General features: G+C 36.3%; 43 protein-coding genes, 3 tRNA genes and 1 other RNA gene (1 of these 47 cut by a window edge). 24 read left to right on the top strand and 23 right to left on the bottom strand.

The genetic code is table 11. From position 1 onward, the window contains the following. The coding region (locus FJ651_RS15335; RefSeq protein ID WP_140991658.1) for an HYR-like domain-containing protein at positions 1-3972 on the bottom strand (3972 nt) is incomplete at its 3' end. A 289-nt stretch (positions 3973-4261) separates the two neighbouring features. Here FJ651_RS15335 and FJ651_RS15330 point away from each other — a divergent pair. The 4 genes from FJ651_RS15330 to FJ651_RS15315 all read left to right on the top strand — a co-directional run bounded on the left by FJ651_RS15330 (position 4262) and on the right by FJ651_RS15315 (position 8326). Continuing rightward, entirely contained in the window at positions 4262-4744 is a 483-nt protein-coding gene (locus FJ651_RS15330; RefSeq protein ID WP_140991656.1) for a SixA phosphatase family protein, read from the top strand. A 2-nt stretch (positions 4745-4746) separates the two neighbouring features. Continuing rightward, positions 4747-6798 (top strand): polyphosphate kinase 1, encoded by a 2052-nt coding sequence (gene ppk1, locus FJ651_RS15325; protein WP_140991654.1) that lies wholly within the window; start codon positions 4747-4749, stop codon positions 6796-6798. Between the two features lies 1 nt (position 6799). After that, positions 6800-7705 (top strand): Ppx/GppA phosphatase family protein, encoded by a 906-nt coding sequence (locus tag FJ651_RS15320; RefSeq protein ID WP_140991652.1) that lies wholly within the window; start codon positions 6800-6802, stop codon positions 7703-7705. Positions 7706-7798: 93 nt separating this feature from the next. Then, positions 7799-8326, top strand: coding sequence for a porin family protein (locus FJ651_RS15315; RefSeq protein WP_140991650.1), 528 nt, complete (start codon positions 7799-7801; stop codon positions 8324-8326). Positions 8327-8331: 5 nt separating this feature from the next. On the opposite strand, the gene miaE is transcribed toward FJ651_RS15315, so the two are convergent. The 3 genes from miaE to FJ651_RS15300 all read right to left on the bottom strand — a co-directional run bounded on the left by miaE (position 8332) and on the right by FJ651_RS15300 (position 11364). Then, positions 8332-8913 (bottom strand): tRNA-(ms[2]io[6]A)-hydroxylase, encoded by a 582-nt coding sequence (gene miaE, locus FJ651_RS15310; RefSeq protein ID WP_140991648.1) that lies wholly within the window; start codon positions 8911-8913, stop codon positions 8332-8334. Positions 8914-9001: 88 nt separating this feature from the next. Beyond that, positions 9002-9538, bottom strand: a complete 537-nt coding sequence (locus FJ651_RS15305; protein ID WP_140991646.1) for a hypothetical protein — start codon at positions 9536-9538, stop codon at positions 9002-9004. Between the two features lie 2 nt (positions 9539-9540). Further along, positions 9541-11364 carry a DNA polymerase III subunit gamma/tau gene (locus FJ651_RS15300; protein WP_140991670.1) on the bottom strand — a complete coding sequence of 608 codons (1824 nt, stop codon included), beginning with the start codon at positions 11362-11364 and terminating at the stop codon, positions 9541-9543. Between the two features lie 455 nt (positions 11365-11819). Here FJ651_RS15300 and FJ651_RS15295 point away from each other — a divergent pair, with 455 nt between their 5' ends. The 4 genes from FJ651_RS15295 to rnpB all read left to right on the top strand — a co-directional run bounded on the left by FJ651_RS15295 (position 11820) and on the right by rnpB (position 16370). Beyond that, positions 11820-13985, top strand: a complete 2166-nt coding sequence (locus FJ651_RS15295) for a carbohydrate binding family 9 domain-containing protein (RefSeq protein ID WP_216746165.1) — start codon at positions 11820-11822, stop codon at positions 13983-13985. 70 nt (positions 13986-14055) lie between these two features. After that, positions 14056-14769 (top strand): SDR family oxidoreductase, encoded by a 714-nt coding sequence (locus FJ651_RS15290; RefSeq protein WP_140991644.1) that lies wholly within the window; start codon positions 14056-14058, stop codon positions 14767-14769. 3 nt (positions 14770-14772) lie between these two features. After that, positions 14773-15966: a serine hydrolase gene (locus FJ651_RS15285; protein WP_140991642.1), complete on the top strand. Its 1194-nt coding sequence runs from the start codon at positions 14773-14775 to the stop codon at positions 15964-15966. Positions 15967-16081: 115 nt separating this feature from the next. After that, positions 16082-16370: RNase P RNA component class A (gene rnpB / locus FJ651_RS15280), an RNA gene on the top strand. Between the two features lie 33 nt (positions 16371-16403). Here rnpB and rsmD read toward each other — a convergent pair. Genes rsmD through FJ651_RS15265 form a run of 3 tightly spaced genes read right to left on the bottom strand, consistent with a single transcriptional unit; the run spans position 16404 to position 18485 of the window. Continuing rightward, positions 16404-16952 carry a 16S rRNA (guanine(966)-N(2))-methyltransferase RsmD gene (gene rsmD, locus FJ651_RS15275; protein ID WP_140991640.1) on the bottom strand — a complete coding sequence of 183 codons (549 nt, stop codon included), beginning with the start codon at positions 16950-16952 and terminating at the stop codon, positions 16404-16406. Beyond that, on the bottom strand, positions 16952-17809 hold the full coding sequence (locus FJ651_RS15270; protein ID WP_140991638.1) for a DUF3822 family protein: 858 nt from the start codon (positions 17807-17809) through the stop codon (positions 16952-16954). The genes rsmD and FJ651_RS15270 overlap by 1 nt, the downstream gene beginning before the upstream one ends. Next, complete coding sequence (locus tag FJ651_RS15265; protein WP_140991636.1) at positions 17757-18485, bottom strand: hypothetical protein; 729 nt, start codon at positions 18483-18485, stop codon at positions 17757-17759. Before FJ651_RS15265 ends, FJ651_RS15270 begins: the two co-directional genes overlap by 53 nt. Before the next feature lie 159 nt (positions 18486-18644). Here FJ651_RS15265 and FJ651_RS15260 point away from each other — a divergent pair, with 159 nt between their 5' ends. From FJ651_RS15260 to FJ651_RS15235, 6 genes are all read left to right on the top strand, one after another. Beyond that, entirely contained in the window at positions 18645-20072 is a 1428-nt protein-coding gene (locus FJ651_RS15260; protein ID WP_140991634.1) for an ATP-dependent DNA helicase, read from the top strand. Positions 20073-20075: 3 nt separating this feature from the next. Further along, the gene (locus tag FJ651_RS15255; protein ID WP_140991632.1) at positions 20076-20642 is read left to right on the top strand and encodes a DUF4126 domain-containing protein; all 567 of its coding nucleotides are present in this window, start codon (positions 20076-20078) and stop codon (positions 20640-20642) included. Positions 20643-20703: 61 nt separating this feature from the next. Then, positions 20704-21441 carry a 3-deoxy-manno-octulosonate cytidylyltransferase gene (gene kdsB, locus FJ651_RS15250; RefSeq protein WP_140991630.1) on the top strand — a complete coding sequence of 246 codons (738 nt, stop codon included), beginning with the start codon at positions 20704-20706 and terminating at the stop codon, positions 21439-21441. Continuing rightward, complete coding sequence (locus tag FJ651_RS15245) at positions 21442-22146, top strand: HAD family hydrolase (RefSeq protein WP_140991628.1); 705 nt, start codon at positions 21442-21444, stop codon at positions 22144-22146. Between the two features lie 40 nt (positions 22147-22186). Beyond that, positions 22187-23269, top strand: coding sequence for an iron-containing alcohol dehydrogenase family protein (locus FJ651_RS15240; protein ID WP_246085383.1), 1083 nt, complete (start codon positions 22187-22189; stop codon positions 23267-23269). 1 nt (position 23270) lies between these two features. Next, a complete protein-coding gene (locus FJ651_RS15235; protein WP_140991626.1) occupies positions 23271-23819 on the top strand; it encodes a 1-acyl-sn-glycerol-3-phosphate acyltransferase in 549 nt (182 codons plus the stop codon). A gap of 140 nt (positions 23820-23959) precedes the next feature. On the opposite strand, the gene FJ651_RS15230 is transcribed toward FJ651_RS15235, so the two are convergent. The 6 genes from FJ651_RS15230 to gcvT form a co-directional block, all read right to left on the bottom strand. Then, entirely contained in the window at positions 23960-26542 is a 2583-nt protein-coding gene (locus FJ651_RS15230; RefSeq protein WP_140991624.1) for a zinc-dependent metalloprotease, read from the bottom strand. A 106-nt stretch (positions 26543-26648) separates the two neighbouring features. Continuing rightward, entirely contained in the window at positions 26649-27119 is a 471-nt protein-coding gene (locus FJ651_RS15225) for a nuclear transport factor 2 family protein (RefSeq protein ID WP_140991622.1), read from the bottom strand. 95 nt (positions 27120-27214) lie between these two features. After that, positions 27215-27931 carry a YebC/PmpR family DNA-binding transcriptional regulator gene (locus FJ651_RS15220; protein WP_140991620.1) on the bottom strand — a complete coding sequence of 239 codons (717 nt, stop codon included), beginning with the start codon at positions 27929-27931 and terminating at the stop codon, positions 27215-27217. Between the two features lie 47 nt (positions 27932-27978). Further along, positions 27979-28269, bottom strand: a complete 291-nt coding sequence (locus FJ651_RS15215) for a 4a-hydroxytetrahydrobiopterin dehydratase (RefSeq protein ID WP_140991618.1) — start codon at positions 28267-28269, stop codon at positions 27979-27981. Positions 28270-28309: 40 nt separating this feature from the next. Continuing rightward, a complete protein-coding gene (locus tag FJ651_RS15210) occupies positions 28310-29140 on the bottom strand; it encodes a sugar nucleotide-binding protein (protein ID WP_140991616.1) in 831 nt (276 codons plus the stop codon). 22 nt (positions 29141-29162) lie between these two features. Further along, the gene (gene gcvT / locus FJ651_RS15205) at positions 29163-30242 is read right to left on the bottom strand and encodes a glycine cleavage system aminomethyltransferase GcvT (protein WP_140991614.1); all 1080 of its coding nucleotides are present in this window, start codon (positions 30240-30242) and stop codon (positions 29163-29165) included. A gap of 186 nt (positions 30243-30428) precedes the next feature. Between gcvT and FJ651_RS15200 the strand changes: the two genes are divergently transcribed. Next, positions 30429-31904, top strand: coding sequence for an aminopeptidase P N-terminal domain-containing protein (locus FJ651_RS15200; RefSeq protein WP_140991612.1), 1476 nt, complete (start codon positions 30429-30431; stop codon positions 31902-31904). 101 nt (positions 31905-32005) lie between these two features. On the opposite strand, the gene FJ651_RS15195 is transcribed toward FJ651_RS15200, so the two are convergent. Continuing rightward, positions 32006-33274 (bottom strand): NAD(P)/FAD-dependent oxidoreductase, encoded by a 1269-nt coding sequence (locus tag FJ651_RS15195; protein ID WP_140991610.1) that lies wholly within the window; start codon positions 33272-33274, stop codon positions 32006-32008. 511 nt (positions 33275-33785) lie between these two features. On the opposite strand from FJ651_RS15195, the gene FJ651_RS15190 reads away from it, so the two are divergent. Then, a complete protein-coding gene (locus FJ651_RS15190) occupies positions 33786-34709 on the top strand; it encodes a hypothetical protein (protein WP_140991608.1) in 924 nt (307 codons plus the stop codon). 85 nt (positions 34710-34794) lie between these two features. Here FJ651_RS15190 and thrC read toward each other — a convergent pair whose 3' ends face one another. The 3 genes from thrC to thrA form a co-directional block, all read right to left on the bottom strand. Continuing rightward, positions 34795-36090 (bottom strand): threonine synthase, encoded by a 1296-nt coding sequence (gene thrC, locus FJ651_RS15185; protein WP_140991606.1) that lies wholly within the window; start codon positions 36088-36090, stop codon positions 34795-34797. 96 nt (positions 36091-36186) lie between these two features. Next, on the bottom strand, positions 36187-37107 hold the full coding sequence (locus tag FJ651_RS15180; protein ID WP_140991605.1) for a homoserine kinase: 921 nt from the start codon (positions 37105-37107) through the stop codon (positions 36187-36189). A gap of 3 nt (positions 37108-37110) precedes the next feature. Then, positions 37111-39552, bottom strand: a complete 2442-nt coding sequence (gene thrA, locus FJ651_RS15175) for a bifunctional aspartate kinase/homoserine dehydrogenase I (protein ID WP_140991603.1) — start codon at positions 39550-39552, stop codon at positions 37111-37113. A gap of 250 nt (positions 39553-39802) precedes the next feature. Here thrA and FJ651_RS15170 point away from each other — a divergent pair, with 250 nt between their 5' ends. Then, positions 39803-41359 (top strand): NAD(P)H-hydrate dehydratase, encoded by a 1557-nt coding sequence (locus FJ651_RS15170; RefSeq protein ID WP_140991601.1) that lies wholly within the window; start codon positions 39803-39805, stop codon positions 41357-41359. Positions 41360-41400: 41 nt separating this feature from the next. After that, a complete protein-coding gene (hutH, locus tag FJ651_RS15165) occupies positions 41401-42912 on the top strand; it encodes a histidine ammonia-lyase (RefSeq protein ID WP_140991600.1) in 1512 nt (503 codons plus the stop codon). An 80-nt stretch (positions 42913-42992) separates the two neighbouring features. Here hutH and FJ651_RS15160 read toward each other — a convergent pair whose 3' ends face one another. Continuing rightward, positions 42993-43355, bottom strand: a complete 363-nt coding sequence (locus FJ651_RS15160; RefSeq protein WP_140991598.1) for a hypothetical protein — start codon at positions 43353-43355, stop codon at positions 42993-42995. Positions 43356-43439: 84 nt separating this feature from the next. Beyond that, positions 43440-45989, bottom strand: coding sequence for an ATP-dependent Clp protease ATP-binding subunit (locus tag FJ651_RS15155; RefSeq protein WP_140991596.1), 2550 nt, complete (start codon positions 45987-45989; stop codon positions 43440-43442). Positions 45990-46252: 263 nt separating this feature from the next. On the opposite strand from FJ651_RS15155, the gene gyrA reads away from it, so the two are divergent. After that, on the top strand, positions 46253-48775 hold the full coding sequence (gene gyrA, locus FJ651_RS15150; protein WP_140991594.1) for a DNA gyrase subunit A: 2523 nt from the start codon (positions 46253-46255) through the stop codon (positions 48773-48775). Positions 48776-48798: 23 nt separating this feature from the next. Further along, positions 48799-50076, top strand: a complete 1278-nt coding sequence (locus tag FJ651_RS15145; RefSeq protein ID WP_140991592.1) for a tetratricopeptide repeat protein — start codon at positions 48799-48801, stop codon at positions 50074-50076. A 48-nt stretch (positions 50077-50124) separates the two neighbouring features. Here the strand turns inward: FJ651_RS15145 and FJ651_RS15140 are convergent, their stop codons facing one another. Beyond that, positions 50125-50874 (bottom strand): C40 family peptidase, encoded by a 750-nt coding sequence (locus FJ651_RS15140; protein WP_140991590.1) that lies wholly within the window; start codon positions 50872-50874, stop codon positions 50125-50127. 10 nt (positions 50875-50884) lie between these two features. After that, positions 50885-52060 (bottom strand): acetyl-CoA C-acyltransferase, encoded by a 1176-nt coding sequence (locus FJ651_RS15135; protein ID WP_140991588.1) that lies wholly within the window; start codon positions 52058-52060, stop codon positions 50885-50887. A 253-nt stretch (positions 52061-52313) separates the two neighbouring features. On the opposite strand from FJ651_RS15135, the gene FJ651_RS15130 reads away from it, so the two are divergent. The 4 genes from FJ651_RS15130 (at position 52314) to FJ651_RS15115 (ending at position 54558) form a co-directional block, all read left to right on the top strand. Then, positions 52314-52397 (top strand) — tRNA-Ser (locus FJ651_RS15130). A gap of 144 nt (positions 52398-52541) precedes the next feature. Beyond that, a tRNA-Pro gene (locus tag FJ651_RS15125) sits at positions 52542-52616 on the top strand. Positions 52617-52842: 226 nt separating this feature from the next. Beyond that, positions 52843-52916: transfer RNA gene (locus tag FJ651_RS15120), tRNA-Arg, on the top strand. A 643-nt stretch (positions 52917-53559) separates the two neighbouring features. Beyond that, on the top strand, positions 53560-54558 hold the full coding sequence (locus FJ651_RS15115; RefSeq protein WP_246085382.1) for a glycoside hydrolase family 26 protein: 999 nt from the start codon (positions 53560-53562) through the stop codon (positions 54556-54558). 259 nt (positions 54559-54817) lie between these two features. Here FJ651_RS15115 and FJ651_RS15110 read toward each other — a convergent pair whose 3' ends face one another. Together FJ651_RS15110 and FJ651_RS15105 are read right to left on the bottom strand one after the other, a co-directional pair. Then, the gene (locus FJ651_RS15110) at positions 54818-55195 is read right to left on the bottom strand and encodes a DUF4258 domain-containing protein (RefSeq protein WP_140991584.1); all 378 of its coding nucleotides are present in this window, start codon (positions 55193-55195) and stop codon (positions 54818-54820) included. A 12-nt stretch (positions 55196-55207) separates the two neighbouring features. Beyond that, a protein-coding gene (locus FJ651_RS15105) for an alanine dehydrogenase (protein ID WP_140991582.1) crosses the window boundary here: on the bottom strand, positions 55208-56190 show its 3' portion. 217 nt of this gene lie beyond the right edge of the window; 983 of the gene's 1200 nt are visible here — the last part of the coding sequence; its start codon lies beyond the right edge, outside the window; it ends in the stop codon at positions 55208-55210.

The following is a 56190-nucleotide window of genomic DNA, read 5'->3' as shown; positions in this document are numbered from 1 at the left end:
AAAAGTTACAGTAGCATCACCACAGTTATCGGTAGCTGTTAAAGTATCAGCAGTAGGCACCGCATCACATTCAACAGTTGCATCGGCAGGTAAAGCTTCAACAAATGCAGGAGCCGTAGTATCTTGAACAGTGATGGTTTGTGAATGAGAAGTCTCATTACCACATTCATCAGTTGCAGTCCATGTTCTCACTACAGTAAACTCACCGGCACAAGCACCTTCAGTGATATATTCATTCAAGGTTACAGTAGCATCACCACAGTTATCAGTAGCTGTTAAAGTATCAGCAGTAGGCACCGCATCACATTCAACAGTTGCATCGGCAGGTAAAGCTTCAACAAATGTAGGAGCCGTATTATCTTGAACAGTGATTGTTTGTGAATGAGAAGTCTCATTACCACATTCATCAGTTGCAGTCCATGTTCTCACTACAGTAAACTCACCTGCACACTCACCTTCATTAGTTACTTCTTCGAAGGTAACAGTAGCATCGCCACAGTTATCAGTAGCTGTTAAAGTTTCAGCAGTTGGTACTGCATCACATTCAACAGTTGCATCGGCAGGTAAAGCTTCAACAAATGCAGGAGCAGTAGTATCTTGAACAGTGATGGTTTGTGAATGAGAAGTCTCATTACCACATTCATCAGTTGCAGTCCATGTTCTTACAATAACAGACTCACCGGCGCAAGCACCTTCTGTGATGGTTTCATCAAAGGTTACCGTAGCATCGCCACAGTTATCGGTAGCTGTTAAAGTATCAGCAGTTGGTACTGCATCACATTCAACAGTTGCATCGGCAGGAAGTGCTTCAACAAAAGTAGGTGCTGTATTATCTTCAATCGTAAAAGTAGCGGTAGTTGTTGTTCTGTTTCCGCACTCATCTGAAGCAGTAAATGTAACAGTAGCAGAACCGGTAAAGCCGCATTCGTCACTTAGTTCTATAAAATTGTTTGTCCAAATAATGTCACTACAGTTATCTGAGGCTGAAGCACCACCATTAGCGTTTAACCAAGATTGTAGTTGTAGTTCATTATCATCGTCACATTGTACAGTTAAGTCAGCGGCTGGATTATTAATTGTTGGTGGCAAAAGATCTATTATGGTAAACAAGGCAGTTGTACTTCTAGAATTTCCACATTCGTCAGTTGCGGTAAAAGTAACAAGCGCTCTTCCTGTTTCTCCACAATCGTTAGTTAAACTTGTAAAATTATTTGACCAAGTTATTGAACCACAATTATCTATTGCATTTGCACCAGCATTTGTGTTTAACCAAGCTTGAAGTTCATCGGTATTACCTGAGCCATCACACGAAACTGTTTGGTCAGCAGCAACTGTAGTAATAGTTGGAGCTGTTGTATCTTGAACTGTTACGATCTGTGTATAAGTTGTTGTATTATCACAGTCATCAGTAGCTGTCCATGTTCTTGTTAAAGTATAATTTGAAGGACAATCGCCATCAGTTCTTACTTCTGAGAATGCAACATTTACATTGTCACTGCAATTATCGGTTGCTGTTAGAATTGAGGCAGTCGGAACGGCATCACATTCAACTAAAATGTCCGCAGGAAGATTTCCTTCAAATTCAGGCGCGGTAGTATCGGCAACCGTAATAGTTTGGCTTACAGAAGAAGTATTATCGCAGTCGTCAGTAAAGGTCCAAGTGCGAGTAATAATTATCTGACAAGGATCTGAGTTGTCTGCAGAGTCAACACCGGTAACGGTAATATCACCGGCACAGTTATCAGCAGCAGTTAAATCACCGGGAGCAGGTACATCATCAATACACTCAACTGAAAAATCGGCAGGTGCAGCAGGTGCAACAGGCGCGGTAGTATCGGCAACCGTAATAATTTGGCTTACAGAAGAAGTATTGTCGCAGTCGTCGGTAAATGTCCAAGTGCGAGTAATAATTATCTGACAAGGATCTGAGTTGTCTGCAGAGTCAACACCGGTAACGGTAATATCACCGGCACAGTTATCAGCAGCAGTTAAATCACCGGGAGCAGGTACATCATCAATACATTCTACTGAAAAATCGGCAGGTGCAGCAGTTGCAACAGGCGCGGTAGTATCGGCAACCGTAATAGTTTGGCTTACAGAAGAAGTATTATCGCAGTCGTCAGTAAAGGTCCAAGTGCGAGTAATAATTATCTGGCAAGGATCTGAGTTGTCTGCAGAGTCAACACCGGTAACGGTAATATCACCGGCACAGTTATCAGTAGCAGTTAAATCACCGGGAGCAGGTACATCATCAATACATTCTACTGAAAAATCGGCAGGTGCAGCAGGTGCAACAGGCGCAGTAGTATCGGCAACCGTAATAGTTTGGCTTACAGAAGAAGTATTGTCGCAGTCGTCAGTAAAGGTCCAAGTGCGAGTAATAATTATCTGACAAGGATCTGAGTTGTCTGCAGAGTCAACACCGGTAACGGTAATATCACCGGCACAGTTATCGGCAGCAGTTAAATCACCGGGAGCAGGTACATCATCAATACATTCTACTGAAAAATCGGCAGGTGCAGCAGGTGCAACAGGTGCAGTAGTATCTTGAATTGTGAAAATTTGCTCGGCTGTTGCAGTCGCATCGCACTCGTCGGTTATTGTAAAAGTTCTTGTAATTGTAATTGGACAAGTTCCTGTCTGTACATCAATATAAGTAAATGTAACGTTATTATCACTTGTGAATTCTCCGCCCTCGGCTAAAAATTGAGCCTCGGTAATAGTAGTTTCAATAGTATTAAAGGGTAAAACAGTAGCATTTTGAGTAATAATGTCTGCCGCTTCGCATCCTTCTATAATTACATCATCCGGTGCGGTAATTGTTGGAGCATCACCGCTTATTGTAACTAGTGAAATGATATCAGATGTTTTAGTGCATCCGTTCGCATCGGTTACTGTTATGGTATAATCACCACCAGAAAGATTTTCAAATAATCCACTTGTATTAGTGATGTTACCCGGATTTAATGTATATGAGAACGGTGCAACACCAGAAAATGATTCACCATCAATTCCTGCAACGGCAAGAATGCTGCCCGGATTGGTACAGTCTGGGTCGTTCGACGTTAAATTTAATTCAACATCAACTACAGTAATATTAAATTGGCAGCTTTCTGTATATACTTCACCGTTTGGCGCTGTATAAACGGCAACATATTCTAAATCGTAGGATCCAACCGCATAAAAACCCTGGTTTGGTCCAGATACTGTAAAATCAACACCTGCAGAACAATCATCAGTTTCATTTAAAAATCCTTTAACAGCAATTACAGTGTCACCTGTGTTTGCATTACTCGGTCTTTGACCGGTATACGTAAAAACAAACTTAAGCCTATATATACCGGAAATACCAGTTACTGATCCAACTCCGGGATCAAAATCTGCAGCCCAATTATAAATAGTTTGATTTGCTGTTACGGGAATTGATCCTAAACTTATTTCGGCTCCATTATCCGGTGGAACTAAAAACAATTCAACCCCATAGTTTCCATTAACATAATTTATTTCAATAGATACATTGGTGTCATCTTCTAAAGTAAGAAAAGGTGTTATTATTTTTGATTTTTGATCACCATCAGCGTCATTACTCGTGAATAATTTAACGCTACCTCCGTCTGTTCCAACACGTGAAATGTAATTAAAATTCCAGCAATCTCGAGTTAATAATTGCTCGTTGAGTTCAAACAACATTTCAAAGGAATTGCCGTTTAAATTGCCGGCACAGTTTTGAGAAACATCGGGTAAAGTCCAATTTACGTATGCACCTAATTCCCCGTTAACCGTTGTATTGGCACATAAAATTTGATCGTCGGGACAACTGTTAAAAACAATACAGTTCGGATCATTGGAACTTTGACCTTGAGCAACTTGAAAACTTAACAAACTCAACAGTATTAACCTAAGAGTGATGAAAGCTTTCTTTGTTAGAAGACCATTGTCCCATTTCATTAAAAATGGATAATTTTTTTTCATAATGTTGAAATTAACTAATAGCTACAAATAAAAAATCACAAGAATATTATTCCTGTAGTTTTTTTGATTTCAATAAAAAATGCTGAGGGGAATGTAACGCAATTGTTACACAAGCAATGGAGTAATTAATAAGTTTTTGATTTGGGGTCATTTACTTTAATTTTACATTTACAAAGAAATACACGGTTTAAGTGTAAAACAAAAATAAATGTTAACGAGGCGAAAATAATCGATAAAATGTAATTATGCAACATTTTATCGAAAAAATTTGCATTTAATCGAAAAAAATATGAAACATGTAATATTAATAAGGCACGGAAAGTCGTCATGGAACCACAATGTTGGCGACGTTTTAAGGCCTTTAAGCGAGCGTGGTGTATCTGATATAAAAAAAATCGCTAAACAGTTTAAGTTATTAGAGATAAATCCTGATGCTGTTTTTACTAGTCATGCAAAACGCGCCAGCCATACTTGTGAGTTATTTTGTGAAGGCATTGATTATAATTTAAATGATTTTGATGTTGTACAATTATTGTATGACTTCGAGGGGTCGCAAGTAATTGATTTTATCAAAAAGTTAAGCCACCATATTAAGGTTGTTTTAATTTTTGGTCACAACAATGCTTTCACAAACATTTCTAATATCTTTGGGTCAAAATACATCGATAATGTACCAACGTCTGGTTTGGTGCATTTGGTTTTTGATATTGACAAATGGGAAAACCTTAAACCGGGTATAACCAAACAAACACTTTTTCCGAAGGAATTATAAATATGACCAAACAAAATTTATACGTAAATAGAGAACTGAGTTGGCTTCAATTTAACGCCAGAGTACTTCAAGAAGCAGCAGATGAAAGCGTACCTCTAATAGAACGTTTACGTTTTTTAGGTATTTTCTCAAACAACCTGGACGAATTTTTTAAAGTGAGATATGCCACGGTAAAAAGAATTGAGCAAGCCGGAAAAGCGGGTAAAAGTGAATTAGGTGGTATTAAAGCCTCAGAACTATTAAAATTAATAACTGAAGTTGTCATCAAACAACAAACTGAAAGTTTAGAAATTTTAAGCGATATTGAAAAGGAACTGGAAAAAGATAATATCTATATCATTGATGAATCTGAAATTTCACCTTCTCAACATTTATTTATAAAGAATTATTTTATTGAGGTTATTAGTCCGGCATTAGTAACCATTGTTTTAAGTGATAATCTTGAATTTCCATCATTAAAGGACAGCGCCGCATACCTTGCCGTGAAAATGTTAATGCATAACAATACCAAACAATATGCGCTTATTGAGATTTCAAAATCAATGAACAGATTTGTTGTGTTACCCAAACAAGGCGATAAACATTTTATCATTTTATTAGATGACGTACTTAGACATTGTTTAAACGATATATTCAGCATTTTCAATTTTAAGGATATTTCAGCCCATATGATTAAAATCACCAGGGATGGCGAACTGGATTTCGACAGTGATTTAAGCAAAAGTTTTATCGAGAAAATCTCCGAAAGCGTTAAGCATCGCAGAATTGGCGACCCTGTTAGATTTGTGTACGATAAAACTATAGATGATGAAACCTTAAACTTCCTGTTAAACAAGATGGGAATTGATTCTAAAGATAGTTTAATTCCCGGTGGTCGTTATCATAACCGACGAGATTATATGAAGTTCCCAAGTTTGGGAAGAACAGATTTACTTTACGAAAAAATTTCACCTTTACCGATTAAAGGTCTCAGTTTAGAAAGCAGTTTAATCCATGCTATTGCAGAAAAGGATTACCTTCTTTATACACCTTTTCATACTTTTTCGTATGTTCTGAAATTTTTAAGAGAAGCTGCTCTGGACCCCAAAGTAAAATCTATTAAAATAACCATTTATAGATTGGCAGAGGCTTCTCAGGTTGCCAGTGCTTTGATAAACGCTGCAAAAAATGGCAAAAGTGTAACGGTTTCTATTGAACTGCAAGCCAGATTCGATGAACAAGCAAATATTAATTATGCTGAACAAATGGAACGGGAAGGTATCAAACTTATCTTTGGGGTTGAAGGCCTTAAAGTTCACAGTAAAATGTGTCTTATTGAAAGGGTAGAAGGTCACAAAATTAAGCGATACGGGGTAATTAGTACCGGTAATTTCAATGAAGATACAGCGAAAATCTATACCGATTTTACTTTATTTACCGCTAACCAAAAAGTATTAAAAGATATTAGTAAGGTGTTTTCATTTTTTGAAGTTAATTTTCATATTTACCGATACAAACACATAATTACATCACCGCATTACACCAAGTCAAAACTTTTTGCATTAATCGATAAAGAAATAGATAACGTAAAAAAAGGGTTACCTGCTTACATAAAATTAAAAATGAATAGCTTATCAAGTTATGCCATGGTAGACAAATTGTATGAAGCAAGTAGGGCTGGTGTAAAAATTGATTTGGTAGTGAGAGGCATCTGTTGTTTGGTGCCTGGTGTGCCGGGAATGAGTGAAAATATTGAGGCAGTAAGCATTGTAGATAAATTTTTAGAACATACCAGATTATTTATTTTTTGTAACAATAACGACCCAAAGGTTTTTATTTCATCTGCCGATTTTATGACCAGAAATATCGAAAATAGAGTAGAGGTAACCTGTCCAATTTACGATGAAGATATCAAAGTAGAATTGATAGATATTTTTGATATTTGCTGGAAAGCCAATACTAAGGCCAGAATATTAAATCAGGCGCAAGATAACCAGTATAAGAAAAATAATCTGCCACCTTTTAGAGCGCAATTTCAAACCTACGAGTACTACATCAAAAAACTTAAAAATTAACATGCTTCAGATAAAAAAATATGCTGCCATTGATATTGGTTCAAACGCTATTAGATTGCTTGTTAGTGATATTATTGAGCAGAATGAAAAACCGGTTAAATTTAAAAAAACATCTTTAATTCGTGTACCTATCAGACTAGGAGCCGATGTATTTATTAAAGGCGAAATATCAAATGCCAGCATTACACGTATGATTGATGCAATGACAGCGTTTAGATTGTTAATGCAAGCACATGGGGTAAAACGTTATAAAGCTTGTGCAACCTCGGCTATGCGAGAAGCTAGTAATGGAGAAGAAGTTGCAAATATAATTAAAGAAAAAACCGATATCAATATCGACATTATTGACGGTGAAATTGAAGCAGCCATCATTGCAACAACCGATTTAAACGATTATATAGATGAAAACAAAACCTATTTATATGTAGACGTTGGTGGTGGTAGTACCGAATTTTCTGTAATTGATCAAGGTGAAAAAATTGCATCCAAATCTTTTAAAATAGGTACAGTAAGGCTTTTAAACGACATTGTTAAAAAAGAAACCTGGTTTGAACTGGAACAGTGGATTAAACATCATACCGAAGCATTCGACAAAATTGATTTGATAGGTTCGGGTGGTAACATTAATAAGATTTTTAAAGAATCAGGAAAGTCAATAGGCAAACCGTTAACCTATTTTTATCTCACCAATTATTACAATATGTTACAAACTTATTCCTACGAAGAGAGAATAACCGAACTGAATTTAAATCAAGATAGAGCCGACGTAATTATTCCTGCTACCAGAATCTATTTATCTGCAATGAAATGGAGTGGCGCACGCGATATTTATGTGCCTAAAATTGGACTTTCAGATGGTATTGTAAAAAGTATTTATTTAGAAGTTGTGCCTTCCACAGCTATGTGATTTTGGCATTTCATCATTTTTTTAGGTTACACGTCTAATATTTATTTAATTAGAATACCTAAATTCTATCTTCATCATCTCAAATCGAAAAATATGAAAACACTATTTACTTTTTTCCTATTCATCTTTATCATTTCTGTGGCAGATGCTCAGGTAACCAAATACGGTGTAAAAGCCGGTATGTCTATTTCAAATATGACCAATGATCCCGCGCCCGTAAATGCTAACAGACACCGCAATGGTTTTGTGTTTGGCGGTTTTGTGGATTACGGTTTTTCCGAAACCTTATCTGGTATGGTAGAATTACAATATTCAGGAGAAGGCGCTAACGAAGAAGGCTTTAGAAACGATTATCTCAATTTACCCGTTATACTTAAATACAATGTATTTAAAAATATAAGTGTAGGTGTTGGTCCGCAAGTAGGTCTAAAAATTCATAAACACAATGACGGTTTTCAAAATCTCACTTTCGCCGGAGTTGGTTATTTTGAATTTGCCATTACCGACGAATTTGCTATCGATTTCAGATACAATTACGGACTTTCTAATTTAATTGATAACAATTTACCTTTCGAGGCCACTGCCGGTGTGATGCAATTTGGTGTTAATTACAAGTTGTAATTTAATTAACCATGAATGGTTTCTTTTTTGCCTAAATCTTTCATGATTTGTGCTTCAAAGTCCAGTAAATCCTGCCACTTTTGGTCTACTTCCTTTCGGTCGCCATACTCACGTGCAAAACTTAAGAACATGGTGTAATGGTTGGCTTCACTTATCATCAACTTGCGATAGAATTCTGCCAGCTCTTTATCTTCAAGTTGCTCTGAAAGTAATCTAAAACGTTCGCAACTTCTGGCTTCAATCAAGGCTGCATACAATAAACGGTGCACCAATTGAGTGGTACGACTGCCGCCTTTTGGGAAAAAAGTTGTAAGTTGTATGACATATTCGTCTTTTCGGTCTCTCCCTAACACCCATCCGTTGTTGATGATTCGGTCGTGAACCATTTTAAAATGACCCATTTCCTCCTTAACTAACGCGGTCATTTCTTTGACCAGTTCGGTGTATTCAGGAAAACTTACAATTAAAGAAATGGCTGTGCTGGCGGCTTTTTGCTCACAGTAAGCGTGATCTGTAAGTATTTCTTCAATGTTTTTTTCTACAATGTTAACCCATCTTGGGTCTGTTGGTAATTTTAATCCCAGCATGCTATTCTTTTTTTATTTTTGTTATGCCTAGTTTAGTTTTATACTGAAATATTCAACTGTAAACTCTCAAGTAGTAAAATAACAGAGATTAAACAACCTTTATTGTATAACTTCCATTTTCATTTACTATAAGGTAACACAATCTATCAATTTTTAATACCGGATTTTTAAAAACCACATCAAGTACAATAGAATTAGCTAAAGATTGCTCTTCATTCACCCAAACACTTTCTAACACGGCATAATTCCAAAACAAATCTGTGTTGTAAAACAATGTCTTGTCAATGCTTTTATTGAATAGCTCCCTGTCCTCTTGTTGTACCAACACAGTTGTTTGGGCGTTTTGATAAGCTAAAACTGTGCTGGGATTTGATGATTCAGCCGGTACATTAACCACGTTGTGCTTGTTTAATTTAGAATAAATTTTGATGTTTGTTTTATTATAGATTAAAGTATCTACTTCAATTTCAGCGATCTTGTTGGGTATGTACTTAATAACCGTTTCGTTTTGGGTCTTTGCACTAAAGGTTTTAACCGCTTCGGGTTTGCTGCTTTTTAATTTGTAACGGCCATCGCAACTGCAAAAGCATATTCCAATCAATAAAAACACTAGTATTCTAATCATAATTAAATGTCTAAACCAAAAGTGGATTTTAACAAGGCAATATCAGGATTTTTTTGCTTGAGTTTTTCAAACTTTTCATGGGTTGAAAATACATATTGCTTTTCTAACTGCTCGTTAACACTTATTTCTAATTCAATTTTGTAGTTATTTAAACTTTTTCTAATATGCTGCATTAGCGGTGTGGCAGCATTGCGCAAGTCAATTCGCATCGATTCGTTAGAAACTTCAAACGCAATGATATTTTTGTCTTTTATAAAAGGTTTACTCACACTCATGATGGCGCCAACAATAGGTTCACCGTTGTTGTCTAAGTGGGTGGCGTAGTCTTTCCATAATTTTAAAAAGGCTTCTTCAGTAAATGAATCTTCGGGTAATTGTTCAGGATCAAGTACCACATCCATTTGTTTGATAAGATGTTCTTTTTTTCTTTTGATACTGCTCAATGATAATCCAGAACTGCTCTTTTGTGGAAGATTGATAGATAAAGTTACGGGTGTTTCAACTGGTTTAACATCTTCATTATTAGATGCTATTACTACTTCAGTTTCGACTTCACTAACGTTATTTATAGTGACGTCAAATTCAGAAGACGAACTTGCTCCTTGAAATTCTTTATCCGTACCAATGTTGTTGTTTGAATGATTAGAATCAGCATTACTTTCTTCAATTTGAGAGTTCACCGAAGGCACATTGACCTTAACAGGTTTGATACCCTTTTCTTTAAAATATTCTGCAGGAATTATGAAAGGTGCATTATTTTTTTTTTCTCCATCAAAATTGATAGAGGCTAACTGCATCAGGGTTAGTTCAACCAGTAATCGCTGATTTTTACTTCCTTTATATTTTAAATCGCAGTCGTTGGCAATTTCAATGGCTTTTATTAAAAAGTCTTTACTGAGTAATTTAGACTGAGTAAAATATTTTTGTTTAGAATCTTCACCAACTTCTAAAAGCTCATGTGTTGCGGGATTTTGGCAGACCAGTAAATCTCTGAAATGCGATGCGAGTCCACTTATAAAATGATGACCATCGAACCCCTGACTCAGTACTTCATTAAAAAACACCAATAATTGCGGAATGTTATTTTCGGCTATATAATCTGTCGCCGTAAAAAAAGTATCGTAATCTAATACATTTAGATTTTCGGTTACGGCTTGTCTGCTCAATTTTTTTCCTGAAAAACTCACTACACGGTCAAATATCGACAAAGCGTCACGCATGGCACCATCAGCCTTTTGGGCGATGATGTGAAGTGCATCGTCTTCGGCTTCAATCCCTTGTTCTTCAGCTATATATTTGAGGTAATTTTTCGCATCGGTAACTGTGATGCGTTTAAAATCGAAAATTTGACAACGCGATAAAATGGTTGGAATAATTTTGTGTTTTTCGGTCGTTGCCAAGATGAAAATGCAATGTTTTGGAGGTTCTTCCAGGGTTTTTAGAAAAGCGTTAAAGGCTGCTTGAGACAGCATATGAACTTCGTCAATTATATAAACCTTGTAATTACCAACCTGTGGCGGAATACGTACTTGGTCAGTTAAATTTCTAATATCATCAACCGAGTTATTAGAAGCCGCATCTAATTCAAATATATTAAAAGCAAAATCTTCATCTGTTTGCTCTGTGCCGTCGCTGTTAATCATTTTAGCCAAAATACGCGCGCAGGTTGTTTTGCCAACGCCGCGCGGACCTGTAAAAAGCAATGCTTGCGCCAAATGATTATTCTCAATGGCGTTTTGTAGCGTATTGGTAATAGCCTGTTGTCCCACGACGTCTTTAAACGTTTGTGGTCTGTATTTACGTGCCGAAACTACAAAATGCTCCAAATGAATTTTATTTATAAACATTGACTTTTTAGGAAAGTCAGCTGTTAGCAAAGTTAAACATTGTAATTAAAATTTAAAGCAGCTTTATGTTTTTTATATGGCTAATTATTAACAGTGTTTCTAAGTAAAAATTAAACCGGTCTTGCATTAAAAATTTATAAAATGCCTTTAGAATTTTAAATCTTCTTGATTAAATGAAATAAAACCCAAGCACCCTGTTAAGGTAACTTAAATACCTTTATAACCATTGATATTTTGTAATTTCGTACATTCAAACAAAACTTTTAAAGTGTTACAATCGGCCTTTAGGTTAAAGAAGTGTTTATTTGGTTTTGTTATAGCTTAAATGTTGACTTCTAAGCCCAATATTTAAATAAAATTTCATGTTAATGAATTGCCTGTTGAAAAATTATTACTGTAAATATTGGAATGGTTTAAAACATCTATTATTTCTTTTGTTTTGTATAATTTTTAATATAACGGTTATAGCTCAAAATTCGTTAGAACGAAAATCTATTGAAGCATACCGTTTACAAGATGTTGATACCATAGAATTGGACGGATATTTATCAGAATCGTTTTGGGAAATGATTCCTGCAGCCGCTAATTTTTTACAACAAGAGCCGGTAGAAGGTGCCAATGCTTCAGAACAAACGGTTGTAAAGGTGAGTTATGATAAACAGAATCTATACATCGGTGTTGTTTTATACGATTCAGATCCTTCTCAAATTAAAGCTTTTCAGCGAAGACGAGACCAGCCGCTCAATACCGACGACCGTTTTGTTTTTATTTTAGACACCTACAACGATCAGCGAAGCGCTTATTATTTTGAAATTAATCCTGCCGGATTAATGCGAGATGGTTTAATACGCACCGGTCAAGGATCCAGCTTAAATATTGCTTGGGACGGTATTTGGCGTGCGTGGGTAAAACAAGGAGACTTTGGTTGGTCGGCCGAAATAAGAATCCCTTTAATGACTCTTAATTTTAATCCCAATAACGAAACCTGGGGTATCAATTTCCAGCGCACTATTAGAAGAAAAAACGAAGAAACCTTATGGTCAGGACACTTGAGAAATCAAGGCGTATTACGTCCTCAAAATGCCGGTTCGCTAACAGGGTTAAGAGGTTTATCGCAAGGTGTAGGATTAGAGTTTATTCCGTATGCCTTAATGACACATGTCAAGAGGAAAAACGATGATGTTGACGATTTGTCTTTTACCACCGGTGGTGAAATTAACTACAGTATTACTTCAAATTTAAGAGCAGCTGTAAGCATCAATACCGATTTCGCAGAAACCGAAGTTGATGACAGGCAAGTTAATTTAACGAGATTCCCGCTTGTATTTCCTGAAAGACGAGCTTTTTTTCTTGAGGGTTCATCTAATTATTTATTTGCCACTTCAAGCTTTGTAAATCCATACTTTAGCAGAAGAATAGGTTTGCAAGATGGCAATGCCATTCCTATTAAATGGGGTGCCAGATTAAACGGACGCGTCAATCGAACCGACCTTTATTTCTTACAAGTAAGAACCGGCGAAGAAGGCGATCAGCCCGGCGAAAATTTCACAGTTGGTCGTGTGCTTCAAAGTATCTCGAGCGAAAGTACTGTTGGTGCCATTTATACTCGCAGAGATACTGATGGTGCAGATTCTCCCGTAAGACAAACCTTTGGTGCTGATATTGAGTTGAATACCTCACGGTTTATGGGAAATAAAAATTTGCAGTTTCAGGCCTTTCTGGTAATGCATACACCCACAGATTTTGAAGATAATTCGAGTGCGTTTGACAGATCTACTCGTGGTTTTCGGATCAACTTTCCAAATCAACCCTGGTCTGGACATATGTCTTACAGAGAATTTGGTATAAACTACGATCCTGCAGTTGGTTTCGCTCCTCGTGTGGGATTTAAGAGATTGCAACCAACCATTACCTATGCACCGCTGATAGAAAAAAGTCAATTATTTCGTGAAATTAGTTTTTCTTATTTTTTTGAGTATTTAATGAATATGGACTTTAGTCCGGCCACGGTCAATCATAGAATTCAACTTTTGGGCTTGCGTTTTGAAAGCGGCGATATTTTTACTGCTCAGTATTTAAACAATTACGAATATCTAGATTTTGACTTTGATATTTTACGGGATGGAAGATTTGTAATCCCGATTGGAGAGTATTATAATCAAGGCTATAGATTATCTTTTAACAGTGCGCCATTTCGCCGTATTGGCGGTAATTTTAATTTTAGTCATTACGGGTTTTGGACAGGTGTTCGCGATGATTACGAATTATCTCTTTTTCTAAGACCTTTTACCGGTTTAAATATTAATGGTAGTTGGATAAATAGTCAAGTCAAATTAGATGAGGGCTCGTTTAACACACAAATTTTTAGAATGATTACTGCTTATGATTTTTCGCCTTGGGTATCCTTAAATTTTAATGTACAATATGATAATGTTACCGAGTTGCTGGCAACCAATAATAGATTTACTTGGGTAATTAAACCAGGAAATACCATATATGTGGTTTATAACCATAATTGGAATAGGTCTTTTGATAATGACAGATTAATCACCGCCGAAACAAGAACCAATGTGAAGCTGTCTTATACCATCCGGTTTTAGAAAGTTAAAACACCTAAATTTTTAGTTGAAAACAAAAGGTATTATCTTTACCTTACTTAAAAAATTAATCATGTCACTTAAAAATAAAGTAGCCTACATTACGGGAAGTACTAAAGGAATTGGTTTTGGAATCGCAAAACAATTATTAAAATCCGGAATGCGTGTGATAATTACCGGTAGAACTCAGGAAGGTGTTGATGCTGCCGTAAAGGAACTTAGTAATTATAAAGATCAAGTTTTAGGAGTAGTTTCGGATGTTCGAAATTACGATGACGAAGTACATGCCATCGAACAAGCCTTAGAAAAATTTGGTCAGTTAGATGTTGTGATAGCCAATGCAGGATTAGGAATATTTAAATCTGTAGAAGACATGAGTATATCCGATTGGAATGCCATGATAGACACCAATCTAACGGGCGCTTTTTACACTTTAAAAGCCGGTGTAAGAGCGCTCAAGCAAAGCAAAGGTTATTATATAAGTATTGCCAGTTTAGCAGGCACCAACTTTTTTGCCAATGGCAGCGGTTACAATGCCTCTAAGTTTGGTTTGGTAGGATTTACACAAGCTGCCATGCTGGATTTAAGAAATTACGATGTAAAAGTCACTACCATCATGCCAGGTTCAGTATCTTCTCATTTTAATAATCATACTCCAAGTGCTGAAGATGCCTGGAAAATTCAACCGGAAGATATCGGTCAACTGGTAGTAGATTTATTAAAAATGCCGGCTAATGCTTTACCGAGTAAAATTGAGATTAGACCTACCAACCCAGGGAAAAAATAGAAATTGAGGGCTATTTCTGTCATATTATCAGTTTTAATTAGCACTTTATTTATTTCGTGTAAAGAAAAAAACTCCATTAAAAAGATTTTAAATACAGACGATTGGCTATTTGAAATAGCACATAACAATAAATATCAAGTTCAAATTAGGTATACTTCGGTTAATACATCAGATGGTAGTTTCACAACCCATAACTTTAAGGTATCTGAAGATCAATATTTTTATCCTGCCAGTGTAGTTAAGTTACCGGTGGCTATTTTGGCTTTAGAACGTCTGAATGAATTAAAGCAAATATATCCGTCCTTAAATTCAGAAACCGATTTAATTACGCATGCATCCCGTGAATTACAAACCGAAAGCAAAGTTGATTCAACTACCCATAGCCAGCGCCCAAATATTAAACGTTATATTGAAAAAAGTTTGGTAGTGAGCGAAAATGATCCTTACAACAGGCTTTATGAATTTCTAGGGGTTGATTATATCAATGATAAACTGCGCGAAAAAGGTATTTTTTCAAACGGTTCTGTAATTAATCATCGTTTGGCTGTAAGTGGTTTTAATTTAGATGAAAATCGATATACCAATTCGCTATCTTTTTTAGAGAACGATTCGATAATTTTTCAACAGTCTTCAAAAAAAAGTTCTGTTTTTAAACATAATATTAGTAATTCAAAAAAGGGTAAGGGTTATATTGATAGTAACGGACAATTAATATCTGACTCGTTTGATTTTTCTGAAAAAAATTATATTCATATTGCTGATATGGAAGCTATTTTAATGCGGTTATTTTATCCTGAAAAGTTTAAAAAATCTGAGCGATTTATATTGAGTGAAGATGATTATACTTTTTTAAAAAGCACACTTTCTGCTTATCCCAAGGATTATGAATTCTATTTAGACCAGAATTTATATCCCGATAATTATGTGAAATTTTTCATGATAGGTGATGACGATAAGGCGTTACCAAGTCATATTAAAGTCTTCAACAAAGTTGGATATGGCTATGGATATGCCACTGATTGTGCTTACATTAAAGATACAAAACATGGGGTTGTATTTTTTCTTACTGCTATGATTCATGTTAACGAAAATGGGATATTTAACGACGATACTTATGAATACGAAAGTATTGGTATTCCGTTTTTGGCTAAGTTAGGACGCCTAATTTACGAATATGAATTGTCTAAAAAACAGTGATAGTTTTAATAATTTGTTTAATATTAATTTAGATTATTTCAATTAACTTTGCAACGAGTAAATCGCCTTATCGCTGAATGCCCAACTCGATTGGGCATCTTGTAATTAAAACTGTAAAGTTTTGTTACGAGATCCCCGCTTTCGCGAGGATTTGGAGGAAAGTCCGAACACCATAGTGCGGCATAGTGGCTAACGGCCACCAACCGTGAGGTTAGGAATAGTGCAACAGAAAGAATGTACAGGTAATGCTGTAGTGAAATCAGGTAAACTCTATGCGGTGCAATGCCATGTAGGTCAACTTTTAAGGGTGGCACGCCCAATGTTGATGGGTAGGCAGCTTAGATAAATGATAAGGGTTACGCCCAGGCGTGATACAGAATTCGGCTTATAGATTCACTCAACTTAAACAGGTCCGCCTAAGTGCGGACTTTGTTTATTTATAATTGCTTATTATTCTCGAAGAAACTAAAGGTACTGCCACCGTAATTTTTTAAAAAACTAAAATTGGGTAGTATCGATAAATTGGTATGCTTTGAGTGTTCAATTACTAACATCCCGTTGTCATCAAGTAAATTATTGTCAAATACAAGCTTAATAATTTCAGCAAATTGAATATCAGAAAAATCATATGGCGGATCGGCAAAAATCAAGGTATAAGATTGCTTATGCTGTTTTAAAAACTTAAACACATCTGCTTTTATAACATCTATAGGCATTTCAAAATCTGCTGCGGTTGCATTGATAAATTTCACACACCCGTAATCGGCATCTACTGCGGTAACACTTTCACAGCCGCGCGATGCAAATTCATAACTAATATTTCCTGTGCCGGCAAACAAATCTAGTACGGTTATTTCGTCAAAGTAGTAATGGTTATTTAAAATGTTAAACAGCGACTCTTTGGCTATATCGGTCGTTGGCCTAACAGGCAATTGCTTTGGTGCTGTAATTCTTCGTCCTTTAAATTCTCCTGAAATAATTCGCATTAAAAGCTGTTTAAAATGGTAAAATGCCGATGAGCTTGGGTGGATTCAATATTGGAATCAAACCTAAATTTGTAATTCGGATTTAAAAAATGTAAATGTCTTATGTAGGTAAATGCCATTTTGTAACATTCACTTTCATCAGAAATTTCACCTGTAAAGTAAACCGGAATGTCCTCCGGATTCAATCCTAACTGTTCAAAAGTAAATAACACGTAATAAATAAAATCTTCCGGACTTGAAAATTCAAAATAGTTATAGAATTCCAAGCCCTGATTTTTTAAAACCAACATTTCAAAATGTGCAAAATTCATGTTGATATATACCTTCGGATTGGCATCATTTTCTTGGTTTAACAAGGTTTCAATTAATACAGCAGCAGTGTGTTTAAAGGTAAATTCGCCAAAAGTTTCAAAAATGTAGTTGTTGATATTCATGAGTGGAACATAAATAATTACGCTTTTATTACTCCTAATTTCATCGAATTCAATAACATCCAACTTTAATATTTTGCTATTAAATTTTAGATAATCGGCGGCATTCGCCGGATTAAATAATTCTAATGGTACCAATGTGGCTAAATCGTTTTGGTAGAGTAAGGTAACTTGATCAAAACTATCAGAAAAGGCTGTATTTGAAGCTAAATGTTTTTGAATGTTTTGTAGAAGAACTGACGGATTTTCCTTTTTCTCAAAATGAAAAAGACTTAAATGTTCAATACTATTTTCACTTCGGTTAAAAACACAAAAAGAAAGTCCATTCAAATTTACCTGAATGGACAATTCTTTTTTATAGTTGGTAGTCAAATTACTGTTCTTTTGAGTAGTTTTTAGGCCAGTTACCATTGGTATTAACTTCATCCATAGAACCTACTTTTAGTGTTGGACCATTAACCCCATCAACTGAAACTACTTGTTCTTCTTTTTTAATGAGATATGGATCTTGATCATGTAAGATTTTTTTCTTTTCAATTGACGCCTCAAAAACTGGAATACCTTCAAGCAAGCCTGACTGTAAATTAAATTTGGTTCCTTCAGGTGCGAAAGGCACATTCATCATGGTTTTATAACGGTCACTCGTTTTAAATAAAGAATCCTTAACCGAGACAGATCCAAGCGTATCAACTACAACATAGGTTCTGGTGGTTTCAACACCTCCATATCGCTTAGTAAGTTCTGCATCTACAACCGTGGTATCTCTTCGTTGGGTAATGGTATATTGAGCAGTGTCAATAAATTTTACAAGATTGTCAAAATTATCGGTGAACTTTCCGGTTACTACTTTATGCGCTACCTGTGCGTTTCTCACGTCAATTAACTTTTCAATAACCTTAACGTAACGTCTTTCTTTAAGTTTGTTAAACTCTATTTCTCCATAAACAGACATAAAAGTTTTGTACCCCAGGAAGGCAATTAATACCCATAGGGCAATAATTAAAAATGGTTTTGCTTTTTTAGGTAAAAATTTGTCAATAACCCATACTATGCCAATGGTTAATAACACTACGGCAACTACGGCAATAATAATATTTAACATGTTTATTTTTTTAGATTATCATTAGGATAGTGACAAATCTACAATTTTTTTTCGTTCGTGAAAACCATTGAAATAAAAAACCTAGAAAAAATAAAGTAGCTCAAATTATATTCATCTTAATTAACTATTTAATAGTATCTTGCTTTTCATTCAATTTTTATGATTACAGAACCTACACAATATTATTTAGAACTAAAAAAAACATTTCCTTTTGAAACCACTGGAAAACAAGACGCCGCTTTACGGATGTTTTCAAACTTTATTTTCACTAAAACCAACAATAAAATATTAGTTCTCAAAGGATACGCAGGTACAGGAAAAACAAGTATTATAGCCACATTTGTTTCAAATTTATGGAAAGCAAAAAAAAGCGCCGTGTTATTAGCGCCAACCGGTAGGGCCGCCAAAGTAATTTCTAATTACGCAGGTATGGAAGCATTTACCATTCACAAACGTATTTATTTTCCTAAAAAAGAAAAAAGTGGAGGCGTAAAATTTGTGATGCAGCCCAATAAGCATCGCAATACCATTTTTATCGTAGATGAGGCTTCTATGATTCCCGATACGCCGGCCGAGTCCAAGTTTTTTGAAAATGGATCACTATTAGATGACCTTATACAGTATGTATACTCAGGTTTTCAATGTAAATTGGTTTTTATAGGCGATACAGCTCAGTTGCCACCGGTTAATTCTGATTTGAGTCCGGCATTAGACCAAGATAAATTGAGTCTTAATTATAATAAAGAAGTTGAAACGGTTGAATTAGACGAAGTAGTTAGGCAACAACTGAATTCCGGAATTTTAGAAAATGCCACAATTTTAAGAGAAGCGCTGGCATTTGAAGATTTTGATTTTAAATTCAACCTAAGCGGATTTAAAGACATGGTGCGATTAATTGATGGTTACGAAATTATGGATGCCATCAACGATGCCTATAGCAATAATGGTTATGAAGAAACCGCTATGATTGTTCGCAGTAATAAACGTGCCAACTTGTACAATAAACAAATTAGAAGCCGAATTTTACTTAATGAAGATGAATTGAGCTCGGGCGATTACTTGATGGTAGTTAAAAACAATTACTTTTGGGTGAGTCCTTCATCAGAAGCCGGTTTCATAGCCAACGGCGATATTATTGAAGTACTTGAAATTTTCAATTTTAAAGAATTGTACGGATTTAAATTTGCCGAAGTGAAAGTACGAATGGTTGATTACCCAAGGATGAAGCCGTTTGAAACCGTATTACTTTTAGATACAATAGACGCCGAAACTCCATCGCTTTCTTACGAAGACGGCAACAAACTTTACAATGAGGTTGCTTTAGATTACGCTAATGAAAGCTCTAATTATAAGAGGTTTATGGGTGTTAAAAACAACAAATACTTTAATGCTTTGCAAGTTAAATTTTCGTATGCAATTACCTGTCATAAATCTCAAGGTGGTCAATGGCATACGGTTTTTGTAGAACAGCCTTATTTGGCCAATGGTGTCGATAAAGATTACATTCGCTGGTTGTATACCGCTTGCACCAGAGCAAAAGAACAGTTATATTTAATTGGTTTTAAAGATGATTTTTTTCAAGTTTAGCTTATGGTAACTTTCGAAACATTTATAAGTATTTGCCTTGGTATTGGTCTGGCAGCATCGGTTGGTTTTAGAGTATTTGTGCCATTATTTGCCTTAAGTCTGGCATCTTATGTTGGCGTTTGGGACCTTAATGATTCCTGGCAATGGGTTGGAAGCACAACGGCACTTGTGTTGTTTGGTGTTGCGACCATAGTAGAAATAGTTTCGTATTATATACCTTTAATTGATAATGCATTAGATTCTATTGCCATTCCATTGGCAACTATCGCAGGAACACTTATTATGGTATCGACTGTTACAGATTTAAATCCGGTTTTTACTTGGACTTTAGCCATTATAGCAGGCGGTGGAACTGCATCACTTATTAAAAGTTCATCGGGAGCTACCAGATTAACATCAACAGTATCAACCGCAGGTTTTGGAAATAATTTGGTCTCAAGTGTCGAAAACATAATAGCTACCTCGCTTTCGGTTATTGCCATACTTTTTCCTGTAGTGGCTTTTGTTCTTGTCATTTTTATTCTTTATGCCATTTTTAAACTCTATAAAAAGATTACAAAGAAGCGCTAAATGTTCTACTATTATTTTATTTTTGAAAACAATATTTAGCCATAAACCTTAAAGTCAGCAAATGAAAGTCATTTCAATGATTCCGGCGCGTTACGGTGCTTCCAGATTTCCCGCTAAACTTATGCAGGATTTAGATGGTAAAACAGTGATTTTAAGAACTTATCAGGCTACAATCAACACGGGCTTATTTGACGACGTATTTGTAGTAACCGATAGTGATATTATTTACAAGGAGATAGTTTCAAATGGTGGCAAAGCCATTATGAGTAAAAAAGAACACCAATCGGGCAGCGACCGCATAGCCGAGGCAGTTGAACATTTAGACGTTGATATTGTAGTTAATGTTCAAGGAGACGAACCCTTTACCGAAAAGGAAAGCCTTCAAAAGGTTCTAGAAGTTTTTAATACAGATGTCAAAAAGGAAATTGATTTAGCTTCGCTTATGGTTGAAATACACGATTGGGAAGAAATAAGCAATCCTAATACAGTTAAGGTTATTGTAGATCAAAATAATTTTGCACTTTATTTTTCACGAAGTCCTATTCCATATCCACGTGATAAAGAAGCCGGTGTGCGTTATTTTAAACACAAAGGCATATACGCTTTTAGAAAGCAAGCCTTATTAGATTTTTATAATTTACCAATGCAATTTTTAGAAGCCACCGAAAAAATTGAATGTATCAGATACCTGGAATATGGCAAGCGCATAAAAATGGTTGAAACTACTGTTGAAGGTGTTGAAATAGATACACCACAAGATTTAGAACGCGCTAAACAACTAATTAAAAATTTAAAATAATTGGCAGCCAATTTAAAACATATTAAAGTAATAGGTTTTGATGCCGATGATACCTTATGGGTTAACGAAACTTATTTTAGAGAGGCAGAATCGAGGTTTGCGCATATGTTGTCGCAATTTGAAACGCCTAATAAAATTGATCAGGAATTATTTCAACTTGAAATAAAAAATCTGCCACTCTACGGTTATGGTATCAAAGGATTTGTTTTGAGTATGGTTGAAATGGCCTTGCAGTTATCAAACTATACCGTTAGCAATAAGGTAATAGAAGACATTATTAATATTGGAAAAGAAATGCTCGACAAACCTGTTGAATTGCTCGACGGTGTTAAAGAAGTTCTAGAAGCATTAGAGCATAAATATAAGTTGATTTTAGTGACCAAAGGCGACTTGCTTGATCAGGAACGAAAGCTTGAAAAATCTAATTTATCGCATTATTTTCATCATATCGAAGTGCTAAGCGATAAACAAACCGAAAACTACTCGGCCTTATTAAACCATTTGGATATTAAGCCTTCAGAGTTTTTAATGATAGGAAATTCGCTGAAGTCAGATATATTGCCAATAGTAGAACTAAAAGGAAATGCCATTCATATTCCGTTTCATACCACTTGGTTGCATGAACAGGTAACCGAACAGGAAACTAACGGCAAGGCATTTTTTACTTTAAATTCTTTAAAGGAAGTAATTCCGTTATTAAATTAATTTAAAACAGCCATTGTAAGTGCTAAATAAAAATATATAGATGAGTTTTAAAAATTATCCAATGGTTTCCAGAGTTGTTTACGGACGTGGCAGCTTCAATCAATTACCCGAAATCGTTGAAAGCAAACGCGTCAATACCAAAGCACCATTTATCTATCTTGTTGACGAAGTTTTTAAAGGAAATTCTTGGCTTACATCAAGAATCCCCTTGTCTTACAACGATGAAATTATCTATATCTCTGCAAACGAAGAACCCAAAACCTCTCAGGTTGATGAATTGGTTGAACAAATCATATTAAGTCATCAAGATAAACCATCAGGAATTATAGGTATTGGCGGCGGCACATTGTTAGACTTGTCGAAGGCCGTATCAATCATGCTCACCAATGAAGGCGAAGCCAAAGATTACCAAGGTTGGGACTTGGTAAAAAATCCCGCCGTTTACCACGTGGGTATTCCAACCATATCAGGTACCGGTGCTGAAGTGTCGAGAACTACGGTTTTAACCGGTCCTGAAAAGAAATTGGGCATCAATTCAGATTACACACCTTTTGATCAGGTTATTTTAGATCCTGATTTAACAAAAGATGTTCCTAAACAACAATGGTTTTATACTGGTATGGATTGCTATATTCATTGTATAGAATCGCTTCAAGGCACTTATTTAAATGCTTTTAGTAAAAGTTATGGTGAAAAAGCACTGGAGCTTTGTAAAAATGTGTTTTTGGATACTAGTTTTTCTGAAGAAGAAAAGCAAGAACAACTCATGATGGCATCATGGCATGGCGGTATGAGTATTGCTTACTCTCAGGTAGGTGTAGCACACGCAATGAGTTACGGACTTTCATTTTTACTCGGCGTTAAACACGGCGTTGGAAATTGTATTGTTTTTGATCATTTGGAAGAATTTTATCCTGAAGGTGTGGCGCTTTTTAAAGAAATGAAACAACTTAATAACATTCAGTTGCCAAAAAATATTTGCGCCAATCTCACCGATGAAGAATATGATATTATGATTAAGGTTGCTTTAAGTTTAAAGCCGCTCTGGGAAAACGCATTGGGTAAAAAATGGGATCAAATCATGACACCTAAAAAACTAAAGTCATTATACCAATTAATGTAATATGAGATGGTTGGCTAGATTTATCTATTTTAAAATTTTAGGTTGGAAAATAGTTGGCAATACAAACTTTTCGAAAGATACTATTAAAAAGGCAGTTATCATCGCTGCACCGCACACCAGTTGGCACGACTTTTATATAGGTTTATTGCTAAGAAAAATATTGGGTGTTAAAACCAATTTTATTGGTAAAGCCGAGTTGTTTAAATGGCCATTTGGTTATTATTTCAGGTCTATTGGTGGCGTACCGGTTAACCGAAAAGAACGCCAAGATTTGGTAAGTTCTATAGTGGATATTTTTAATGAAAGGGACGAATTTAGGCTTACTTTGGCGCCTGAAGGTACAAGAAAAAAAGTAGACAAATGGCGTACCGGATTTTATCATATAGCTAAGCAGGCCAATGTGCCAATAATTATGTTTACGCTCGATTTTGAGTACAAGCAAAACAACATATCAGCGCCTTTTTATCCAACCGATAATCAAGAAGCCGATTTTAAATTTATAAGGAATTTTTACAAAGATGTTAAGGGAAAAATACCTGAATATTCTTAGACTTTGGCATCATATTTGACATTTATTAGGAGATAGTGAAACATAAAGTAAACTTAAGCCCTAAGTCCCTAAAAAGAAACACTAAAATAAAAGAGGTTACCATTAGGCAACCTCTTTTTTATTTTTATTCGGATAATTGATTACTTAATTTCCTTTAGGGCGTTATCAATTAATGTTCTTAAATGCTGTTTATGAGCTCTTGAAGACACATTTCCTGTGGTATTAAGCATTGACTTAATATTGTTTAAATTGTATAAACACATTGATTTCGCTGCGTTAGAGTAACGTGATGCCTGATTTCCTGTAAGGGCTCCAATTAGCATTGTTGTATATTCAACCTGTAAGTTTTGACGGAAAGAATTCACATTACCTGAAATGTCAGCTTTAAAAATAGCTGTATTCAAGTCTGTCATAAAGTCGCTTAAACTATACTGATTGCCATATAGCTCAGAATCTGATATTCTTTGAACCGTATTTGGATGTAACAAATGATTTAATACATTTTTTTGATAGTTTAAAACCTGATCGTGAATTTTTGGGTCTTCTGTTCCGGACGAGAAATTAAATCCACGTCTTTGCATTGCCAGGTAGTTATACAAATCGCTCGGAGTTTTGTAGGCATCTGGAGAAAACGCGTAATTGCTTAATGCTGCCATAGCGCGTTTCTGGTCCACCAAACTAACAGGTGTATACGGTTGAGTGGCGCCTTCCTGACCAACCATGGCCCGGTCAACATAAACACCGCCGATATATCTTGAGATAACGTTAGTAGCATTGGCGTATTGCCCGGTTAATAAATAGTAAACACGTCTTAATTCCTGATAGGATTCTCCGTCATTTGAGAATTTATCTTTAACTGTCGGTAAATAATCGTTGACTGTTTTAATACGTTCTATGGCATAGCCTATAGCGTCACTAGAAAGGTCACCAACCATAACCCTAGGATCTATGGCTTTACCGGGAGAACGCATGTCATCAGCATCATTTCCAAAAATTAATTCTGGTTTGGTTGATTGACTTAGCAAGGATTCTTTTTCGGTCTCGCTTTTAAATGGTGTATAACCAAATTGAATAGCCCAAACATCATACGGTCCAACCGATGTATCATAATATTGACCTTGTTTACTTCGGTCTCTGGTAATATTAATATCTGCATAATCCATTACCGATCCGGTCAAGGCTTTACCTTCAATAAAATTAGGATCAGACAATTGCTCTATGCTATAAACCTGACTCGCTTTCATGTTGTGATTTAAGCCCAAGGTATGGCCAACTTCGTGCATTAATAAGGCTATCATGGCTTCTTTTTTCATGCGCTCCATTTCGAGGTCGTTGTTGCTTGCAACAGCCAATAAAGCTTGGCCAAACATGGTATTCTCATGCATAATATGTCCTGCCGAGCAGAAGGCATGTTCGCTGTTACTTTCAAAATCGTTTTCATAGCTTGCGCTTGTACTTAAATCAAAGAGTTTATCATATAAAACTCTGTTGGTAAAATGCACAAATTCTAACATAATATCAGCACCTAAAATCTGTCCGGTTCTTGGGTTTACAAAAGAAGGTCCGTAACCTCCAAAAGGTGCTTGCGGTGATGAGGTCCAGCGCAATACATTATATCTAATGTCGCCAGCATCCCAGTCGGCATCATCGGGTTGCATGTTAACGACTACCGCATTTCTAAATCCGGCTTTTTCAAAGGCTTTATTCCACTCTAAAACAGCATTTTTTATGGTTTCTCTCCACTCTAAAGGCGTGGTGTTTTCCATCCACCAAACAATAGGTTCAACCGGTTCTGAAATAGCGGCATCAGGATCTTTTTTTACCAACTTCCAACGATGTACCAAATCCCGATAAGGTACTGAATTGGTGGCTGTTTGATCAGTTACCTGTGTGGTAAAATAACCCACTCTCGGATCGTCTAACAAAGGCTGATAATCGTCTTCAGGCATTGAAATCAAGCTGTGATATACTTTAATACTTACATTTCTGCCATCGGTAACAGCATTAGAACCACCGTTTAGAACAGACGGACTTGAATAAACATATTCAATAGCAACATCTGTATTTTCAGGATAGTTTCGTATGGCATTAACCTTTGTTTTGTTTTTATCAAGGTTACCCAAACTAAATGATACCGGAGAAGCCCCGGGGAATCTTGGTGGTTTGATTTGCGCGAAAGTTTCCTGAGTAAATAAATCATCGGCTTTTAATAGATACAAACCTTTGTCTTTGTCATGCGCTTCAATTTTTAAGCTCGCAATAATACCGCCACTGGTATTGGCTTCTTTTGCTCTAGAAATAGGATTTTCAGGATCAAAATAAAACGAGGTGTTTTGCAATATGAATTCAATTTTATCGAAATATTTTTCGACCTTAAAAATTCTGGAGCCGCGATAAGAACCTCTAAACGCGCCCGCATCTAAAACGCCGTCGGCAATTTGGTGAAAGTGAATAAATTCTTTACCTAAATGATCCTCAGAGATTAAAATTTGGAGGCTGCCGCTAACGGTGTCTTGATAAATAGTAAAAAGGCCTTCAATTTTATCGTGTTTTTTAACCAGTTCAGAAATGCTTTTCCCTTCAGGTTTTTTAGGCGCAGCTACTTCAGTGGCAGCATCTTTTTTCTTTTTACTCTTTTTTTGCGAAAAAGCGTCTTGCGGTAAGAGTAAAATTGCAACAAAAGTTAACAATATTAACCGACTAAAAATTGTGTGTGTGTTCATTTGTTATAATATGGTGTTTAACAGGTGATTTTTTGAAGGTGGTAAATTACAATTTCTTAAAAAGCCAACTCAATAATTAAATGTTAAATGTTGAAGTGCGAAATTGCTACAAATCAGCTTCAAATTTTTGAAGAAGTTTATTGGTTTGCACTTGAAATTTTGATTTAAAAAAAGGTAACCACCCAAGTGCAAAGCCTTTAATACCTAATGCTTGACTGGCCCAAGCATGGAGTGAAAAACTGTCGGTGTGTTTGATGATTTTACCGTCCTGAAATAAAAAATTAGCTTTAATTTTATTGTGAACTTTTCTCCCTGTTTTACTAAAGGTATAAAAGGCTTCCCAATTGGCCGTACCAATATTGTTTTCAAATTGAATACTGCTAAAGTTTATTTTAAAGTCTTTTCCTTGCTGCGATTTGCACAACATACGCCACATATTTTTAGCGTTCTCGCCGTGAAGTTTACCAAATGCAGGGTCTTCAAACGTAACCTCGTCATGATAACAGGTAACCATAGCTTCGGCATCTAGATTCTTAAAGGCCGTATAAAATTGATTAATAATTTTTGTTTCAGACATGGCAATAAACAACGTTTAAATTTAAGAAAATAAAAGATATAAAATAAAAAAAGAGGGCAGAAGCCCTCTAAATATTTAGATTTAATAAGCTGGTTTTATTCACCTTCGTCCATGGTATGGTATACATTTTGCACATCATCGTCCTCTTCAATTTTCTCCAATAGTTTTTCAACATCGACCATTTCATCGGGTGTTAATTTTTTGGTGACCTGTGGAATGCGCTCAAAGCCAGATGATAAAATTTCAATACTACGTCTCTCTAATTCGGTTTGTATAGCGCCATAGCTTTCAAACGGTGCGTAAATAAGAATGCCATCATCATCGGCAAATACTTCTTCAGCACCAAAATCAATCATTTCTAATTCTAATTCTTCCGGATCGATGCCTTCTGCATTGATTCTGAAATTGCAAGTGTGATCGAACATGAAAACCACAGAACCTGAGGTGCCCAAACTACCATCGCACTTATTGAAATAGCTTCTTATATTAGCTACTGTTCTGGTATTGTTATCGGTGGCAGTTTCAACTAAAATGGCGATACCGTGTGGTGCATAACCTTCAAAAAGTACTTCTTTATAATCGCCTTGATTTTTATCGGAAGCACGTTTGATGGCGCGTTCTACATTTTCTTTAGGCATGTTAACCGACTTGGCATTTTGAATTACTGCGCGTAATCTGGCATTTCCGTCGGGATCAGGACCACCTTCCTTAACCGCCATTACAATGTCTTTACCAATGCGAGTAAAGGCTTTACTCATAGCAGCCCATCGCTTCATTTTACGTGCTTTTCTAAATTCAAATGCTCTTCCCATAGTGCTTTATTTTTCGGCGTTCAAAAGTAAAAAAATACTTTAAATTTTTAATCTTCAACTTCAACAATCTGCTCAATGGCTTTTAATAATTTAAAGTCTTTTTCGGTAACGCCTCCGGCATCATGTGTTGACAGAGAAATGAATAATTTATTGTAGACATTTTTCCATTCGGGGTGGTGATTTTGAGCTTCACATTCAAAAGCAATACGGCTCATGGCGCTAAAGCAATCTTTAAAGTTTTCAAATTCAAATTCGGCGTGAATGGCGTCGTCGCAATATTCCCAATCAGGATAAGCATTTAATTTTTCTTCTATTTGATCTTGAGATAATTTTTTCATAATTTCTGTTTTTTAATTTGTTAAAGTTACACAAAAAGACTTACTTACTTAATTCTTCAATCACTTTATCGCTGGTGATTTGAAGGTGCTTGGGTAACAAATTGTATTTTGGTAATACTGCCAGGTATCTTTCTTCATTGGTGGTGTACACTCTTTTGAATGTTGGCTGACTCAAAAAAAGTTTGGCGGATAGTTCTTTTATAAAATCGTCGTGGTGTACCAAATCAGCACTTCCTAAATGGTAAATACCGCATTTATCTCTATTAATGATGTAATGAATTTGCTGAGTTACCTTGGTGTCTAAGGTAACATTCATAACTAGATTGGGGAATACCTCAATGGCTTCATTATTTTTAATCAAATCTAGCATTTCTTTAATTCTGGGGCATTGTACACCAAAGACCATTGGTAGCCTGATAATAGCTACTTTTTTCTTTGGAAGCCGCAACAACATATTTTCTATTTTAATTTTGAAATGACCGTAAATACTGTTACTTAAGGTTTTGTCTAACTCATAACTTGGAAATTTACTGTAGGCATCAAAAACATTGGCCGATGAGATAAAAATCAATTTACAATTATTATTTAAAACATATTGTGCAATGTGCTCATGAATAATGGTTTGAAGATGAAAATCGCCCCTTAAAGCCGAAATAATAATACTGGGCTTGCAGGCTTCAATGATTTCAATAACATCGTCTTCTTCCATTTTATATTGAAAGAAATGACGGTTGCTTTCAAATGCTTTGTTTGGTGTTTGATAAGTTGCAAAAGTTCTAAAAAACGGCGCCAATTCCCTGTAAATAGCGTTTCCTAAAAAACCGCTACCACCTAAAATTAATATTTGATGTTTTTTGTCGTCCTGCTTCATAAATCCATCGGCCTGCTATACTTTATTTATAAAACGGAAGTTTGATGACCGTGGCCGGAATGGCATTTTTTCTTATTTGAATGGCTATTTTACTTCCAACGGCACTGTGATTAATCGTTACATAACCTAACCCGATACCCTTTTTAAGCGAAGGCGACATGGTGCCGGAAGTCACTTTACCAATAACATTGCCATCGAGATCTAAAATTTCATAGTCATGTCTTGGAACACCTTTGTCGTCTAATTCAAAAGCAACGAGCTTTTTGGTAACTCCTGCTTCTTTTTGCTTTTGTAAAATAGTCGAAGCATTAAAATCTTTGGTGAATTTAACAACCCAAGCCAAACCTGCCTCTAATGGCGTAGTAGTATCGTCGATGTCATTGCCGTATAAGCAATAACCCATTTCTAATCTTAAGGTATCTCTCGCTGCCAAACCAATAGGTTTGATTCCGTACGAAGCACCAGCTTCAAAAACGCGATCCCATATTTGCTGAACTTCAGAGTTTTTACAGTAAATTTCAAATCCGCCACTGCCGGTGTAACCTGTTGCCGAAATAATAACGTGCTCGATACCTGCAAAATCGCCCACTATAAAATTGTAAAATTTAATGGCTGATAAATCGTGACTGCTCAGGCTTTGCATGGCTTCAACAGCTTTTGGACCCTGTATGGCTAATAAAGAGTAGTCATCCGAAAGATTACGCATGGTAGCGCCCATGGTGTTTTTTGAGCTAATCCAGTTCCAGTCTTTTTCAATATTACTGGCATTAACAACCAATAAATAGGTATCTTCTTTAACGCGGTATATAATGAGATCGTCAACAATACCGGCTTCATCATTCGGTAGACAGCTGTATTGGGCTTTCCCAATAGTTAATACCGATGCATCATTACTGGATACTTTTTGGATCAGTTCTAAAGCATTTGGACCTTCAATTAAAAATTCTCCCATATGACTTACATCAAACACACCAACACCGTTTCTTACCGTTTCGTGCTCGGCGTTAACACCTTCGTATTGCACGGGCATATTGAATCCTGCAAATGGTACCATTTTAGCGCCTAAGCCCATATGTGTTTGTGTAAGTGCTGTATTTTTCATGCTGAATCTTAGATATTAATTAAAAGTTTGGCTGAATAAATTCCTTTGTTGTAAAATTCAGGCAAAAGTATCGAAAATTATCTGGTTTAATGAGAATCTAGGTCCAATAAAATATTGTTAATTTTCAAAATATAAACGGTCATATTGCATTAAATTGTTACTTTTCGAATTCAAAACTATAGTGTTATGAATTTTAAAATATACCTGCTTTTTGTAATATTTATCAGTGGTTTGTTGTCGGCACAAAACCTGAAACCAACCGATTATTTATCGGCTGAATTTCACAAAAGCCGTCGCGATGCTTTGCGCGCAAAAATGCCTGAAAATAGCGTTGCCGTATTTTTTGCAAATCCCGTAAGAAACCGCGCGAACGATGTTGAATATATCTACCATCAGGATCCTGATTTTTATTACTTAAGCGGATATAGGGAACCGCACGCTGTATTATTAATTTTTTCTGAAAGCCAAACTGATAAAGATGGTAATACATTCAATGAAATGCTTTATGTGCAGGAGAAAAACCCAAGAATGGAGCAGTGGACAGGTGAACGATTGGGTGTTGATGGGGCAAAAGAACAACTAAAATTTGAGACGGTTTTTAATGGAAAAGATTTTTTAGACAATGGCATCGATTTTATGAAATTTGATCAAGTGTTGTTTAAAGATTTTTTTGACGATTATCGAAATACCAGAGATCGTGCAGATTTATACGATTTAATAGCAACATTTAAAAATCAGGTTGGTTATAATATCGATAGTCAAACACAAACCGAAAATTCCAATATCGAGTTAAAACAACAAGGCACCATTAATCAAAGAGCCAATATTAATACCAAAAGTATTTTAACTTACATGGCGTCTTTACGAGAAATAAAAACTGAAGAGGAATTGGCGCTGCTTAAAAAAGCCATTCGTATATCAGCTCAAGGACAACGCGAAGTCATGAAAGCCATGAAACCAGATATGAGTGAGACCGAAATTCAGGGTATTCATGAATTTGTGTATAAAAAATACGGAAGTGAATACGAAGGATATCCAAGTATTGTTGGTGGAGGAAATAACGGCTGTGTACTGCATTATATAGAAAATTCTAAAACAAGTGTTGAAGGCGACTTAGTACTGATGGATTTAGGTGCAGAATATCGTGGGTACACCGCCGATGTTACCAGAACCATTCCTTCTACCGGAAAGTTTAATACCGAGCAAAAACTAATTTACGATTTGGTTTATAAAGCCCAGGAAGCCGGAATTGCCACCTGTGTTATAGGAAACAGTTTTAACGAACCCGACCGAGCCGCCAGACAAGTTATTACCGAAGGACTTATAAAGTTAGGCATCGTTAAAAGTGCGCGAGAAGCAAGAATTTACTTTCCTCACGGAACTTCTCATCACATTGGTTTGGATGTTCACGATCCCGGATTGTACCAGAATTTTGAAGAAAACATGGTGCTAACCGTTGAACCCGGAATTTACATTCCTATTGGCAGTGATTGTGATGAAAAATGGTGGGGCATTGCAGTTAGAATTGAAGATGATATTTTGATAACAAAAAACGGCCCTGTAAACTTGTCTGCGGAAGCACCAAGAAAATCTGAAGATATTGAAGCGCTTATGAAAGAAAAGAGTGTTTTAGATGGGTTTTTGTTGCCTGATTTAGATTAACCAAACTCCTACGAAAGCAGGAGTCCCAACCGTTCAAATTTCAATCTTAAATCAGAATATTAATCACCTAAAGTACTTGTGCTATTTTGTGATTGGTTAAACTATTTCCTTTCAGTTGGTTTAATAATCATTCTAAAAGACTGGTCTTTATTGATGTAATATCCTAACCAGTTATAAAGTGTGCGGAGTTTATTCCTGAAATTAACCAGTCCCATAATGTGTACAAAAATCCAAATAAGCCAAGCAATAAACCCTTTTAAAAAATACTTGTGTTTAGGAAAGTCAACAACAGCCTTATTTCTTCCTATAATTGCCATTGATCCTAAATCTTTATATTTAAATGGTTTCCACTGTTCTGGGTTAGAAGATAGATTTTCGGCCAATCTTCTTGCTTGTTGCAATGCGGCTTGGGCCAATTGGGGATGACCATCTGGAAAGTTTTCATCTCCCGAAACTAAGGCACAATCACCCAAGGCATAGATGTTATTATAGCCTTCAACTAAGTTATAAGAATTAGTTTTTAATCGGTTACCTCTGCCATAACTTTCTGGTGAGAATCCCTTAAATTTTTTAGCTGAAATTCCTGCGGCCCAAATTAAGTTTCTGGTTGCTATTTCTATACCATTAGATAAATAAACGGTATCATTTTTAAAATCTTTAACCAAGGTATTCAATATAATATTCACCCCTAGTTTTTTAAGTTTATTGTGCGTGTAGGTTTGCGAATTTTTGGACATGGAAGCCAACACGGCATCTTGGCCATCAATTAAATAGATTTCACCCAAATCGTTCTCAGATAATTCAGGATAATCTTTGGTAAGGATGTTGGATCGCATTTCAGCAAAAATACCCGAAAGCTCAACTCCTGTTGGTCCGGCACCGGCTATAACAAAGGTTAATAGCCTTTTGCGTTTTTGTACATCTTCGGTACGTGTGGCGCGGTCCAAACGAGTGAAAATCACGTTTCTTAAAGATAAAGCATCACTTATAGTTTTCATTGGTAAACTTTTATCTTCAATATTTTTATTGCCAAAAAAGTTGGTTTCTACCCCGGTAGCCATAACAAGTATGTCGTAGTGCAGTTCTCCATTATTTAATATGATTTTATTTTCATGTGGCATAACCTCTGTTAATAATCCCAGACGGAAGAAGGCATTTTTATTGTTCCGTAATATTTTTCTGAAGGGATAACTAATGGCAGAAGGTTCCATAAAACCTGCAGAAACCTGATATAACAGAGGTGGAAAAAAATTGTAGTTATTGGTATCAACCAGTATTATGTTGTATTGGTCTGTACCTTTAAATTGTTTAATTAATTCAATACCGGCAAATCCACCACCGACAACCACAATAACCTTTTTATCTTTCATAATCTAGATATGTAATTAACAAAGTTACATGATGGCTACTGATTAAAATCGCATTTTGTTTTATGATTTATGATTTTTGCGAAACTCCTAAATAATAGACTTTATTTTTTTGAATTTTTAAGCAATACAATTGTTTTGTTCTTGATTTCCCTTCGAATCTTTATAACAAGAAAACTGAATCTATTTTTCCTTTTCTTAATTGCCATATCGAGTTAGATAGACTATTCAATGTTTCACAGATGGTTTTATCATCCATGTCTCAAGAGAGATTTTTTGTGAATATTCGATAGTTTAAAAAAGAGCTAGAATCAAGCAAATACTTAATAATCATATTATGAATTCTTTACTTAACCTAAGTATTTCATCGTTGTTTTTTGTTTAAATTTTCTTTATATCTAAATTTTTTGGTATTTCATCAAAAATTTAGATAAGCCTCGAGATTTTCAATATTCATTTGCGTCACCCAACTCTGCCAACAATAATGTTGTAGAGAAACTTTAAAAACCTAATTATGAAAAAAACTATTCAAGTTTTACGTTATTCCTTTTATGGTGCTTTAATGTCTGGCACATTTTTTTCTTGTCAAACTGAAGATTTATTAAATTATGAAAGCGTCGATAATTTATTGTTCCAAGAGCCATTATTTGCTAGAGGTACAGATCTTGGCACGCAACTTTTAGATTATGTTGAATGCGAATCAGTTTGTATTGAACCTGATTCAAATACCTATTACAAAATGTCAGATGTAGCTACGTCCACTAGTGGTGGTGGTGCTAACATTAACACTAAAGAAGTAAGTTACGAGGCTTATAATTCTGAGGACAGTTTTGTTGTTTCTGTTAATTATGATATAATTTCCGGAAAATCTAATGCCCATGCCGAGATTACAATTTCAATAAACGGAAATACGGTTGTTTTCGAAAATGTAGAAAAATCTAACACTGTAAGTCATTCAATTGCTTTACCGGTAGATTGGATTGCCTGTGACGAAATCTCTTTTCAAATTACTCAAAAGGGTTTGGGTAATCCAATAATTTTTGAGGAAATTTATCAATTAGTCGGCGTTTGTGATAATTGTGAAGAGAGTTTTAGCTATGCAGAAAACGAAGATAGTAGCTATACTTTCACATATATAAGTGAAGAAAGCCTAAGGAATGCTGAAGTGAAGTTTACAAGTCCGCATATTGTAGATTTTGAAGCTTTAGACGGAAAAATATACAGCGTAAATCCTGGAAACTTAAAAGGTTCTCCTACAGTTTTAACTTGGACAGGTGATATTGAAGCGTGTACAGAAATAACTTTTACTATAAGTTTTGTCCCTGATTGCGATCAGAATAATGCGGGATTTGCAAATGTTTTTACTGACTTTAAAGTAAATGACATATCTAAAAAAGGTGAAAACTCAAATATCAGAATTTCTTGTGATTTAGAATGATAATAAATCTTTAATAACCAGAAAGAAGCGCTGTTTTTTTTAATGGCGCTTTTTTTATGATTAGTTTTTAAAAGGCGTTAAGACACTATCTATTTAACAGGAAATATTTTAAGTCATGATAAGTCGCCATTTTTAAAGATTTCTTCTTTTTCTTCATCACTTTATCAAGTTGCGCCGGCAGTTCAATATTTTCTCGAATGGTTTCTTCAACTATGTCTAAAAATTTTGCAGGATGTGCTGTTTCCAGTACTACACAGTGAGCATTGGGATTCGTTTTTAAATAGTCTTCAGCAGCTAAAAAACCAACAGCACCATGAGGATCGGCAATGTAATTGTAATCGAAATACAAACGCTTTAAGGCTTTCTTGGTCGCTTCATCGCTGTAACTGTAGGAAGTTAAATGAGTGCTTAATTCATTAAACGATTTGCCAAATAATTCTTCGATTCGTATAAAATTACTCGGATTACCAACATCCATGGCATTACTAATGGTAGCAATAGCCGGTTGAGGCTCGTATTTTTGAGTTTTAAGATAGTTTGTTACCACATTGTTGCTATTATTTGCTGCAATAAAATGATGAATGGGAAGACCCAATCGCTGCGCCATCATACCGGCACAAATATTTCCAAAGTTTCCGCTTGGTACAGAAAACACAATATTTTTATGCTGTTTACTTAAGTCTTGATAAGCAAAAAAGTAATAAAACATTTGTGGTAACCATCTGGCAACGTTGATTGAATTGGCAGAAGTGAGCTGCATTACTGAAGTTAATTCTTTATCTAAGAAGGCTTGTTTCACCATATCCTGACAATCATCAAAAACGCCATCAACTTCTAAAGCACTAATGTTTTTACCAAGGGTGGTAAGCTGTTTTTCTTGAATATCGCTTACTTTTCCGCTGGGATATAAAATTACCACATCAACACCTTTTACACCTAAAAACCCATGGGCCACGGCGCCTCCGGTATCGCCTGAGGTTGCTACTAATACAGTAATATTTTCATTATTATCTTTGTTGAAATAGCCCAGGCATCTCGACATAAACCTGGCACCAACATCTTTAAATGCCAGCGTTGGACCATGGAAAAGTTCTAAACTTGAAATATTTTGGGTTATGGGAACTATTGGGAAATCGAAGTTAAGTGTTTCTTCAATAATTAATTTAAGTTCTTTTTCAGGTATATCTGGAGACACAAATTGTTTAATGGCTTCAAAAGCAATTTCGTGTCGGCTTAAATCTTGTATATTATTAAAGAACGATTTTGATAAAGGTGTAATGCTTTCAGGAAAGTATAAACCCTTATCAGGTGCCAATCCTTTAACAACGGCTTCTTTAAAAGTTGTATTTGGGGCTTTCATATTTAAGGAATAGTAGTTCATGTCTGATAATAATAAATTCAGTTAATTTTAAATAATTTCTCTGTGAAACTCTGCGCTTCTCTGTGGCACTCTGTGTGATAAGATTAAAGTAAACATTTAAATGACTTTTATTCCGTCCTCATTAATCTTAGATACATAAGTTTCAAATGTAATTCCGGTTGTTTTATAAATGTCACGCATGGTTTTTTCGATATTGGTTGCACTTTCTAATCCTTCACATAAAGAGAAAATAGATGGTCCAGATCCTGATATACCCGTACCAAGCGCCCCATTTTTAACAGTTTGTTGTTTAATTTCATCAAAAAACGGAATTAACTTACTGCGATGTGGCTCGACAATTATATCGTTTAATGACCTGCTTAACAACCCATAGTCATTTGTATGTAAAGCATGCACCAAACTACCAACATTAGCCCATTGCACCGTGGCATCTTTCAAATTTACCTTTTGAGGTAATAAGGCTCGTGCTTCGCTAGTTTTTATTTCAATTTGCGGATGTATAATAACAGCATATAAGTTGTGCGGTGTTGGTAATTCTAAAATTTCCAATGGTTCAACACTTTTTACCAAGGTAAAACCACCAAAAATTCCCGGTGCCAAATTGTCGGCGTGATAGCTCTTGCTGGCCATGGCTTCGCCCATCATGGCGAAATAGGTGAGTTGAGTTTTATTGTATGGTCTCCCAAGTAATTCATTAATAGCAACAACACTACCTGCCGCACTGGCTGAACTACTGCCAATACCACTACCGGGTTTAATTTTTTTGTAAATTTCAATTTCAAATCCAACATCAGGTTTTGCATCGTCAATTAAAGCCTGTGCCGAAACGCCGGCAACGTTTAAATGGGCTTCAATAGGCAAGTCGTATCCTTCAATTTTGCTTATTTTAACACCTTTATTTTTACTAATTCTTACCACCATTTCGTCGCCTATGCCATCAAGGCAAAACCCCAAAACATCAAATCCGCAGGAAACATTGGCCACAGTTGCCGGAGAAAATATTCTTATTTCGTTCATGCTTTATCGGTTTCCTACTTTAATAATATCTGCGAACAGTCCGGAGGCTGTTACTTCGGCACCTGCACCTGCGCCTTTTACAATTAGGGGTTGATCGGGGTAGCGTTGGGTATAAAACATCACAATATTGTCTTTACCTTTTAGATTATAAAACGGGTGACCCTCTGGAATTTCACGCAATCCAACGCTGGCGATGCCATTATTGAATTCGGCTACATATTTCAACTGGCAGTTCTTGTTCACGGCATTTTTGTAAAGCTCTTGGAAGTGGGCTTCATCCTTAATCAATGTTTGATAAAAACCTTCTACGCTATCGCTCTTCAAATTAGCCTCAGTTAAAAAGGACGTGTTTTTAATATCTTCTAAATTAAGTTGATGACCACTTTCTCTTGCAAGAATGAGAATTTTTCTGGCTACATCAACACCGCTTAAATCAATTCTGGGATCAGGCTCTGTATAACCTTCATTTTGGGCTTGCTTAACTACATCATGAAAAGAGGTTTCACCGTTAAAATTATTAAAAACAAAATTTAAACTACCCGATAGTACCGCTTGAATCGATACAATGTCGTCGCCCGAATTGATTAAATTATTCAAGGTATTTATAATAGGTAAACCTGCACCAACATTGGTTTCAAATAAAAATGGGGCGCCGTATTTTCTAGAAAGATTTTTAAGATTTTGATAGTTGTTATAATCGCTTGAACAAGCAATTTTATTACAAGCAATAACGGCAATACTTTCTTTTAAATAATGTTGATACATATGGGCAACTTCGTGCGATGCCGTGATATCTATAAAAATACTGTTTCTTAAATTTAGTGCAATGATTTTATCTAAAAACCCTTGTAATGTGGCAGTTTCACCTTCATTTAAATGAGATTTCCAGTTTGCTAAATCAATACCTTCTTCATTAAAATACATTTGTCGTGAATTAGACATACCAACCACTCTTAAATTTAAACGCAAATGCTGTTTTAAGTGTTTTCGCTGTTGTTCAATTTGCGCAATAAGTCTTTCGCCAACATTACCAACACCTGTTATAAATACATTGAGCTGTTTTGTTTTTACTTCAAAAAAGATTTCGTGTAAGGCATTCAATGCTTTTTTTACATCCTTTTCAAGAATGACGGCCGAAATATTTTTTTCGGAAGCACCTTGCGCAATGGCTCTGATATTGACATTGTTTTTTCCCAATGCACTAAACATTCTACCGCTAATACCTTGGTGGTTTTTCATATTGTCGCCAACTAATGCTATGATAGATAATCCAGTTTCAACGATGACGGGGTCAATTTTTCTTAATGAAATTTCGTATTCAAAGGCTTCATTAATAGCTATTTCGGCGGTTTGTACATCAATATCTGAAATTCCAAAGCAAATAGAGTGTTCTGAAGAGGCCTGTGTTATAAAAATTACATTAATTTTCTCTTGAGCTAAGGTTTCAAAAAGTCGTTTTGAAAATCCCGGTATGCCAATCATTCCATTGCCTTGCAAGGTAAGCAAAGCAATTTTATCGATATTGCTAATGCCACTTACGCTGTTTTTATAGGTGTTGACGTGATTGGTAATTAAAGTTCCATCGGCTTCAGGTTCTGTGGTATTTTTAATTAAAATTGGAATTTCAGCATCCAAGACCGGCTGAACAGTTGGAGGATATAACACTTTTGCACCAAAATGCGATAATTCCATGGCTTCCTGGTAGGAGAGTTTTTCTATGGGTCTGGCCTGTTTTACCAATTTCGGATTGGCCGTAAACATACCGCTAACATCTGTCCATATTTCAAGCTGCTTAACATTGAGAGCAGCAGCCATGATGGCAGCGGTATAATCTGATCCACCACGTCCTAAGGTGGTGATGTCGCCGCTTTCAGATTTAGAAATAAAACCCGGTAACACAACAATTTTATGCTGATCCTTGAAGTATTCCTGAATATTTTTATTGGTGATTTTAAAATTCACTTCAGCTTTGGTGAAATTGCTATTGGTTACAATTAAATCTTGACTGTTTTTTCTGATAGCATCGAAATTGCGGGAAATTAACGCTTCGGCAATGATGTAAGACGATAGTAATTCGCCAAAACTAACAAGTTTATCTGATGTTTTAAGTGATAATTCGTTGATGAGATAGATGCCATCCAATAAATTCTTCAAGTGTTGAAGTTTGGTTTCAACATTGTTTTTAACATCGTGGTTATTGATAGAGATTAATTCATCTACCAAATTAAGATGTATTGTTTTTATCTTTTCAAACAGGCTAAGGTAGGTATCGTCTTGATTTTGAGCCATGCTACCGCATTCAAGAAGTTTGTCGGTAATACCACCAACCGCCGATACAACGCAAATGACCTCATCTTCTTCGCTGTAAGTTTTTAAAATAGCAATGACTTTATTAATATTTATGGCACTTCCAACCGATGTGCCTCCAAATTTTATAACACGCATAAATTTTATAATTTGTGTAGAATATTACTGCAGAAGCATTACTTGGCAGCTACGATGTAAAAGTCTAATATGTTTTAACTGAATTGAAATTTGATTGAAATTAATACGTTAGGCCTTCAAATGTATTATTTTTACGTTGATAAAAAAACAAAGCAAAACTTTTTAGAATCATTTACATATATATGATGTTTTAGGTTAAAAAATGTGAATTTTATGCGGTAATTATTGAGAATCTTTAAATATTTTTTAGATGAAAATACTCTCGAAAGAACAAATTTATAAGGCAGACCAAATCACACTCAAGCGGCAGCAGATCACTTCAACCGAATTAATGGAGCGAGCAGCCACCGAAGTTTTTAATTGGATGCACAGTAGATTGAACGGCGCCCCGGTTTTAATTCGGGTGTTTTGTGGTATTGGCAACAATGGTGGTGATGGTTTGGTGTTGTCCAGACATTTGGTAAATCATGGATATAACGTTATTACTTATGTGGTTAATTGCAGTAATGAGCGCTCAAACGATTTTTTAATTAACTACGAAAGATTACGTCAGGCTTCAAAGAAGTGGCCGGAGCTGCTTAAATGCGAATCTGACTTTCCTGAAATCAGTCCCGACGATATCATAGTAGATGCCATTTTTGGGATTGGATTAAAAAGACCCGCCGATGATTGGATTCAGCGACTTTTCCAACATTTTAGAAAATCAAAAGCATTTACCTTATCTATTGATATGCCTTCAGGGCTTTACACTGATAAAATTCCCGAGAGTGAAGACGCCGTAGTTTGGTCGCATTACACCTTGAGTTTTCAGGTTCCAAAACTTGTATTTTTTCTGCCCGATACTGCCAAGTTTGTGGACCGGTGGGAAGTTATTGATATTGGTTTGGATCAAGATTTTTTGAATGATGCAATATCAATTGCCGATTATATAGGAAAGCCTGAGGTATTGCCATTTTATAAAATACACGATAAATTTTCTCATAAAGGTACTTTTGGTCATGTACTTATTATTGGCGGAAGTTATGGTAAAATAGGAGCGGTTCAATTAGCATCGCGGGCTGCATTGGTTTCTGGTGCAGGCTTGGTAACTACTTTCATTCCAAAATGCGGATATACCGCGTTGCAAACAGCGCTTCCTGAAATAATGGTAATGACAGATGTTAATGATGACTTTATTTCTAATATTAAAGTGGATCAACCGTTTAATGCTATTGGAATAGGCGTAGGATTGGGAACGCATCCTGATACAGTAATGGCGATAGAAAGTTTTTTAAAATCTCAAAAAACTCCTTTAGTAATAGATGCCGATGCTATCAATATGTTATCGAGTCATAAAAAGTTAATTCAATACATTCCTGAATTAACGATATTAACGCCACATCCAAAAGAATTAGAACGCCTTATTGGGAAATGGAAAGACGATTTTGATAAAATAAAAAAAGTAAAACGCCTTTCTAAAAAGTACAACTTAATTGTGGTGATAAAAGGATTTAATACAATGATTATTCTTCATGATCAAGTTTATATAAATTCAACAGGTAACCCTGGTCTCGCAACGGCAGGAAGTGGCGATGTTTTAACGGGAATCATAACCGGATTATTGGCCCAAGGGTACGAGCCTTTACAATCGGCTATTTTTGGGGTGTATTTACACGGAAAATCGGCCGATTTATTAGCGCACAATATGGCCTACCAATGTATCACTGCTTCAGATGTGATTGACGGAATTTCAAATGCCTACACAGATTTGTTTGTTCAGCCTGAAATTTCAAATGAATCTTCATACAGCAACGGCTCTGAAAATTAAAAATCTTTACGCATCTTTGCTAAACAACCTAAATTAACATCATGTCATCATCACATATTGTTTCGAACAAGCCGTTAAGTTTGAGTGATATTAACGATATTTTAAATTCGGAAATGAAATTAGAATTATCTGACGATGCCAAAAAGCAAATTGTTGAATGCCGAGATTATCTAGATTTAAAATTAAAGCAACAAACGCAGCCGGTTTATGGCATTAATACAGGATTTGGTTCACTGCATAATATTAAAATTAGCAGTGAGAATCTAACGAAATTACAGGAAAATTTAGTCATGTCGCACGCCTGTGGTATGGGAGCTTTGGTTCCTGTTAAAATTGTAAAGTTAATGTTGCTTCTTAAGATACAGTCTTTAAGTTACGGCTATTCGGGCGTGCAATTAGAAACTGTTGAACGTTTGGTGTTCTTTTACAATAATAATGTTATTCCTGTAGTCTATACGCAAGGTTCCTTGGGTGCTTCGGGTGATTTGGCACCCTTGGCCCATTTAGCATTACCATTACTAGGCAAAGGTGAAGTTTGGTTTAAAGGCGAAATAAAATCTTCTGAAACCATTTTAAACCATTTAAAGTTAACTCCAATTAGTTTAAAATCTAAGGAAGGTCTGGCATTATTGAACGGTACGCAATTTATGATTGCATACGGTGTGCATTGTTTAATTGAAAGTTATAAGTTGTCTTATTTTGCCGATTTAACAGGTAGTATTTCATTAGATGCTTTTAATGGCAGACTGGAGCCATTTAATGAGTTGGTTCATGCCATCAGACCGCACGAAGGACAGATAAAAACTGCCAAGCGCGTGATGGATTTTTTAAAAGACAGTGATTTGATGACGCAAGAAAAACAACATGTGCAAGATCCTTATTCTTTCCGATGCATTCCGCAGGTTCACGGTGCAACCAAAGATACTTTACAATACGTTTCACGCGTTTTTACCACCGAAATGAATTCGGTTACCGATAACCCTTTGATTTTTGTTACCGAAGATCAAATTATCTCAGGCGGCAACTTTCACGGACAACCACTGGCTTTGGCTTTCGATTACTTAAAAATTGCCATGGCCGAATTGGGTAATATTTCCGAAAGAAGAACATTTCAACTGGTATCAGGAAGCAGAGGTTTACCGGCATTTTTAATTGATAATCCCGGCCTCAACTCCGGATTTATGATTCCGCAATATACGGCAGCCAGTATAGTTAGTGCCAACAAACAGCTGGCCACACCTGCAAGCGTTGATTCAATTGTATCATCAAACGGTCAGGAAGACCACGTTAGTATGGGCGCTAATGCAGCCGTTCAGGCTTATGAGTTAATAAACAATGTTAAGACCATTTTAGCCATAGAATTGCTCAATGCTTCTCAGGCTATGGAATTTAGAGGGCCTTTAAAATCTTCAGGTTTTATTGAAAGCTTTCTTAAATCATTCAAATCAGATGTGAAATTTGTTGCCGAAGATGAAATTCTACACAATTTAATGAAAGCTACTTCAGATTTTATAGATAATTTCTCTATCGATACTAATTTACTTTTCGACTAAGAATTATAGGTGGGATATAAAAATAAAGCACAATCTAAATAATTATCAAAGACAGGCAGTAATAGATTAATCATATTCTTTTAAATCAAAGAATTAGCCCACTTAACAGCCCCTTCTAATTCTTCAAAAATCTTAAAAGGTTTTTTGAGAAATAGTTTTTCAATTTCGGCATTGCTTTTAGCTTTATAGTTTTTTGAAATCACACCAAAACCAATTAGGCTTTCCAACTGCGAGGTTTTAGAATAAATAGAGGTATCTACAGCGTAAGAATTAATGCGATGCGTGAGATATACAAAAGGAGAATTTTTATAAAACTCTAGAGCCTTTTCAACCAAAACATCATGAAGTGATTGTGTAACAGTAATACCTTCATCCATCACAACCAGCATGTACTTGGAATGAAATGAAACCGTACAAAAATTTAAAACCTCCACCTGTGCCATACGGTAAAGCTATAAACATTTTATAATAAGACATAAAAAAACTCCTTTAATTCGATTAAAGGAGTTTTTTAAATTTTAAAGGTCTTAAGTGTTTGTGGGTTCTTCAGACTTTTCGATTTTTACACTAAGCTTGTCATCGTCTTTAATCAAATCCATCACAATGACATCACCTTCGCTGATTTTTGAATTGATGATCTCTTCAGCTAAAGTGTCCTCAATATACTTTTGAATGGCTCGTTTTAAAGGTCTTGCCCCGTACTGTTTGTCAAACCCTTTTTCGGCTATGTGATCTTTCGCTTTTTTACTTAATTTAAGTGTGTAACCTAAATCTAGAATGCGATTAAACAGTTGTTTTAATTCTATATCGATAATTTTGTCGATGTGTTCTTTTTCAAGTGCGTTAAACATCACAACATCGTCAATTCTGTTTAAAAATTCAGGAGCAAAGGCTTTCTTCAAGGCATTTTCAATCACACTTCTGGCGTTGTCATCAACTTGAGAAGCTCTGGCTGAGGTTCCAAAACCAACACCTTGACCAAAGTCTTTCAATCTTCTGGCGCCAATGTTGGAGGTCATGATAATAATGGTATTTCTAAAATCAATTTTTCTACCCAAACTATCGGTTAAGTAACCATCGTCTAACACCTGAAGTAACATATTAAACACATCGGGATGGGCTTTCTCGATTTCATCCAACAGTACAACAGCATAAGGTTTGCGTCTTATTTTCTCAGTGAGCTGACCGCCTTCTTCATAACCTACATATCCCGGAGGTGCACCAACTAAACGCGAGATGGCAAATTTTTCCATATACTCGCTCATGTCAATTCTTATCAAGGCGTCTTCGCTGTCAAATAATTCTCTTGCCAGTACCTTGGCTAATTGAGTTTTACCAACACCTGTTTGACCTAAGAAAATAAATGACCCAATAGGTTTGTTCGGGTCTTTTAAACCGGCTCTGTTTCTTTGTATGGCTTTTACAACTTTGCCAACAGCTTCATCCTGACCAATAACCTTACCTTGCAACAATTCTGGTAGCTTGGCCAGTTTATTACTTTCAGTTTGTGCAATTTTATTAACCGGAATACCGGTCATCATCGACACAACATCAGCTACATTATCTTCTGTTACAACTTCTCGGTGCAATTTAGATTCTTCTTCCCACTTTAACTGAGCAGTAGACAGCTCTTTTTCAAGTCGTTTTTCATCATCGCGCAATTTGGCAGCCTCTTCGTATTTTTGTTTTTTAACCACTGTATTCTTGGTTTCTCTAACCGCATCGAGCTGCTTTTCGAGTTCTAAAATTTGCTCGGGAACCTGTAAATTGGTAATGTGAACACGTGATCCGGCTTCGTCTAAAGCATCGATAGCCTTATCGGGAAGAAAACGATCGGTCATGTATCTGTTGGTAAGCTTCACACAGGCCAGTATGGCTTCGGGTGTGTAATCAACATTGTGGTGTTCTTCATATTTGTCTTTAATATTGTTGAGAATTTGAATGGTTTCTTCAACACTTGTAGGCTCAACAATTACCTTCTGGAAACGTCTTTCCAATGCGCCGTCTTTTTCTATGTATTGTCTGTATTCGTCTAATGTTGTGGCACCAATACATTGTATTTCGCCTCTGGCTAAAGCAGGTTTAAACATGTTTGAAGCATCTAAACTTCCGGTGGCGCCACCGGCACCAACAATGGTGTGAATTTCGTCAATAAAAAGAATAATATCGTCATTCTTTTCTAACTCGTTCATCACGGCCTTCATACGCTCTTCAAACTGACCGCGATACTTGGTACCTGCAACAAGGCTTGCCAAATCGAGTGTTACCACTCGTTTGTTAAATAAAATTCTAGAAACTTGTTTCTTCACAATTCGCAATGCCAAACCTTCAGCAATGGCCGATTTACCAACACCTGGTTCACCTATCAATAAAGGATTGTTCTTTTTACGTCTGCTCAATATTTGAGAGACGCGTTGTATTTCTTTTTCTCGGCCTACAACCGGATCTAACTTACCTTCTTCGGCTAAGATGGTTAAATCTCTTCCAAAGTTATCTAAAACGGGTGTTTTAGACTTTTTGTTAGATTTGGGAGTGCTTTGTCCAAAAGGATTTTGTTTGGCTTCGTCTTCGTCGTTGATATCATCGTCAGAAAATGATTCTGCCTTTGGAGTATCTAAAAAGTCGTCTTCGTTTGTTATCATTGATTTAAATTCTTCTTTCACGTTATCGTAATCTACTTTTAATTTATTGAGGAGTTTGGTAGTTGGATCGTTTTCATTTCGCAAAATACACAGCAATAAGTGTGCTGTGTTAATCGAGGTACTTTGAAATAGTTTTGCTTCTAAAAACGTTGTCTTTAAAGCGCGTTCGGCCTGTCTTGTGAGGTGCAGATTTTTCTTCTCGTTACTGGTAACAACGGCTCCGGGATTGGCCGGACTAAGGATTTCAACCTTTCGGCGTAGCTGATTTAAATCTACGTTCAAGGATGTTAATATATCAATAGCTTTGCCATTACCATCTCTTAAGAGTCCCAGCATTAAATGCTCTGTTCCTATAAAATCATGACCAAGCCTAAGTGCTTCTTCTTTACTGTAGGCTATGACATCTTTAACTCTTGGGGAAAAATTATCGTCCATATACTTTATTCTATTCTATGCTATAAAATTACTTAAAAACAATTATCTAAGTTCAAAAATTATACCTTATTTAAGATACTTTGGCTAAATGAATAAAAAAATAGAACAAAACAAAACTTATTGGTAGCTACTTATTAACGAAAATAATCTTTTCTATTGTTAATAAAATGCATGAAAAACTTAAGTAACCATTCTTTAAAAACCCTGCTAAATACTTATATTAGCGCGTTACAAAACAACCTACAAATAATAATAAAAATCTTATGGCAGAAGGAGAAAAATTAATTCCTATTAACATTGAAGATGAAATGAAATCGGCTTACATTGATTATTCAATGTCGGTCATTGTGTCACGTGCCTTACCCGATGTAAGAGATGGATTGAAACCGGTGCATAGACGCGTACTTTTTGGAATGCACGAGTTAGGTGTTAGGTCTAATACGGCTCATAAAAAATCGGCCAGAATTGTTGGTGAAGTATTGGGTAAATACCACCCGCATGGCGATACCTCTGTTTACGATACCATGGTGCGTATGGCACAGGAATGGAGTTTGAGATATATGCTCATAGACGGTCAGGGTAACTTTGGTTCTGTTGATGGCGATAGTCCTGCAGCTATGCGATACACCGAAGCCCGTATGAGAAGAATCTCAGAAGACATGTTGGCAGATATCGATAAAGAAACAGTTGATTTTAAACTTAATTTTGACGATACGTTAAAAGAGCCAACCGTTTTACCGGCGAGAATTCCAAATTTATTAGTAAATGGCGCCTCAGGAATTGCCGTTGGTATGGCCACTAACATGCCGCCTCATAACTTAACTGAAGTAGTTGACGGCACGGTTGCCTATATCGATAATTACGATATTACTATTGAGGAGCTAATGCAACATATCAAAGCACCCGATTTTCCTACCGGTGGTATTATTTACGGTTACGAAGGCGTCAAAGAAGCTTTTGAAACGGGTAGAGGTAGAATTGTGATGCGCGCCAAAGCAGATATTGAAGAAATCAACGGTAAAGAGTGTATCATCGTTACCGAAATCCCATATCAGGTCAATAAGGCCGAAATGATTAAAAAAACAGCCGATCTGGTAAACGATAAAAAACTCGATGGTATTTCAACCATAAGAGACGAATCAGACCGTAATGGTATGCGTATTGTTTACGTTTTAAAGCGCGATGCTGTTTCAAATATTGTTCTTAATAAGCTTTACAAATATACTTCGCTGCAATCATCGTTTAGTGTTAATAACATTGCTTTGGTTAAGGGCCGACCTGAAATGCTTAATTTAAAAGACCTTATCAGGCATTTTGTTGAGCACAGACACGATGTGGTTGTACGAAGAACCACTTACGAATTACGCAAAGCTGAAGAAAGGGCTCATATTTTAGAAGGTTTAATTATTGCTTCCGATAATATTGACGAAGTTATTGCATTGATCAGATCATCTTCTAACGCCGATGAAGCCCGTGAAAGATTGATTGAACGCTTCAAGCTATCCGAATTACAGGCAAAGGCAATTGTAGAAATGCGCTTACGCCAGTTAACGGGTCTTGAACAAGATAAACTTCGCTCAGAATACGACGAATTGTTAGTCACCATCGAAGACCTTAAAGACATCCTTGATAAAAAGGAAAGACGTATGGAAATCATCAAAAACGAACTCCTTGAAGTTAAAGAAAGATACGGAGATGAACGCAGATCGGTGATTCAATATGCAGGTGGTGATCTCAGTATTGAAGATATGATTCCTGATGAAAAGGTGGTTATTACGATTTCTCATGCCGGATATATCAAACGTACTGCTTTAAACGAATATAAAACACAAAACCGCGGTGGCGTTGGGCAAAAAGCTTCAACGACCAGAAATGAAGATTTCCTGGAGCATCTGTTTGTGGGTACAAACCACCAATACATGTTGTTTTTCACACAAAAAGGAAAGTGTTTCTGGATGCGTGTTTACGAAATTCCCGAAGGTACCAAAACATCAAAGGGACGAGCTATTCAAAATCTTATTAATATTGAACAAGACGATAAAGTAAAAGCATTTATCTGTACTCAAGATTTAAAAGACGAAAATTATATCAACAGTCATTATGTCATTATGGCCACTAAACAAGGTCAGGTTAAGAAAACGGCGCTTGAACAATATTCAAGACCAAGAACCAATGGTATTAATGCTATTACCATTAAAGATGATGACGAATTGCTGGAAGCCAAATTAACAACCGGACAAAGTCAGGTAATGCTGGCACTTAAATCGGGTAAAGCGGTTAGGTTTGAAGAAGCCAAGACCAGACCCATGGGCAGAAATGCCTCCGGGGTTAGAGGTATTACCTTAGCCGATAGCAAAGATGAGGTAGTTGGAATGGTAACGGTGGATAATCCTAAAGAGGAAACAGTATTGGTAGTATCTGAAAACGGCTATGGAAAACGCTCTTATATTGACGACCCTGAAGGTGGTGATCCAATTTACAGAATTACCAATAGAGGCGGAAAAGGCGTAAAAACCATTTCTATTACCGAAAAAACCGGTAATTTAGTAGCCATTAAAACGGTTACCGATGAAGATGATTTAATGATTATCAATAAATCGGGTATTGCCATACGCATGGAAGTTAAAGATTTAAGAGTGATGGGTCGCGCCACACAGGGTGTAAGACTCATTAACTTGAAGAATAACGATTCTATCGCGGCTGTTGCTAAGGTGATGAAAGATGACGAGGAAAGCGACAATACCGAAAATGGCACAGATGTTGCACCTAACGAAGAAAATCAATAAATAATTAACTAAAAACTAATAAAATGAAAACAAAAATGATCATCGCTTTGATTTGTTTAATTAGCGGATTGAGTTATGCGCAAAAAGACGAAATTAAGGCGATAGAAAAGGCATTAAAAAGTAATGACTTTGCCGGTGCTCGCGCTGCTACCTCGGCGGCAGACGCTGTTGTATCGAATATGGACGACAAAACCAAGGCAAAGTATTACCTAATAAAAGCACAGGCATATTATGCAGGTGGCGCAGCTTCAGATGCCGATTTTAAAAAGGCTATTGAAAGTTTAAAGGACTTATCTGAAGTTGAAAAGGAGTCAGGTTATACCAAACATACCGCAGAGGCTATACAAATTAAAGATGGTTTATTGCGTACCATACTATCACGTGCCAGTAAAGCATACGAAGCACAGGATTATAAAGGTGCAGCCAATAAGTTTAATGACCTTTATCGTATGTCTACTCAAGACACCATATACTTATATTACGCCGCTTCAGCTGCGGTTCAAGGTATGGATTATGACACTTCTTTAAAGTATTATGAAGAACTAAGAGAATTGGGTTATGACGGCGCAGAAATGAGATATTTTGCTGTTAATAAGGAAACCAATGAAGAAGAAGCATTTGGTGATGCCTTAATGAGAGATGCTTCTATTAAAGCAGGTCAATACATCTCACCACGAAATGAGAAATCAGCCTCGAAAAGTGCTGAAATTGTAAAAAATATCGCCTTAATATATGTTTCTCAAGACAAAAATGATAAAGCGCTGGCTTACATGAAAGATGCTCGCGAAGAGAACCCTGATGATATGGGATTGATTCTGTCTGAAGCTAATGTGCACTTAAAAATGGGTAACAAAGATAAGTTTAAAGAATTGATGGAAGTAGCTACAACCAAAGATCCTAAAAATCCCGAGTTACAATTTAACCTAGGTGTATTAGCCGCCGAATCAGGCGATAGCGAAAGTGCTAAAAAATATTATCAAAACGCTATAGATTTAAATCCGAGATACAGCGATGCTATTCTAAATATGGCGGTATTAATATTAGATAGAGAAACTTCAATAATAGAAGAAATGAATGGTTTAGGAACGTCTAAGGCTGATGATAAACGCTACGAAGAATTAAAGGCCGAACGCACCAAACTGTATGGTGATGCCGTGCCTTACCTGCAAAGAGTTTTAGAAATAGACGCTAAAAATCTTCCGGCAGCCGAAACTTTAATGAACATGTACAGTGCTTTGGGTGAAACCGATAAGTACAAAGAAATGAAAGCAAAGGTTGAAGAAATCAAAGAAGGAAACTAATAAAACTTTCAAAAAGTAAAAAAAGGGTCGCTAATTGCGACCCTTTTTTTATATCAATTTTTTAATCACTCTTAATTTGTGAGTGTACTGTTTAAGTTCGGTATTGAAAATGCCGGTATGATCAATTCTGTCTACACGCACTTTACCGTGTGCATGTATGATATAGTGATCGTGCATAATGATACCTACATGCGTGATGACGCCTTCGGCGTTGTCAAAAAACGCCAAATCACCGGGTTCACTTTCCTCAATAAAACTTAAAGCTTCACCCATGGTGGCTTGTTGAGATGCATCACGTAATATTTTATAGCCGTTTATTTTGTAAACCATTTGCGTAAAACCTGAGCAATCAATTCCAAAGGGCGTCTTACCACCCCACAAATACGGACTATTAACATAGGTAAGCGCTGTGTTGATTAGTTGCGACTTTTCGGTAATACCTGCGGTTTGATGTCCTTCAAAGTGATGCTTTAAAATGTCTAGTCCGTTAAGCGTAGCGCCAAATGGTATGGTGATTAAGCTATTATTCTCGTCGCTTACAAACTCAATCAAATCGTTGTTTGAAATGATAGGTTGGGAGCTAAGACCGGCGAAATCTTCTTCAGAAATAGGAAGGTATTGTTTTTTGTCTATCCAGCCTTCGTAACGATCGAAATCCAGTCTAATTTTAATCCAGTTTTTTCTAGTGTCAATAATTTTAAAAATATCGCCATAAATGAGTTGAGATACCATTTCCGAAGTATCAGAAGGTTCTAACCTCATGGGAACCACTCCCAAATTTCCTATTCCGTGCGACATTAATAACAGATTAGTTACGCTCAATAACTATGGCCGAAGCACCTCCGCCACCATTACAAATAGCTGCTGCTCCTAATTTGGCATTATTTTGCTGTAAAACATTTATGAGCGTTACAATAATACGCGCACCAGAACAACCTAATGGGTGACCAAGTGAAACGGCACCACCATTAACATTAACCTTTGTATCAGTCAAGCCTAAAATTTTCATATTTGCTAAACCCACTACCGAAAAAGCCTCGTTAAACTCAAAGTAATCTACATCTTCAATATTGATGTTGGCCTTTTTTAAAGCCTTGGGCAAGGCCTTTGCCGGCGCAGTAGTAAACCATTCGGGCTCTTGAGCGGCATCTGCGAAAGATTTAATTGTGGCCAGTGGTTTTAATCCTAGTTCCTTGGCTTTTTCTTCACTCATTAACACTAAGGCGGCAGCGCCATCGTTGATAGTGGAGGCGTTAGCAGCAGTTACGGTACCGTCTTTGGTGAATGCCGGTCTAAGACTAGGAATTTTATCGATATTCACATTATTATACTCTTCATCCATTGCAACCACTTTAGGGTCTCCTTTACGTTGAGGAACTTCTACAGGCACCACTTCGTTATCAAACTTTCCGCTTTCCCAGGCTTCGGCCGAACGGTGATAAGATTGAACAGCGAAGGCATCTTGATCTTCGCGCGAAAATTTGTATTCGGTGGCACAGGCATCGGCACAAACACCCATAGCATTATGGTCGTAGGCATCTACCAGTCCGTCTTTTTGCATACCATCTACCAGCGTTGTCGGCCCAAATTTTTGTCCGTTACGCATGTGCACATAATGCGGAATTAAACTCATGTTTTCCATACCACCGGCTACTACAATATTGGCATCACCAAGAGCAATAGCCTGAGCGCCTTGCATCACGGCTTTCATTCCTGAGGCACAAACCTTGTTAACAGTTGTGCAAGGTACCGTATTAGGAATACCGGCATAAATAGCCGCTTGCCTGGCCGGAGCCTGACCCACGCCTGCCTGTACCACGTTACCCATTAAAACCTCATCTACCAGTTCGGGTTTAAGGTTTATTTTATCGAGTGCCCCTTTTATGGCAATGGCGCCAAGCTTTGGAGCAGGTATGGTGGATAACGAACCCAGGAAACTCCCTATAGGTGTTCTAACAGCAGATACAATAACAACAGTTTTCATTGATGAGTTTTAATAATTGAGCACAAAATTAATCATTTTTCATTTTTTAAAAGAACTTGGTGGTGTTTCATTTGAATAAATAACTTCTTAAAAAATGGATGTGGCTTTGATTTTAAAGAATTAAGAATTTATATGATGAATTCGAGAAAGGGTTGTAAAAACAATAATCAAAAAAAATATAAAATACTTTTCAATAATGGAATGAAAAAGTTACATTTGCAACCGCAAAAATGCGAAACGTTCAATTGAAATAGGAGAGGTGCCAGAGTGGTAATGGAGCAGATTGCTAATCTGTCGGCTCGTAAGGGTCGCCTGGGTTCGAGTCCCAGTCTCTCCGCAAAGTTTATAAACACCTTCGGGGTGTAGTCCCGAACTACGTTTGGGATAAACTCCGCCCGGTAATCGCGTCACGCCTCAGGCGTGAAGGTCGCAATAAAGGATAGATAGACTTAGTAAAAGTTTCCGAGAAACTTTAAAAACTCGGGGTGTAGCGTAGCCCGGTTATCGCGCCTGCTTTGGGAGCAGGAGGTCGCAGGTTCGAATCCTGCCACCCCGACAAAGAAAATCAAATAGTCGTTAGACTATAGTGTTTAATTTATCTCATGTTGAAAGTTTTTACTTTTATAAATGAGATAAATTAAACACAAGAACACCGGTAGGTGTTTGATTTTTTTTAGCAACGATTGCTTTAAAGGATCATGGTAGTAATCCTGCCACCCCGACAAAGAAAACATATAGTCTATAGACTATTGATTAAAAAAAGAGTTTAAAAAACTCAATCTGGTCGCGTAGCTCAGTTGGATAGAGCATCTGCCTTCTAAGCAGACGGTCACAGGTTCGAATCCTGTCGCGATCACGAATAAAAAGCCTCATAATCAGAGGCTTTTTTCGTTTTTCTAGAAATACATGTTGGCTGTTTATTAGTGCATTTTGTGTGTTTTTTTGCACATGATGTTCAATCCAAGACCATTTATCCCAAGTGGTTTTTGAAAACTGTTATATCCGGGCTGATTATATAAATGAGCTGAAGTTTGGTTTTCTGTGAATTTCAGCTCTACTAAGAAGTTTAAGTTGACTCATTCTAAAGAAAGTGAAAAACAAAAAAAAATAAAACATAGGGGCCAATTTCTAAACGGGCTCCTTTTTTATTTCACCAAGTGTTTCTTGTGAGTTAAATAGAACTCTAAAACGTAATAAATTGAATTATGGGATTTAAAACAACAGTTTTTTGGCCTCAGATTGGTTGAAATACCTTTATTGAGGGTTACAATTTGGCTGCGAAATAATTAACATAACGACTTAACACCAGTCCATTTCTGAAAGGTGACTATAGAGCCATGAATAATTATTCGGATTCTAATTAAGTAGATGAAAATAATATTATTAATTTAATTGAGTTTGAATATTAGGTTTCTGCATAAAATCTTCAGGTCAAATTTTGTCAGTTTATGAAAATAAAAGCCTATATTTTATCCTTAATAATTACTTGTTCAATACACATGAACGCACAGAAATTTGAACCAAAAGATGGTCTATGCTTGGTTTTTATAGGTCAAGACTTGGAAGCCGTTGGAGGTTTAAAGCAGTATAATAAAGGTTACACCGATTATTTTAAAACACCAGCCGGTATTACGGTTTATACAAATCTGTCTCCCGGTGACGAGTCTTACGGATATTATAACAAAGGATTAGATGGCATTAAAACCATGGCTAATTGGGGTGCAGGAGATACCCATGCCGATGTCTATTTACAAGATTCAATCTTTAAAAATACTGCTATTGCCATTGGATTGTCTTTTGTGAATCACGAAAAGAACATCGCCAAAGGCCAACATGACCACCTTATTGAAGAACTAGCTGAATGGATTATAGCTGCAAAACGTCCCATTTTTTTAAGAATTGGTTACGAATTTGATGGTTGGGACTGGAACCATTACAACAGGAAACAGTATTTAAAAGTTTGGAAAAGAATTTATTACATATTCAAGACAATGCAAGTCGATAACGTAGCTTTGGTTTGGCAATCCAAAGGCACAGGTTCTGATCAAAAGGTTTTGGAACAATGGTATCCAGGCGACGATTTGGTGGATTGGTGTGGTTATTCTTACTTCGGACAGCCAGACCAAGAAATGCTAACTTTTGCAAGAAAACACAACAAGCCTGTTTTTATTGCTGAAGCCACGCCCGTTAGGGAAATGGATCATTTGTACTTTAATAGTGATTTAAAAAACGAAAAACTAGATAAAGTCATTTGGACCGAATGGTTTGAGCCTTTTTTCCAAACAATAAAAGAAAATTCAGATGTTATAAAAGCCTTCAGTTATATCAACTGCGATTGGGCTTTGCAACCCATGTGGATTAACAATCCTACCTTTCAAAAAGTTGATTCACGAATTCAGGTGAGCCGATTCGTTTCCGAGAAATGGAAAGAAGAAATGGAACATCCGCGATACCTGCATGCCTATGATGAATTATGGGAAAAACTATCAAAACACTGATGATAGAGGTGGAATTTACTTTAATCTGATTTTTAAAAAAACTATTAAAATTTGATGAACTTCATTCTGAATAAACCTTCTCATAAAACCCGGAAAATCTGTATTAAACTGTAGTTTAAAAATACGTGCTACCGATAATTCATATTAATAAAAAAAATCTAATCAAATTAATATGTTCTAAGACGAATAGTACTTCTAATGCCAAATTACGTAGCATTCGTTCAAAACAATGGATTCTTTGAGTAAAAGAAATTAAAAATCACTTTGGCCTATCACCAATACTTACAATATGTGCTTTTTCATTGCAATTCTCTACGGTGAGTTGAACTTTTGATCCTTTATAAACAGAATTTAAGTGGTATGTTTTACACGGATTTCCCTTGGTATCGCTCTTACCAAAATCTACCTTACCATAACGAATCAGTTGCTTAACGGTTGAAGTATCTATGTCACGTTTAGTCATAAAAGCTTCGGCATTATCCGAATAGCTTTTGGGCAACCCTGATAAGTATTTGGTAGTTCGGGCGTTTGGAGAATAATCGCAACGGGCTTCTTTTCCGCTTAAAAAAAAGGACAGAATTACCAATCCAATGGCAAATCCGCCGAGATAATATCCCAAACGATGTATAAACTTCATAAATTAAGTTACTTAAAAAATTAACAGATTGGCATCGCTGTAGTCTAGTCCGTACCATTCGGCCACCGACTTGCTGGTTAAAATGCCGTGGTAAAAATACAAACCATTTCGCAAACCACGATCATATCTCAACGCAGGTTCTATCCCGCCATTGTCAGAAATATTGAGTAAATACGGCGTAAAAATATTGCTGATAGATACCGAGGCAGTTCTTGAATATCGCGCCGGAATATTAGGCACACAGTAATGCGTGATGCCATTATAATCAAAGGTAGGATGGTCGTGTGTGGTAATTTCACTGGTTTCAAAACAGCCACCCATATCAATACTCACGTCTATGATAACTGAACCGGCTTTCATGTGGTTGACCATGTCCTCAGTTACTACCACTGGTGCGCGGTTATTACCTCTAATAGCACCAATGGCTACATCACAACGTTTTAAAGCTTTCATCAAGCTTTTTGGTTGCATGGTTGAGGTATATATGGTTCTTCCTAAACTAACTTGTAAACAGCGTAATTTAGTGATGTTACTGTCAAATACTTTTATATTAGCGCCAAGTCCTAATGCAGACCGTGCTGCAAATTCGCCTACGGTGCCTGCACCTAAAATAACAACTTCAATGGGTGGTACGCCATTAATATTTCCAAAGAGTAAACCATTACCACCGTTTATATTCGATAGTAATTCTGAAGCAATTAATACCGAGGCCGTTCCAGCAATTTCACTTAGCGAGCGCACTGCAGGATAAGCACCGTCTTCGTCTTTTATAAATTCGAATGCCAAAGCCGTAACACGTTTGGTGGCTAAAGCTTCAAAATACTTTTTATTGCGTGTTTTTAATTGCAAAGCAGAAATTAACAATGTTTGCGGATTAAGTAAGGAGATTTCTTCTTCCGACGGCGGTTCAACCTTTAAAATAATAGGGCAGGAGAACACCTTATCGCGGTCTTTGGTGACTTCTGCACCGGCTTCGCTATATTCTTTATCGGTAA

It is taken from the genome of Paucihalobacter ruber (genome assembly GCF_006494535.1).
Taxonomy (GTDB): Bacteria; Bacteroidota; Bacteroidia; order Flavobacteriales; family Flavobacteriaceae; genus Paucihalobacter; species Paucihalobacter ruber.
Note: the sequence above shows the minus strand (reverse complement) of the source record. Positions and strands in the feature narration are given on the sequence as shown.

Excerpts from the sequence above, each read along its gene's own strand:
- FJ651_RS15330 (WP_140991656.1), top strand. The coding sequence starts at position 4,262 with ATGAAACATGTAATATTAATAAGGCACGGAAAGTCGTCATGGAACCAC.
- ppk1 (WP_140991654.1), top strand. The coding sequence starts at position 4,747 with ATGACCAAACAAAATTTATACGTAAATAGAGAACTGAGTTGGCTTCAA.
- FJ651_RS15320 (WP_140991652.1), top strand. The coding sequence starts at position 6,800 with ATGCTTCAGATAAAAAAATATGCTGCCATTGATATTGGTTCAAACGCT.
- FJ651_RS15315 (WP_140991650.1), top strand. The coding sequence starts at position 7,799 with ATGAAAACACTATTTACTTTTTTCCTATTCATCTTTATCATTTCTGTG.
- miaE (WP_140991648.1), bottom strand. The coding sequence starts at position 8,913 with ATGCTGGGATTAAAATTACCAACAGACCCAAGATGGGTTAACATTGTA.
- FJ651_RS15305 (WP_140991646.1), bottom strand. The coding sequence starts at position 9,538 with ATGATTAGAATACTAGTGTTTTTATTGATTGGAATATGCTTTTGCAGT.
- FJ651_RS15290 (WP_140991644.1), top strand. The coding sequence starts at position 14,056 with ATGTCACTTAAAAATAAAGTAGCCTACATTACGGGAAGTACTAAAGGA.
- rsmD (WP_140991640.1), bottom strand. The coding sequence starts at position 16,952 with ATGCGAATTATTTCAGGAGAATTTAAAGGACGAAGAATTACAGCACCA.
- FJ651_RS15270 (WP_140991638.1), bottom strand. The coding sequence starts at position 17,809 with ATGAAGTTAATACCAATGGTAACTGGCCTAAAAACTACTCAAAAGAAC.
- FJ651_RS15265 (WP_140991636.1), bottom strand. The coding sequence starts at position 18,485 with ATGTTAAATATTATTATTGCCGTAGTTGCCGTAGTGTTATTAACCATT.
- FJ651_RS15260 (WP_140991634.1), top strand. The coding sequence starts at position 18,645 with ATGATTACAGAACCTACACAATATTATTTAGAACTAAAAAAAACATTT.
- FJ651_RS15255 (WP_140991632.1), top strand. The coding sequence starts at position 20,076 with ATGGTAACTTTCGAAACATTTATAAGTATTTGCCTTGGTATTGGTCTG.
- kdsB (WP_140991630.1), top strand. The coding sequence starts at position 20,704 with ATGAAAGTCATTTCAATGATTCCGGCGCGTTACGGTGCTTCCAGATTT.
- FJ651_RS15240 (WP_246085383.1), top strand. The coding sequence starts at position 22,187 with ATGAGTTTTAAAAATTATCCAATGGTTTCCAGAGTTGTTTACGGACGT.
- FJ651_RS15235 (WP_140991626.1), top strand. The coding sequence starts at position 23,271 with ATGAGATGGTTGGCTAGATTTATCTATTTTAAAATTTTAGGTTGGAAA.
- FJ651_RS15230 (WP_140991624.1), bottom strand. The coding sequence starts at position 26,542 with ATGAACACACACACAATTTTTAGTCGGTTAATATTGTTAACTTTTGTT.
- FJ651_RS15225 (WP_140991622.1), bottom strand. The coding sequence starts at position 27,119 with ATGTCTGAAACAAAAATTATTAATCAATTTTATACGGCCTTTAAGAAT.
- FJ651_RS15220 (WP_140991620.1), bottom strand. The coding sequence starts at position 27,931 with ATGGGAAGAGCATTTGAATTTAGAAAAGCACGTAAAATGAAGCGATGG.
- FJ651_RS15215 (WP_140991618.1), bottom strand. The coding sequence starts at position 28,269 with ATGAAAAAATTATCTCAAGATCAAATAGAAGAAAAATTAAATGCTTAT.
- FJ651_RS15210 (WP_140991616.1), bottom strand. The coding sequence starts at position 29,140 with ATGAAGCAGGACGACAAAAAACATCAAATATTAATTTTAGGTGGTAGC.
- gcvT (WP_140991614.1), bottom strand. The coding sequence starts at position 30,242 with ATGAAAAATACAGCACTTACACAAACACATATGGGCTTAGGCGCTAAA.
- FJ651_RS15200 (WP_140991612.1), top strand. The coding sequence starts at position 30,429 with ATGAATTTTAAAATATACCTGCTTTTTGTAATATTTATCAGTGGTTTG.
- FJ651_RS15195 (WP_140991610.1), bottom strand. The coding sequence starts at position 33,274 with ATGAAAGATAAAAAGGTTATTGTGGTTGTCGGTGGTGGATTTGCCGGT.
- FJ651_RS15190 (WP_140991608.1), top strand. The coding sequence starts at position 33,786 with ATGAAAAAAACTATTCAAGTTTTACGTTATTCCTTTTATGGTGCTTTA.
- thrC (WP_140991606.1), bottom strand. The coding sequence starts at position 36,090 with ATGAACTACTATTCCTTAAATATGAAAGCCCCAAATACAACTTTTAAA.
- FJ651_RS15180 (WP_140991605.1), bottom strand. The coding sequence starts at position 37,107 with ATGAACGAAATAAGAATATTTTCTCCGGCAACTGTGGCCAATGTTTCC.
- thrA (WP_140991603.1), bottom strand. The coding sequence starts at position 39,552 with ATGCGTGTTATAAAATTTGGAGGCACATCGGTTGGAAGTGCCATAAAT.
- FJ651_RS15170 (WP_140991601.1), top strand. The coding sequence starts at position 39,803 with ATGAAAATACTCTCGAAAGAACAAATTTATAAGGCAGACCAAATCACA.
- hutH (WP_140991600.1), top strand. The coding sequence starts at position 41,401 with ATGTCATCATCACATATTGTTTCGAACAAGCCGTTAAGTTTGAGTGAT.
- FJ651_RS15160 (WP_140991598.1), bottom strand. The coding sequence starts at position 43,355 with ATGGCACAGGTGGAGGTTTTAAATTTTTGTACGGTTTCATTTCATTCC.
- FJ651_RS15155 (WP_140991596.1), bottom strand. The coding sequence starts at position 45,989 with ATGGACGATAATTTTTCCCCAAGAGTTAAAGATGTCATAGCCTACAGT.
- gyrA (WP_140991594.1), top strand. The coding sequence starts at position 46,253 with ATGGCAGAAGGAGAAAAATTAATTCCTATTAACATTGAAGATGAAATG.
- FJ651_RS15145 (WP_140991592.1), top strand. The coding sequence starts at position 48,799 with ATGAAAACAAAAATGATCATCGCTTTGATTTGTTTAATTAGCGGATTG.
- FJ651_RS15140 (WP_140991590.1), bottom strand. The coding sequence starts at position 50,874 with ATGTCGCACGGAATAGGAAATTTGGGAGTGGTTCCCATGAGGTTAGAA.
- FJ651_RS15135 (WP_140991588.1), bottom strand. The coding sequence starts at position 52,060 with ATGAAAACTGTTGTTATTGTATCTGCTGTTAGAACACCTATAGGGAGT.
- FJ651_RS15115 (WP_246085382.1), top strand. The coding sequence starts at position 53,560 with ATGAACGCACAGAAATTTGAACCAAAAGATGGTCTATGCTTGGTTTTT.
- FJ651_RS15110 (WP_140991584.1), bottom strand. The coding sequence starts at position 55,195 with ATGAAGTTTATACATCGTTTGGGATATTATCTCGGCGGATTTGCCATT.